This is a genomic window from Vibrio sp. 1731 (assembly GCF_033339955.1).
GTDB lineage: Bacteria > Pseudomonadota > Gammaproteobacteria > Enterobacterales > Vibrionaceae > Vibrio > Vibrio alginolyticus.
Map to the genome: position 1 here is coordinate 1 of NZ_JAWOVO010000005.1, position 57,671 is coordinate 57,671.

The following is a 57,671-nucleotide window of genomic DNA, read 5'->3' on the forward strand; positions in this document are numbered from 1 at the left end:
GTAGGTTTTGTTTGGCGATAAAACTCTATCACTTACTACCGTTTTTGTTTTGAGTTCCCGCTTATCCGCGATGAACCTTTCTTTTTGCCCCCCTTGAATCCCTATTTCCCCTCCCCCATATACTGAATTAAATCCAAAGAGAAATAATCAAGAGGTCGACTGTGACTACCATTGTATCTGTACGTCGAAATAATAAAGTCGTCATCGCGGGTGATGGCCAAGTATCTCTAGGCAATACCGTAATGAAAGGTAATGCGCGCAAAGTTCGCCGCCTATACAACAACCAAGTACTAGCGGGCTTTGCCGGCGGTACTGCGGATGCCTTCACCCTTTTTGAGCGCTTCGAAAGCAAACTGCAAATGCACCAAGGTCACCTAACCAAAGCGGCAGTTGAGCTAGCCAAAGACTGGCGTAGCGATCGTGCTCTGCGCAAGCTCGAAGCCTTACTTGCCGTTGCCGACGAAACCGCATCGTTAATCATTACCGGTAATGGTGATGTCGTACAGCCAGAACACGACCTGATTGCGATTGGCTCTGGTGGTGCTTACGCACAAGCTGCCGCAACCGCCCTACTAGAAAACACAGATCTAGATGCTCGTGAGATCGCGGAAAAAGCTCTCAATATCGCGGGTGATATTTGTGTCTTCACGAACCATCACCACACGGTAGAAGAGCTAGACTCAACAGTAGAGCCTGAAAAACCAACCGCGTAATCGTAACGAAGTAAGGAAAGAATATGTCTGAAATGACGCCTCGCGAAATCGTTCATGAATTGAACCGCCACATTATCGGTCAAGAAAAAGCCAAGCGTTCGGTTGCGATTGCACTTCGTAACCGCTGGCGCCGCATGCAGCTTGAAGAAAGCTTGCGTGCCGAAGTGACACCAAAAAACATCTTGATGATTGGCCCTACTGGTGTTGGTAAGACTGAAATCGCACGACGCCTCGCAAAACTGGCAAATGCCCCTTTCATCAAAGTTGAAGCGACAAAATTCACCGAAGTGGGTTACGTTGGTAAAGAAGTTGAAACCATCATCCGTGACCTAACAGATGTTGCTGTGAAAATGACGCATCAACAAGCGATGGAGAAAGTGAAATTCCGCGCAGAAGAGCAAGCGGAAGAACGCATTCTTGATGCGCTACTGCCACCAGCACGTGATAGCTGGGGTCAAGCAGAGCAAACGGAAGAGTCTTCTCACACTCGCCAGATCTTCCGTAAGAAACTGCGTGAAGGCCAACTAGACGATAAAGAAATTGAAATCGACGTAGCCGCACCACAAATGGGCGTAGAGATCATGGCGCCTCCTGGTATGGAAGAGATGACTAACCAGCTGCAAGGCATGTTCCAAAACCTGGCAGGCGACACTAAGAAAAAACGTAAGCTGAAAATCAAAGACGCAATGAAAGCGTTAGCGGAAGAAGAAGCGGCGAAACTGGTTAACCAAGAAGAGCTGAAAGAAGCAGCGATTTTCAACGTTGAAAACAACGGCATCGTATTTATCGATGAGATCGACAAGATCTGTAAACGTGGCGAGAGCTCAGGCCCAGACGTTTCACGCGAAGGTGTTCAGCGCGACCTACTTCCATTAATTGAAGGCAGCACGGTATCAACCAAGCACGGCATGGTAAAAACAGACCACATTCTGTTTGTTGCATCTGGAGCATTCCAAGTGGCAAAACCATCTGACTTGATCCCAGAATTGCAAGGTCGTCTACCAATTCGTGTTGAGCTAGAAGCACTAAGCAGCAACGACTTCAAACGCATTCTGACAGAACCAAAAGCCTCTCTAACAGAGCAGTACGTTGCGTTGATGAAAACGGAAGATGTGGACATCGAGTTCACAGAAGATGGTATCACGCAAATCGCGGAAGCGGCATGGACGGTCAACGAGAGCACAGAAAACATCGGTGCTCGTCGCTTACACACCGTAATGGAACGCTTGATGGATGAAATCTCTTACGACGCAGCGGAGCAATCTGGCGCTAAATTCGTTATTGATTCCGCTTACGTGAAAGCGCGCCTAGGCGACACAATTGAAGATGAAGATCTAAGCCGCTTTATTCTTTAAACGCAATCTATTTTACCAAAGCCCAGAACCTTGTTTCTGGGCTTTTTGTTTAGAATGGCGGTGACTTTGACAACATCTAAATCAAAAGCTCTCGTCATTCTAGCGAGCTCAAGCGAGACTAAGAATCTGGTAACAACAGACGCCTACTCTTCCTCGCTCACCTTAATCACCGCACAATCGGACGATAGATTCTGAATCACACTCGTTCCTCGCTGTTTAGAATGACGGTGACTTTGACAACATCTAAATCAAAAAGATCTCGTCATTCTAGCGAGCTCAAGCGAGACTAAGAATCTGCTAACAGCAGACGCCTATTCTTTCTAACTCACCTTAACCACTTCACAACCGGACGATAGATTCTGAATCACACTCGTTCCTCGTTGTTCAGAATAGCGGTGGCTTTGACAACATCTAAATCAAAAGATCTCGTCATTCTAGCGAGCTCAAGCGAGACTAAGAATCTGCTAACAGAAGACGCCTATTCTTTCCAACTCACCTTCACCACCGCACAACCGGGACGATAGGTTCTGAATCACCTCGTTTCTCGCTGTTCAGAATGACGGTGACTTAGATAACATCTAAATCAAAAGATCTCGTCATTCTAGCGAGCTCCAGCGAGACTAAGAATCTGCTAACAGCAGACGCCTATTCTTTCCAACTCACCTTAACCACGGCACTATTGGGACGATAGATTCTGAATCACCTCGTTCCTCGCTGTTCAGAATGACGGTGACTTAGACAACACCTAAATCAAAAAGATCTCGTCATTCTAGCGAGCTCAAGCGAGACTAAGAATCTAGTAACAGCAGACGCCTATTCTTTCTCTCTCACCGTAACACTTCACAATCGGATGATAGATTCTGAATCACACTCGTTCCTCGCTGTTCAGAATGACGGTGACTTAGACAACATCTAGATCAAAAGCTCTCGTCATTCTAGCGAGCTTAAGCGAGACTAAGAATCTGCTAACAGCAGACGCCTATTCTTTCCAACTCACCTTAACCACGGCACTATTGGGACGATAGATTCTGAACCACCTCGTTCCTCGTTGCTCAGAATGACGGTGACTTTGACAACATCTAAATCAAAAGACCTGGTCATTCTAGCGAGCTCAAGCGAGACTAAGAATCTGGTAACAACAGACGCCTATTTTTCCTCGCTCACCTTAATCACCGCACAATCGGATGATCGATTCTGAATCACCTCGTTCCTGGCTGTTCAGAATGACTTTGACAACACCTAAATCAAAAGATCTCGTCATTCTAGCGAGCTCAAGCGAGACTAAGAATCTGCTAACAGCAGACGCCTTTCTTTCCCACTCACCTTCACCACTGCACAACCGGATGATAGATTCTGAATCACCCTTTGACTTCTAGTTGAGTTGTTTTAGGTCAATAGCGTATCTGCCTCTTTGTGCTTATACTGGGCACATTGGTTACTAGCACGAAATTTCCATGAAACAATCTCTACAGATCTGGCTTGAAGCCGCTCGTCCAAAAACATTACCTCTGGCATTGGTCTCTATCTTAACAGGTAGCGTGCTCGCCTACTCGGCGGGTCATTTCTCACTGACGATTGCCATCATGGCTTTCGTAACCGCGACATTGCTGCAAATTCTGTCCAACCTGGCAAACGACTATGGCGATGCCGTTCAAGGTACAGATAACGACAAACGCCTCGGCCCATTACGAGCGATGCAGTCAGGCGCGGTAAGTGCGAAACAGATGAAACAGGCGATTATCTTTAACATCGCTCTGACCGCCATTTCAGGCTTGGTGTTAGTTTTCTATTCACTAAGTTCACTGGAAAGTATTGTTACTTTTATCGGGCTGGGAATTCTGGCCATTCTCGCAGCCATTGCTTATACCATGGGTAGCAAACCATACGGTTACGTGGGGCTTGGCGATATTTCAGTTTTCTTGTTTTTTGGTTTACTCGGCGTATCCGGTACTTATTTCTTGCATACTGGTCACGTAGATACCACGCTATTCTTACCTGCTCTAGGCTGCGGTTTACTCGCCGTTGCAGTACTCAACATCAACAATATGCGTGATATCGAGAACGACCGAGAGTGTGGTAAACGCACAGTCGCAGTGCGATTGGGTCAACGCAAAGCCAAGCAGTACCACTTTGTTTTACTTGGCGGTGCTATTCTTGCCTTTGCGGCTTACTTGTTAATTCAAGACAAACCCGTTTGGATTAGCTTGCCATTTTTACTTAGTATTTATTTCGTGGCCGATCATGGTAAAGCGGTTTGGCATACACAAAAGCCCGCTCAGATAGCACCAATGATGCCAGTCATCGTGAAATGCTCTTTAGTCACCAACGTTTTGTTTGCAACAATTGTGGTAGCTCAAACTCTAGTAAGTTAAAAAAGGATTGTCATTGCATTGACTTAATGCCTAGATATACTCAAAGACAACCAATTTCTGTTTAGAAAGGTACGCTATGGAATACAATACCTCAGCACTCTGTGATATCTACCTCGATCAGGTAGATGTGGTTGAACCAATGTTCAGTAACTTTGGCGGTCGCGCTTCATTTGCCGGGCAAATCACCACCATCAAGTGTTTTGAAGATAATTCGTTGATCCGCGAGACATTAGAGCAAGATGGACTTGGTCGCGTTTTGTTAATTGACGGTGGCGGTTCCCTACGTAAAGCCCTTATCGATGCAGAAATCGCAACCATTGCGGAAGAAAACGAGTGGGAAGGCATTGTCGTTTACGGCTGTGTTCGTGAAGTAGATGAACTTGAAGATATGAACTTAGGCATTCAAGCCCTCGCCTCTATTCCTGTTGGAGCGACCAGCCAGGGTATTGGCGAATTGGATATACCAGTCAACTTTGGCGGCGTTAGCTTCCTTCCAGAAGATTACATTTACGCTGATAGCACCGGAATTATCCTGTCGCCAGAACCATTGAATATTGATTTAGAGTTGGATGAAGAAGCATAACGAGTCTTAGGCGCCTAAGTTATAGGGTCTTCTCTTGGCTCTTAGCGCCTAGCCTTGTCTTAACATTTTCTACTTCCCTAAAACACAAACACCCGCTTAACGCGGGTGTTTTTAATTTGGAATGAAGAAGCCGAATTATTCCACTTCGTCCATTTTGCCAAGTAGTGCACGAATGCGCTCTTGCCATTGTGCGTGCTCTTGCTGTGCTTGTTGTGCTTTTTGCTCTAGCTCTTCACGTTGAGAGCGAAGCTCGTTCGCTTCTTCCGCAAGTTTAGCTTTATCTTCTTTCAGCTCTTCGACTTCCATCTGAAGAAGAGTGATTGTGTCAACTGCAGTTTGAATTTTAGATTCTAGTTGTTCTAGTACTTCAAAAGACATCTTGGCCTACCTATGTTATTCCGTTGGGACGATGTGCGAGATTGATGCACACCTAACCTATATAAGGTTCATTCTACTCAGCGTCGCGATGAGAAACACTCACTATATTCGATATTTTGCATCATTCGGTCAAAAAATCAGCGCAATCTCACTAAACGCTGACTTTTCTTGTCGCCGAAGCATTTTTGAGCAAGGATTTTGCGTCTCGCTACGCTGAAAATCGCCCTAAGTATTGATCAAATTCAAGTTAGATAAAGTAAAAGCCTCGCAAAAAGGCAAACGTTTACTCGACCTTGTGATAGAATCGCCGCGCAAATTCTTCTTCCCTCTTGCTTACTTGGAGACATCATGAAACGCGATTTAGCAATGGCATTTTCCCGTGTGACTGAAGGTGCAGCTCTGGCTGGTTACAAATGGCTTGGCCGTGGCGATAAAAACGCAGCCGATGGCGCAGCTGTTGAAGTTATGCGCACGCTACTGAACAAAACAGATATCAGTGGTGAAATTGTCATTGGTGAGGGTGAAATCGATGATGCGCCAATGCTGTACATTGGTGAGCAAGTGGGTATTGGTGGTGATGAAGTAGATATTGCAGTCGACCCGATTGAAGGAACGCGTATGACGGCAATGGGACAATCGAACGCACTAGCCGTACTTGCCGCAGGTGAGAAAGGCAGCTTTCTTAAAGCGCCAGATATGTACATGGAAAAACTGGTTGTTGGCCCTGGTGCAAAAGGCGTAATTGACTTAGAAAAGCCGTTAAAAGAAAACCTAGAGAACGTAGCAAAGGCCCTGAACAAGCCACTTGATACCCTAGTCGTTATTACCCTTGCGAAACCTCGCCACGATAACGTTATTGCAGAAATGCAAGCAATGGGCGTGCGTGTCTTTGCGGTGCCTGATGGTGACGTGGCTGCCTCTATTCTGACTTGTATGCCAGACAGTGAAGTGGACATGATGTACTGTATTGGCGGCGCGCCAGAAGGGGTTGTATCAGCAGCGGTAATTCGAGCGCTAGACGGTGACATGCACGGTCGTCTGCTTCCTCGTCACGAAGTAAAAGGCGATACTGAAGAAAACCGCATTTACGGCGCAGATGAACTAAAACGCTGCGATGAAATGGGCGTAAAAGCGAATGTTGTCCTCAAAATGGAAGACATGGCTCGTAGCGACAATGTGGTATTTTCAGCTACAGGCATCACTAAAGGTGACTTGCTGGAAGGCATCTCTCGTCAAGGCAATATGGCGACCACAGAAACGCTGCTCGTGCGCGGTCGATGCCGTACTATTCGTCGCATTAAGTCGACTCACTACCTAGATCGTAAAGATCCAGAAGTACGCGATATTATTCTTTAAGCATTTCTCGAGGCTCTCGCTCAGTCTGAGCTTGAGCCTTTCTTTCCGCACAGCCGGACAGTAGATTCTGAATCACTCTCGTTCCTCGTTGTTCAGAATGACGGTGGCTTTAATTAGCCCTAAATCAAAAGAATTCGTCATTCTAGCGAGCCCCAGCGAGACTAAGAATCTAGTAGTAACAAGCTCCTATTCTTGCCTGGTCACCTTAACCACTACTCAACCAAAAGATAGATTCTGAATCACCTCGTTCCTCGTTGTTCAGAATGACGACATATATTGGCTCATATGAACATAGCCCCTACAAATCCACACTCAAATTAAGTCAACACTTTTCTTTACTAACCCTATCGCGCATAATATGTACTGACGTATAAATGGTGGGTATATGAAGACCGTAGATAGGATATTGCAAATCGTTAAGCGTGATGGCTCCGTCACTGCAAAACAACTCTCCTCTGAGCTAGGTATGACAACCATGGGGGCTCGTCAGCACCTGCAAAGTTTAGAAGATGATGGCATTCTTTCTATCCATGACGTAAAAGTAAAAGTTGGTCGCCCTGCTCGTCATTGGTCTCTCACTCAAAAAGGTCATGAGCAATTTGCTGACCGTCACAGTGAGTTGACCATTCAGTTTATAGAAGCTGTCGAACATATCTTTGGCAAAGATGGACTGGAAAAAGTCACATCAGAGAGGGAAAAACTCACGTTACAAAGTTATCGTCAGCATCTTGAGCAATGCGACTCTCTGCAAAGCAAACTAGAAACACTCGTCACATTAAGAGAGCAAGAAGGCTATATGGCTGAACTCGAGAAAGATGAGAACGGATTTATCTTAATCGAAAATCACTGTCCGATTTGTAAAGCCGCAACTCGCTGCCCAAGCTTGTGCCAATCAGAATTAAGTGTCTTTCAGTCTTTACTTGGACGTGACACCAAAGTAGAGCGTACCGAACACATCATTAGTGGCCAAAGACGCTGCGTTTACCGCATCCAACAACTGCAGTAACCACCACAACCAAACATCGACATGCCGCACTTATTCAATCTCAAGCTTGAAAGCTTCTCTTATAAGTGAGACGGCTGAAGAATTCATTCTCTCTCCTCTTTCTAGTGGTATAGGCTTTTAGTAACTAAAGGCAATTTCCATAAGGATTTGGAGAGCATCGATGTCTAATCTACGTCATATCCCGTCCCAAACGCTTCCTCCATTCGATGAAATGGTTCGAATGGCAGAGCGAGACCCAGAAGCTTTTGAGCAATTTCGTCATGAGATGGCGAAAGAGATGATCGAAAGGGCATCAGAAAATATGAAAGAAAGATTGTGGGCTCAACAAAGCCACATTGATAGAGTCATCAGCACGTGTAAAAACCCTCATCACACCAATGTGGTATTGATGAACGAGTTGCAAAAACAGGTCGTAAAGTTCAAAGCAGCGCTAGAAGGGGAAGCGGCACCGACACAAAAAGCGGATGTGGTTAGCTTAAATGCGTTTAAAGATAGGGATGATTTTTACTGATACTCAGTAGATAGATCGAGAAAGTTAGGGTTCGTTTCTCTTACCAAGGCTAACTTCCACTCACGCTTCCACTGCTTGAGCTGCTTTTCTCGGTTTATAGCATTAGCCATATCGTCGAATAACTCAAAGTAAACGAGCTTATGAACGTTGTATTTCTTGGTAAACCCTTCCACTACTCCATTTTTATGTTGCCATATTCTTTGGGGCAGCTGACTGGTAACACCTATGTAGAGAACGGCGTTGTTATTTGACGTTAGGATATAAACGCAAGGTGTCTTATCGATGATTCATTCTCCTTCATTATTCGCTGTTACTTTTCCATTGTAATTCGCAAGCTCAGTCAGTTTATTTCAAACTCGGAGCGCTCTGTGCGTAGATTCTGAATCACACTCATTCCTCGCTGTTCAGAATGACGATGGCTTTAACAGTTTCTAAATCAAAAGAGTTCGTCACTCAATCGAGCTTTAGCGAAACTAAGAATCTGGTAACAGCAAGCTCCTATTCTTTCCCGCTCAGCTTAACCACTGCTCAACCGGACGATAGATTCTGAATCACGCTCGTCCCTCGCAGTTCAGAATGACGGTGAGTTTAACAGCCTCTAAATCAAAAGAGTGCGTCATTCTAGCGAGCCTTAGCGAGACTAAAAATCTCGTCACAGCAAGATCCTATTCTTTCCCGTTCAGCTTAACCACTGCTCAACCGGACGATAGATTCTGAATCACGCTCGTCCCTCGCAGTTCAGAATGACGGTGAGTTTAACAGCCTCTAAATCAAAAGAGTGCGTCATTCTAGCGAGCCTTAGCGAGACTAAGGATCTGGTAACAGCAAGCTCTTACTCTTTCACACTCACCTTAGCCACTGCTCAACCGGATGATAGATTCTGGACCACGCTCATTCCTCGCTGTTCAGAATGACAGTGGCTTTAACAGCCTCTAAATCAAAAGAGTCCGTCATTCTAGCGAGCCTTAGCGAGACTAAGAATCTAGTAACAGCAAGCTCCTATTCTTTCCCGCTCAGCTTAACCACGGCTCAACCGGACGATAGATTCTGAATCACCTCGTTCCTCGCTGTTCAGAATGATGATGACTTTAACAGCCTTCAAACCAAAAAGGAGCGTCATTCTAGCGAGCCTTAGCGAGACTAAGAATCTACTTTCAGCACGCACGGTACTTGAAGCGATTACTCCGGCTCAGGGCCATATTGGTTTGGTCCTGATGTCCCCTTTAAGAGACCACATTCAATTAGAATCCATAAACCACAAATCAGAGAAATGGAAGCGACGAACATCTGTGGGGTCGACGGCTCTTGCGCGGCAGGGCTGGTCATTGGCGTGGCAATTCGTCCGATAATCAGCGGAATATTCAGTGCTAGCCAATAGATCGATTTGTTGCGGTCGTGCCAACGTTTGGTGGTGATCGCCAAATCAGGGATCAGCAGAACCACCAAGAAAATAGGAAGAAGCACATAGGAGAGAGTAGGAAGCAGCTGGCTGATACCGGCACCAAAGCCTAGAATGGACACATAGTAAATGACGTTCCAAATCCAGTAGGTTTTACGGTTTATACGTCCTTGAAAAGAAAACAGTAACTCTTTAGTCGACATCAAATTTTACCCCAAAATAGAAAGGTTATAGATTAGCCGAGTCAATATAGTTTGGAAAGGACACCGATAGCTTGGGTGCCCACAACGCCCATATAACAAGCAGAGCCAGGCTGAGAATTCGTAACAATAACCCCTCGCTATTCTCGGGCAATCCAGCACCACCTAGTTCACTACCTTTTGGAAGCTATCTATATCCATGTCTCGGATATTGACCGTTAAACTGTGCACGTGACTAGCTTGCTCTTGAAGAGTCGCCATCAAGGCTCGTGACAGTTCTCGCTTTTGTTCTTGGGAGCGACCAGATAACAAATCAAAGTTGATATGGATAAAATCGAGGCTATCTACCTCCTCTCCTATTAACCAATTGTGGCACCGGAGCGTTCTAGATTTCACTGACGCGAGTTCAAAAAGGCCACTTTCTAACGCCGTTTTATGTAAATCCTCCAGCAACCCCTGAACATTGACGCGTTCTTCCACCGAGTTTGAATACTCTAAAACGAGATTTGGCATTTTGATTCCTTTCTACAACAATTAATTCCAGCGCGTAGTAATACCAATCTCAGCAGCAATTTCCGAGGAATGAACTATCATTCTGTCTACGCGATCACCAATCGGTTGCTTTTGACAAAAATAACAGGATCGATGCTTGGTCGAATCAACAAAGAAAGCCGGACAAGACATGACGCCAATCATGATCTGTTCACATTATTCTGTTATATTCCTACGTAGATTTTTTACATTAATTGACTATTTACATTAAAGATAAGGGAGATATTCCTATGCGTCGTCCTGTAGTGATGGGTAACTGGAAACTAAACGGCAGCAAAGCAATGGTAACTGAGCTGCTAACTGGTCTTAACGCTGAACTTGAAGGCGTTGAAGGTGTTGACGTAGCAGTCGCTCCACCAGCACTTTACATCGACCTAGCAGAGCGCGTAATCGCTGAAGGCGGTAACAAGATCATCCTAGGTGCTCAAAACACTGACCTAAACAACAGCGGTGCGTTCACTGGCGATATGTCTCCAGAAATGCTGAAAGATTTCGGTGCTACTCACATCATCATCGGTCACTCAGAGCGTCGTGAATACCACAACGAATCTGACGAGTTCATCGCCAAGAAATTCAACTTCCTAAAAGAAAACGGTCTAACACCTGTTTTCTGTATCGGTGAATCTGAAGCGCAAAACGAAGCTGGCGAAACTGAAGCTGTATGTGCACGTCAAATCAACGCAGTTATCGACACTTACGGTGTTGAAGCTCTAAACGGCGCAATCATCGCTTACGAACCAATCTGGGCTATCGGTACTGGTAAAGCAGCAACAGCTGAAGACGCACAACGCATCCACGCTTCTATCCGCGCACTAATCGCAGCGAAAGACAAAGCAGTTGCAGCACAAGTAATCATCCAATACGGCGGTTCTGTTAAGCCAGAAAACGCTGAAGCTTACTTCTCACAACCAGACATCGACGGCGCTCTAGTTGGCGGTGCTTCTCTAGACGCGAAAAGCTTCGCAGCAATCGCTAAAGCAGCTGCTAAAGCAAAAGCTTAATCTCGTTTTTACTGAGAGTAAAAATAACAAAGGGATGCATCATGCATCCCTTTTTGTTTGTGTTGTACAGTCGGAGTACCTAATAGGAAGTTCCGATTTACGCTGGCTCGGCAATTTTCACGGTTGGCTTTTTCGCTAGCTCCGCACTGGAATCTTTCTTATAAAGGTTCTCGTAGCAGTAATTTGTAGCTTCAATGTAGCCTTCTACACTACCGCAATCAAAGCGTTGACCTTTAAATTTGTATGCCAAAACACAACCAGATTGAGCTTGTTGCATCAGCGCATCGGTGACTTGAATCTCACCACCTTTACCTGGCTCTGTATTTTCAATCAGTTCAAAGATATCAGGTGTCAGAATATAGCGACCAATAATCGCTAGATTGCTAGGTGCAGTGCCTGGTTCTGGCTTTTCCACCATGTTATCAATGCGGAAGATATCATCTTTGATCATCTCGCCAGCAATCACACCGTATTTATGCGTTTCTGATTCCGGCACTTCTTGTACCGCAACGATTGAACAGCGGAACTGTTTGTACAGCTCAACCATTTGAGCTAGAACGCCTTGGTCCTCATTCACACAAAGGTCATCCGCGAGCACAACAGCAAACGGTTCATCACCGACCAGTTCACGTCCCGTAAGAATAGCGTGACCTAAGCCTTTCATTTCACGCTGACGGATGTAAGTGTAACTCGCAGAATCAATCAAAGAACGAATATCATCAAGCAGCGCTTCTTTACTTGTACCGCTAATTTGATGCTCTAACTCGTAGTTTTTATCAAAGTGATCCATTAACGAGTGCTTACCACGACCAGTGACGATGCACATACCGTCCATACCGGCTTCAATCGCTTCTTCAACACCGTATTCAATCAATGGCTTATTCACCACTGGCATCATTTCTTTCGGCATCGACTTAGTTGCAGGAAGGAAACGTGTACCGTAACCCGCAGCTGGGAATAAACATTTTTTAATCATTTTGTTCAACCTAACTCAACTAATAGCGAGCACTCAGCTCGCTATTTATTATTTGTTGTAAAACTCTTTATACCAAGAGACAAACTCAGCAACTCCTTCTTTTACTGTTACTCTTGGTTTGTAACCAGTTGCAGAAAATAAGTCTTCTGTCTCCGCGTAGGTTTGATAAACATCACCAGGTTGCATCTCTCGAAAGTTTTTCTTAGCTTCAATACCCAGTTCATCTTCAATTGCTTTAACAAAGTCCATTAGGTTAATCGGTGAACCATGGCCTATGTTATAAACGGCGTAAGGCGCAGAGCTACTTGCTGGAGTACCAGCTTCAACGGTCCAGCTATCATTACGTGCAGGCAACACATCCGAAATACGAACCACACCTTCAACAATATCATCCACATGAGTAAAGTCGCGCCACATATCACCATTGTTATTAATATCAATGGTTTCACCGTCAAGAATCTTTTTAGTGAAAATAAAAGGAGCCATATCAGGGCGTCCCCATGAACCGTAAACGGTAAAGAAACGTAGGCCGGTGGTCGGAATATCGTATAGATGAGAATAACTATGAGCCATTAGCTCATTAGACTTTTTGGTTACCGCATACAGTGACACCGGGTGATCAACACTATCAGATGTAGCAAATGGCACTTTGGCATTTAAGCCATATACAGAACTAGATGATGCATACACTAAGTGCTTAACATCATTTTGACGACAACCTTCAAGGATATTCAAATGCCCTACTAGGTTAGAATCTGCGTAAGCATGAGGGTTTTCTAAAGAGTAACGTACGCCAGCTTGTGCGGCCAAATGAATCACACGATCAAATTTCTCTGTCGAGAAGAGTATTTCCATCGCAGAACGATCAGCAATATCAACGTTCAAAAACTTGAACATAGGATGCTCAATACGGGCTAGTCGAGCAAGTTTCAAGTTTACGTCGTAATAATCATTTAGATTGTCGATACCAACGACTTCATTTCCTGCAGCATTTAATTTCTCTACTGTTGCACTACCAATAAAACCAGCCGCACCAGTCACTAAGTATTTCATCAGATTAATTACCTTAATAAAACGAAAAGCCAGTCAAATACGACTGGCTTACTATAATATTGTTTCAGTTAGTCGCTACCAAACAGGTCTCGTGTGTAGACTTTATCAGCTACATCAGCAAGCTCTTCAACCATGCGGTTAGAGACAATCACATCTGCACTCTGTTTAAACTCATTCATATCTTTGATTACACGTGAGTTAAAAAACTCACCTTCCTTAAGTACTGGCTCATATACCACTACTTCAATACCTTTCGCTTTAATGCGCTTCATAATGCCTTGAATAGACGAAGCGCGGAAGTTATCTGAACCAGCTTTCATAATTAAGCGGTAAATGCCCACTACTTTTGGCTGACGTTTGATAATGGAGTCTGCGATAAAATCTTTACGAGTGCGGTTTGCATCAACAATTGCACCAATGATGTTATTAGGAACTTCTTGGTAGTTTGCTAACAATTGCTTTGTATCTTTTGGTAAGCAGTAACCACCATAACCGAATGACGGATTGTTGTAGTGATTGCCAATACGAGGGTCTAAGCCTACACCTTCAATAATTTGGCGCGCATCAAGGTTATGTGCTTCAGCATAAGAATCCAGTTCATTGAAGTAAGCCACGCGCATCGCAAGATATGTGTTTGAGAACAACTTAACCGCTTCGGCTTCTGTAGAGTCAGTAAACAAAACCGAGATGTCTTCTTTTACCGCACCTTCAACTAAAAGATTAGCGAACTTCTCTGCACGTTCGCTACGCTCACCAACGATAATGCGAGACGGGTGTAGGTTATCGTAAAGAGCTTTACCTTCACGAAGAAACTCTGGAGAGAACATAACATTCTGACAACCGAGCTCCTCTTTAATACGCGCAGTATAACCCACAGGTACAGTCGACTTAATCACCATAACCGCATCTGGATTAATTGCCATCACATCTTTAATCACTGCTTCAACTGAAGAAGTATTAAAGTAGTTCGTTTGAGGGTCATAATCCGTTGGTGTGGCAATAACAACAAACTCTGCGCCTTTGTAAGCCAGCTCTTTATCTAGCGTCGCGACAAAGTTGAGCTCTTTGTTTGCAAGAAAATGTTCGATTTCCGCATCAACAATTGGAGACTTCTTGTCGTTCAACAAGTCCACTTTTTCTTGGATAATATCAACCGCCACAACCTCATGGTTTTGTGACAATAACATGGCATTGGACAAACCGACGTAGCCCGTGCCTGCTACAGCAATTTTCATTTTTATTTCCTATTATTTAACTGACGCTAGCATATCAAAACACCTGCACTCTCGGTAGAGTACAGTGATTAACTCAAAGCCTAACTAGCAACACAACTTAATTCAATTGAGTACCCAAGTAACGCAAATAAGCGTTGCGGATACGCAGCTTGTTCTGCTCAAAGTACTCTTGACCATAACGGCCTCGGTTAAAGTAGCGACGAAGCATACTATTATCCATTACGAGTTCATCACCCTGGCCTGCCGCTAAATGGTTAGCATCATTACCAACCCGTGTCGTAACGTTGAAATCATAAGCCTCGTTACCACGAACTTGTATCACTCCCGGCGACATATCGCGCCATGGCGTTAATGGCAGTTTTACTGACACAGTGACAAACTGCTCTTCGTCTGTATCATTAAACTTTGTCACCTGATAACTTGCTGATACTTCTATATCTTCAAACCAATGTGAGGTCGTGAATTTTGCGCCGACATCCCCCTTCCAAAACTCGCCAGCAGTTGCATTAAACTGCCAATCCCACTCCGGCATAGAGAATGTATAACGAGTTAAAAAGGTTTGGCGGTCTGGATTCGCATAACCATTTTTGTCTTTTTCGTCTTGATGTTGGAAGTAGCTCATCTCTAGCCCCAACTCATGGTTGCCCGATTGAGAGAACCAAGCTGATTCGCTGCGCGCACCGATATAATCCGACTTAACCAAGCCTAGAGAGACCTGGTTAGCAATATCGACATATGGTAAACGGAAGAACTGATGCACCATTGCACGCTCAATCTCGTTCTCGTACGCGCTGTCTTCGAAATACCCACCTTCTTCAAAATCGTCACTTTCTGCTAAAGGTAAAATATGACGAACATCAATTGCCGCGCCAGACCATAGGTAGGTGTATAAGTTGCTAGACATAGCAAAAGAGTAATCATACACACCGTACTCGGTTGCAAAACCATGCCTTACCATAGGAGAAAGCACGATCTGCGAATCTAAAGTGCCTGAATTAACTCGCTCCGTTTTCCAATCAACCATGTCTAATCTTTCCGGTAAATCGCGCGTGATAAACTGAATGTCATCACAAGCTGCGCTACCATTGACAAAACTTTGGTAACAGTTAGCGTCAGACAAAACGCTGACCACTGGTTTTTGGTTGGCAAGCATCACAAGTTCAAATTGATCCGATGCAGCACCTATATCTTGCGCCGCATTTTGACCTAAATGGCTCGAAACAATACCCAGAGCGACACCTAGTCCGTCAACTTGATTATGGTTGTAGCGACGGTTTTCTAAAGCGACTACAACTTTGTCATTTGATACGCCCACTTGAACATTAACGAAGCCTTCATTTTTTAACGCACTAACCAAAGAGGAAATTGACGCTTGTTGCGCTTTGTTTTGCTCAACGACTAAACGATCCATTAACGTCATATTATTCTTCGCGTAGTCGCGAGAGCGAGAGTATTCCGTTATCAATGGCATCGAGAGTGCAGCACTCCAAACGCTTGAACCATCCGATTCATGACCAGAATAAATCTGGTAGCTTAATGAGGCAGTTATATCATTAGGCAGTAAATTATCGGGAGTAAACACTTTTATAGAAGAGTTGAATTCTACTGAATCGTACTCTCCTACTAGTTGAACAAAGTCAAAAGGTTGGTATTCAAAGCCACCAAAAGGGCCATCTAGAACACCCATCAAACGCTCTTCTGACTGACCGAAACCAGCAGAAACCCTTAAGGGAAGTGCATTAAACGTATAATCAGCGACGGCAAAATTAGTCATGAGCTTAGTTGCAGCACCACCGACATCTTGCATACCTAAAGCAAAATCTAAGTTCTCATTCCCCCAAAAATTGGGAACCTGATACTTCAGTGATAGTGATAAATCTCGAATACCGCCACAGCCTGTTTTAAAACAGTTCGAGTTATAATCATAAGTAACGATACTACCGTGAGCCTCTAACCCTTCAATGAGGCCGAAAGATACTTTGATAGAATCTAAACCTTGCACCTCGTCAAGCCAAGGGCGCCCTTGGGCAAAAGATACACCAAAGTTGCCATACTCTTTCACTTGAGCATTAGGTGTAAAAGTCAAGCCGGTAAAGCTCTGATTGGAGGGGAAGCGCTCTAATTGTTCAGTTGCCTTTGCTATCCCCACATAAAAAAGCAATGAACATGCCACAGCCCTCACAGTTATCATTTTTATCATTGGTCATGCCACTACTGAAGTTTAAAATACTTATTTTTCATTAACTTTACATTTGCATCAAGTTTCATTTTAATTAATGCGCTGTCTAACCAAAGCTAGCAACCAAGCTTGATATAAAAACTTCCACACAAATAGCCTCGAAAGAGACATATTTGCCTAGTAAACATAGCTCTTCCAATACACATATTGCTACATTATTTTATGCTGAGAGCGGCTTTGATGTTCGCTCACCGTGAACTGAGTGCGTTAGATCAGATGATATGGAGCAAACTCAAGTGATATCGATGTCATGCTAACCTATCTTTACTAGATCAGTTAGAATTTCAATTCGGCGCCTCATCACAAATTACGAACTTTCTTCTCACTCCATCTCCATTGAGGATGCTAAATAAGTATGTGAATACCTCATTTTTCGTAACACCGCTTAAGACTTGAAGGTTCAATTTGTTGGGAGCAGCACGGGTTCTAATGCACGGACGACGTTCACATCGTTGCAAATAAAGTAGTTCGAACGTTTCGCCAAAGCCTTGCCCTCTGCCATGAAGATGTATTTCTCACGGCCAGCGTTGGCATCAGTATCTATCCGCACTACGGCGGCAACAAAGAGGCTCTATTAAAAATGCCGATACCGCGATGTAGCAAGCGAAGAAAGCGAGACGGAACCGTTATGAGTTCTATACCTCGTCCCTCAACCAAGCACTGCAACAACGGACACTTTCATCACAACTTCGCTACTCTTTGCGTCGTGATGAGTTTAAGCTGGTTTCCCCCGAGTTCGACGTTAAAACCGAGCGATAGCTCGCGTGTGAGGCTCTCCTCGGTTGACACCATCAGAACCTAATCAAGCAATGTCACCCGATATTTTCATCCCGATTGCGGAGCGTTCCGATCTGTTTCGACAAGGCAGTTCTGTTCTCCACCAAGCGTTTACGGACACTGCGTATAGCTTTGAGGTCTGTTGTTCAACAGACTTAACAGGAACAAAATGAATATCAGGCCTAGAAAATGCTTCGCAAATTGCTCTCGCATCATTAGCATCGTTCTTTTGCCGGCCAACAAATGGCTTTACATGCTGAGCTGGGATAAGAGCTACGCTATGTCCAAGCTCTTGAAATATTCTGCCCCAATGATGCGAAGTTGCGCATGATTCCATCGCAATAGCCGTTTTCTCTGGTAATTGCCGGACTGTATCAAGAAGCTTGTCACGCTTTACCTTTCGGTTTGACAAGATTTGTCCATCAGAACTCAACACGCATACTTGAAAGAGGTTTTTGGCTATATCGATACCGACAACTTTAATAGACATGATGATTACTCCTGCTCTTACTGGTTGCACCATTAGTTTGATACAACGGTGCTAGAAGGGAGGTGCGTCCATCACATCAAAGCCTTAGGTTATCGCCACTGTTCGCTTTACTGTCCCCCTGACGATATTCATTACCATCCTGGGTAAACAGAGGGGGATCTTGACAACTTGTTGCTACAGTCTTCGTCACGACAAACTTAATTAGCCCGCATTTCCTGTACCGTCGATCGATAGTGAGCGCAATGTGCAGTTCCCATACGCTGATGTTTCAAGGGATATTGGCGCCAAAGTTCGGTTCCCGTATCGCCCCCTTTTCCGAGGATAGAGTTCTCACACGACGTTTCGCCACAGATCGCCAGCAAAAAATACGAGCAAAATATCAACAATGTATACGTTAACCCCAATAAAGAGTGAAATTTGGTAGAGACGAATACCTCTAGAGAGTGAAAGTCCGCCCTATTTTTGGGTTCAGTTTGTCAGACCGCAGAGTCAGGCCTTATTTTGGGTTCGGTTTGCCAAAACGCAAAGTCAGCCCCTATTTTGGGTTCACCTTGCCACCGATGCGATGAGGTCGGCACGTGCTCAGGCTAAGATCAGGGATGGCCTGGGCTCAGAGGCGATGGGCACCGATTGTGCCGTTATTGGGAGTGAACTAAAAAATATCTGCCTTGCTCCTGCGATGAAGTTCAATATCAACGATCTCCTCAGGATCAATTCTGACTCAACACTCAAGCCCCGCCGCGTATTGTGCATACAAAATATCCGCGAAATCCGCTTCGGTTAATACACCAAGCAAAAGATCTCTGACGGCATCAGCAAGTAAGGCGTTGTCGATGACAATTTCAAACTCATTAAGTGATAAGTATTCAAGCGCGACCATCAGCCCCGTGCGTTTATTTGCATCAGGTAGGGCGTGAGCGATGGCAATACTTGCCGCATACTTTGATGCAATATCAAAAACATCTTCCAGACCATCATACGCGATCGCATTGTCAATTCGACCCAATGCACCTTGCAGCTTTGGTATATCCACCTCTCCCTGCATACCTGGCTCAGTCGCTAAAATAAACGAATTTATTTCAATCACTCGCTCGAATGGAAAACAGATGATATCCATCACATATCCGCTAATTTCGTGAATGTCTTACGATGCGTTCTTAGCGCTAACTTGGCTTCAGAACGCACAATTTGACGCCCCTGCATCCCACTCAAGTCTAACTGCTTGGTCGCTTTTACTTTCGGTCTTTTTACCTGTGGCACTCCATAGGCTGACAAGTCTTTGCTCATGAAACCTTCTCTCCATACGACTTCTATCTCTTCATTATACTACCGTTTTTCCTTCGATGCCCTAAGGCTTTTTAACCCTACTTAACCATCGCCAAGATAGCATGGTATAAAAAAGCACCTGAGACAGTTGATCGAAAGGATCAAGAAAATGAGACGTTTTCGATCAAATTAAAATCTATAAAAACAGAAACTTAAATTAAAATAAAAAGAGTGCCGCCTATTGGGCCAGAAGCCCCGTCATCACTGGGCCGCTACTTCGCGCGGCGCTCAGGCCAGAGCGGCTACCCGCCATGAGACACTCACCGGCCTTCGCCGCGCACATTGAGACAGTATTACCTTGTCGCCACCCAATGCATTCACTTGTCTCATGCGCCCCGTCTGCCGGGATCGCCTGGCTGGTTTGACGCGTTGGCTTACGCCAGTAGGGCAGCACGGCGGGATCATGGCGAGCCAACCTCTGCTACCTCGGCCCGTCTGCCCTTCCCTCCATTCCTCACGCTAACACGATATTGGATAACAGAGGAGACAGAGGACCTCCCTGTGGGGTTCCTCTTTGTCTGCGCTCCACTAAACCGTTTCGCATGAGTCCTGCCTGGAGATATGACCTGATTAACCTCAACACTCGTTTATCCGCTATATCCTGCGACAACCTGTACATCAGTCTGTCGTGATTAACGGTATCAAAGTACTTGGCCAGATCTATATCCACCACATAACCTCGTCCTTCTTTTATGTAGCGACTCGCCGCCGATAAGGCATGATGAGCACTACGGTTCGGTCTAAATCCGTAACTGCTGTCTGAGAACTTCGGCTCATAGATTTCCGTTAGCACTGAGGTGATAGCTTGTTGCACTATCCTGTCCAGAACCGTTGGGATACCCAGTTGCCTCATTCCTCCACTCGCTTTCGGGATTTCAACACCAAGAACAGGTTGAGGTTGATAGCTTTCATCCAGAAGACTCTGGCGAAGCCCTAACCCATTCGAGGAGTGTCGAAGCTTTTCGATTGTCGCGCTGATATCGAGCCTGTCGATTCCCCCACAACCTTTATTCTTCTTCACCCTCCTCAGGGCTTGATTCAAGTTCGTTGATGAGCTGATTTGCTCCATCAACTGAGTTGGATTCACCAAGACTCGTCCTCCTGTCTACGCCGACCATGCTTGTCACTCTTCGTGTCCACACGCTTTACTTGCGGTGTCGCCTGTTGGAACGGAGAGATAAGTTTCATCTTGCTGTGACTCCACATGGTTGAGTGTCTAGTGACTGCTTCTTGATATATTCAGTTCAGGCCTTCCCTTAAGTTGTACTTCCTCAAGGTACTATGCCCTCTGCTGACTTCTTACCGCTCTTCGAACCCCATCACTGGGATTCTAGTCTTTCAAAGACAAGCGGTAAGATCTCCCGAGGTAAGACGTTGCTCTTTCCCGTGGTCATGCCTGATTTACTACATCGCACTTCCCGTCGAGTCATTGGGCTATTCTATCTATGGCTAGGTTACCCAAGTCGACATAGCCTACTATCAGGTTTCTGTACGTCATCACCACGTTTTGCCATTTGCTTCCTTCAGATTTCACCTCACGATGAACACCCTTGCATAGGCTAACGGTTCCCGCTCGACTGAGCCCGTAGAGGACTTTCACCTCCTAGATCAACGCCATGCTCGGCGCACCAAGAAAACCCCAGCATGGCGGCTGGGGTTTTGACGGTGACGGGAATGACCCTACTCTTTTTTACCACACCTTGACTGAGCTGCTGTGGCGACAATGGCACCCTTTTCTGGTTCCGTTATAAAACCATCCGCGGCAAAACTATTCGCGGTCTGAGCCACGGTTGACACGTATTGGCCATGATTTTTCCATTTATCATCACATTGCACCAATTGCTCAATCGCACATCCATCACCATTCACGACCGAGCCGAGTGGCGTATTGGGACATTGGTCTTGATCATTCAGAATACCATCTGAATCAAAATCGTTCGTCATGGTGATCATAAAGGACGCAAAGTCCAGTTCGCCTGTTTCTGTGTCATTTCCAAGCCACCCCGTAGCGGTAGGAATAAAGTCATGTTGTAGAGAGCGCCCCGCACTCACATAATAAATGCCCGCCTCTGTCGGTGCAAAAGACTCAAAAGTGAAATGCCCAGAAGGAGCGCCTTGCCTTGTAGAAATTGGGCTACCCACTGTCCGCGTCTGACCAGACCACAAGCCTAAATTGACCGGAGTCGCGCCATTTTCTGCGGCTGGATCGTACCACGCTACGTACAGTTGAATGATACAAGCCGGGCAGTATGACGTGTCTGTCACTCCCCCCATTTCATAATCGCCTTCAAACGTTATGGCGCTTACAGGTTCAATGATCGCCGTATTTCCATCCACAATACCATTGTCAGTCGCCGTCACTTGTGGATTAGTGAAGACAACCGCATTGTGTAATAAAATGTTGTAAGTGACGTCATCAGACACATCAATCGCTTCTGCGACATTTACATCCACTTATCGTCTACAAAGCCATGGCGAATTTGATTTATCCTACACTTACAGCGCCTTAAATTTTTCTACCATATCCTTATCAATCTCCTTGATTAGATTAGGTGACAAGCCCAGATGTTTGGCCTCATGACTAAACGAGCGTGTTGTTTCAAATATTTCCTCAGCCATAACCATAATCGCTTTCTTTGAAGACAACCCCGACTGAGCAGCCAACTGGTCTAGTGCGCTCTTTGGCGTTCGGCCATTACCACCAAATGCCGTCATATGCTCTTTGTAAGGGTTAGGGCTGTAAACAATGTCGTAGAAAGGCGATAGCGTCCAGTTATCGGCGTAACTGGCAAGGAAACTGAAGTTCTTACTGTGATCATCTTGATTAACCGTTAGGTAATTAAATATGCAGCGCTTAATGAGCTTCTGAGACTCAGTGACACTACACATGATGCGCGTAGCTTTAACTAAATCCACATAGTCCAAAGAAGGCTCTCGAAACGGTGCATCTAACAACCCACACGCAGAAATCATATGGATTCGACCGCCTTGCTCGGTGCAATCAAATCGTTCCTGCTCTAGCCAAAATCGTCCATTACCCGCATCAATTAAATCAAAGTCAGGAACCTCAATGCCGACATTACGGGCCATCTGCATGTAGCAATATTCGACTAATGATTCAGAGTGCTTCAAGTCAAACTTTTCAGATGTCAGCTTTACGATAAGCTTTGTTCCTAGTGCGTCATCTAATGTTGAATATTGCCCATTCGATAAACGTGTAACGTTCATCTTGGGCCTAGCACCACCCGATCCTCCAGTATTCATCAAGTGCTCGAGCAAAGCAGACTCGGTGCCTTCAAACTCTTCAATCGCAGCTCGGCCAAGGGTAATGATATCAATTGACTCCTTAGGCTCATCAAGTAAATCTAATTCAGGCTCATAACTCAACGCCCCCATACATCTGTCACCTAGGTAAGCCAAACGCTCTAGGGCGGTAACTTCCTTTGGGTTATGATCGTTCTGTCTAAATACACGATCCATGAGATAAAGACCCCAACCATCAGGGAGACTATCTCCAAAAACCCCATGAATGCCGTAATGCGGTTCTCTAGGCGCAACTTGCAGGCTTGTATCAGCCTTTAAATTGAACGGAGCCAGAGAGGTTGAGTGAGCGCCTAAATAAGCCTCATCAAATTGAAAGAAGCTTTGCTTACTATTTTCAACGAGCTTGCCGACAAGTACCTTTTCACCTGTGCTAAGCGTTCGTTTTACGGTTAGGGCTGATTTAAGCACGTCGAAGCACATCCTCTATTGATTTAAATTCAGGCTCAGACGACTTTGTCAGCTCTTTCACTTTTTTCAAGTCACCGACTGTCTCATACAGCATGAGGAACTGACGCAATGAGATGTTGCCAGATGACTCAAACTTTCGGATCGTGGCGTAAGGCACGCCAGAGAGATCGGCCATCTTCTGAACACTGAGTTTATCTTTTTTCCGAGCGGACTTGATAAACTCTTTGAGATCCATTTGCAAATCATAAGCGGTATAAAGAGATAACATACATGCCTCGTAAGTTGCTACCATGACATCGATTATAGCACCAATTATGGTTTTATTGCTATTATTGTAGCAAATATAAAGTAATAATAATCATTGCTTCATTAAAACGAATGACGTAAAAAACCATCACCGTGACGGTGATGTTATTATTACTATAATGACAAATTAACGAGTTTTATGGTATAATTTGCTATCATAATAGCAGATTAAAAAAGCAAGGCTGACATCCTTCATGTATACGCGCTAGGAATGTAACCTTAAGTTAAGTTGAAATGCCGCCTTATAAATTAATCTTTTAACTCACTGTTTTTAATAATAAAATCTACATCTCCCTACGTTTTTTGTAATGAGTTAGGCTTAAGGCATTGATTTTATTGGCAGTAAAAAAGGGGAACCGGCTGAATCAGATCCCCCGTAACTTATCAGCCTACTTATATCCCCGCCCTCATCGGGCGAGGGTTTACGGCGAAATTGCTAAGAGCAGAGTTACACTTTTGGGGATTCATAACATCACAATGTCGGTGAAATCGTCAATCGTAATGCCTTTGTGATCTTATGTTCATCGCGAGAGTACAGCGAAAAAGTTCGCAAGCACATAGGTGTTGATTACGCTTGATACTCTTTCATTGTTTCAACTAAGTTATCCAATGAAAATCCACGATATTCAACGTCATAACCTTTTAGATTTAACTTTTTCAAAAGGCAGTGGGACTTCTCTATTAATTTGACCTCACTGTAACGTTTTTGCTGTCTCTTTACTTCGGCAATGAGTATTTTCTTATCTAAGTCATTAATAGCCACTATATCGATCTCATTGTGACCTTTTGCATCCCAGTATCCACCAATCTTTCCGAATTGCTTTGATTCAACCAATATCGCGACGAACAGGCTCTCTAATTCCAGACCAGAGTAAACGGTGAAATCTCGTTCAATATATCTTCGGATGTATTCGTAGTTCTCCATCTCAACAGCACTTTTGTTGGCATGGATGAATCGAAACCAGAAGTTTAGAAACGGATCGGAAATGGAGTAACGAATATCTCGTGAGTTCTCTTTAGAGCTAATCGGGCGCTTTTTGGTAATAACATCAAAAACTTCATCAAGCTTTTCCAGATGAACACCGACACTCATATCTAAGAAGTTTTCAATTCGAGCACGGCTTGTATTGCCTTTTGATATCGCACCAAGAATATCGAAGTAAACTCGATGTTCTGAGCCAAAATCTTCAACGAGTCGATGAGTTCCTTCTTTTATTAGTGGTGAAAATTCGGAGATTACCCTCTCAAATAGGTCATCGTTCTCAGCAGAGAATCGGGTTAACCACTCAAGGTATTTTGGTATCCCGCCAGATAGGCACCACCATCGAAGCATGTTTTCAGCATCAAATTGATCATGATCTTTCATTACCTCGGCAAGATAAGAGGGCTGCAAAGGTTGAATTTTAAAGAATCTATCATCACGATTGAATAGAGGTTCGTCTTTGCCTTTGAAAATCTTCGTCATCATGCTGTAGAGGGAGCCACAGCACACTAGGTGCATCATCGAGTCTCTCTTGTTTGCATCCCATAAATTTTGAATATCGGAGAATAGAGCAGGGTTGACGATGTCGATATCTTGAAACTCGTCAATGATGATTGTCAGAGGTTTTTGCTTTGTATAATCCAACAAGAACTCAATGATATCTCGCAGTGATTGGGGCTGGAAAAACTTAACACCGAGCTCACTATTGATGATTTCTGCGAATTCAGCCACTAAGGAGCGTTCACTCTTTCGACTTATGAAAAGGTAAAGGAATTTGGTATTTTCTTGGTGAAAAGCTTCGTTTAAAAGACGGGTTTTACCTACGCGTCTTCTCCCAACCATTACGCTAAGTTGCCCCTTTGTTTCTACTATCTGCTCAGAAACAGTTTGTAGAGCTTTTAATTCCTTCTGACGGTTATAAAATTTTTTCATTGCTTTCTACTTTTGCTTTCACGTATTAGCAATAGAATAGAGCATGAGGTATTTAGTGTAAATTAGGTTACTGTAAAAAAAGTTACAGTAAATTTTTTTACAGTAACCAAAAAACCATGAAGCGGTCTTCAGGCATTAAGGATTGTTGATTTTACTAGCTGTCAATCTGGAATGTTGATTCCGCTAGCTTTGAATCCGATGTTCTACTGCTTGAATCGCCACCGACTCACACGACAAATATAGAACTACACCCTTATTAAATAATAACCATATCCAATCATTAGAAAAAATGGCCAATTATGGCAAGAGAAGTGTGTACTGCATAAATATTAGGCTAACAACTTTTGAGGCAAATCCGAGCTAGCAGACTCTAATGAACACGCCGACGGACAGAAAAAAGCCCCGCATTAGCGAGGCTCGATGATGTTTATCTGTAGTACTGGTGACGCCTTTTTGAATTATGCTTCCAGCACTTCGCAACGTCATATACGCATGCTGGATAATCATCCCAAGGGTCGGCTAGTGCTTTTCCTCTAGCTGCTCTCAGTTTTATTGGGTACCCTCGACACTCGATTTCATGGAGGAAAAAGTAACTCTTTTCCTGCTTAGTTGAAAAGTGCTTATGAGTCCCACTACGTACACGAGGATACACATCCCACAAATAATGCCCATACTCCTTGTCTCGGCTTCGGTACTGTTGCTTTAGTTTTTTCATTTACCCTCCAGGTTTACGTTACCTAGAAGGGATCCTTTGCAAAGTAGTTCATCTTAAAACCTATCAACTTCGTCTGTTGTGACCGATTTCCGTTAACCTTTTCTTGCTTAAAGCATACACAGCGATACGATATTTGGATTACTTCTATACCCGTTCAACTTGAAGATGCAGGTTTCAACAACTGAAAATTATCCGTAATTCCGGACGTCAGTGAAACTGTGTCATAGCCCGCTTAAGTGGTGAGCGACGCTACCACAAACCCTAATTTTTGCACCGTAAACACAAAAGCCAAATCAAGCCAAAACCGCCGAGCGTTGCGAATCCGTCTTAAAGCATTTGATGTGTTAAGCGACATATGTAACTGAATTTTCTTCACACCAATCTTTCAGAGCTTGTTTTGTGGCTAAACTTTGAAACTGATACCACTGCTCTGTTGCGCCAATTTGTTCTAAACGATGCTTAAATTTAGCAAAAGCACCTTTTCGGCTGAAGTAATCAGATATCAAATCGTATTCACTTGGCAACTCTCGGGAAACAAATTCTAGAACGGTTCTTCGACCTAAACCTAAATCACACTTACTCGGAATACAAAGGTAATGATCTGAGTCCTCGATATCGTCAGGTACAACCTCATCTACGCCATCACCAATGTAGTGAATTTGCCCAGACTGCGTATTCAAATACGCCTCAGCACCAAAACTCAAATCCCCAGAAACAAACTCCATTGCCATTTCCAAGTCATTAAGATCTACCGGCATATTGACCTCCATTTCTTCCTGACACATAGACGCGTTAAGTGATGAGATGGTCTCCCCCTACCACTTCACATGGTCATAAGCCATGCTTGGAGTGTTCAGGTCCTGCAGCAAAAGGAGAAGACCATGACTCATGCATAAAATCATCGGCATCGACTTAGCAAAAAAATATTTTCTTCCTTGTTGAAATAAACCATAAAGACAAGAGTCACAACGGTTACGATGCCCACACCCATATAGGCAATGCTCACAAGATGTCGTTCACACCATTCAACGTAGGCAGGCCCCTATTTCCACTATTACTCATACCACTTCCCCTCCTCGCTTACTCTCATCACGTGCAACGGCGACCGATCTCAGCCCCCAAATGGTGGCCTCCTGGTGATCTCTCGATGATTCTAAAGTCCCCACCAAAGAAAAGCGCCAGGCCCACCTTTTTTGCCACAACCTCTCAATATTGAAGCCACTTTTGCTCACATATGAGATCAATCGCACATTACCTGTACAATTATTCTCCATTCCTCCCTTGACGAAAAACCCACCAATACGCCTATAATAAAACCCAACATATTGGGCACGAAACACAAATGACACACCATATATAGAATTAAACAGTCCTCTAAACATACCAGTGGCCCAAAAGAACCGCGTGACGATGTGAGACGCTTTCTTCTCCTTTTGGACTCTAGAGGCAACAGGCTTGGTATTGGACAACCAGAGGCAATCGATCGATGAGAGACTCAGAGCAACGAAGAAAAGCTGAGCGAAAACGAAACGCAGGAGGGGTCGCCCCGAATGCGAAACGTCACGCCTTAAAGCTGCTGGCCGCCATTATACGTCTCAAACAGCGATTCTCCGTTCAGATTGCCCCCCACCTTGATGCCAACCTGACCAATACCGAGAAAATCTCTCCGCTGGACAGAGCGCTGCTGCTCTTTCTCTACCTGTGGCTGATCAATCGCTTGCCTCATTGCCACTCGATTGAAGATATCCCCGATCTTCGCTTAGTCAGTGGCCGTGACGATTGCGACGCGTATCGCCTGCGAAAGATACGAAAAACCGCGCCCAGCTGGGTAGAATACGCGATGCCCCATCGCACACCGCAAGGCACCGAATGGCGCTGGCAGCCCATCCCAAACGGTCTCAATCACTGGTTCGTGGGTGCCCTCGCCCACACCAAGGCGAACAGCCAGGCGTGGCACATGAGTGAGGATGAAAAACGCGCGTTCTTGAGATTTCTTCAGACAAAATGGCGCACGCCCGTTGCCTTAAAGGGGTACGACATGATGCGGCGCGATCATTTTTATCACTATATTGACTCAATGCTGCATCGCGATCCGCACGTGTCTGTGTGCACCAAATACAGCGCACTTCAGGACAAGTCGCCGCATCATAATAGCGCGCCCGCTTATCAGAGCAGTAATACCAACGCCGTTCGGTATGAGCTTTTTCATGCCCAAGGTCGCTATCTTTCTCGGCTGCACCAAGCCATGCCGAGTGACTTACTGGCGCTGTTTTGCGCGCCCGAGCCCGTCACCGGCAACGATGCGCCGCTGTTCAAAGCCCAGTCATCGGTTCCGGCCTATTTGGCCACGCCCGGAGAGATTGTTGCCTTTCGCTACGCGATCACTGATTCGACGCGCGAGTATCTTCCGATACCGGCTCAGCCGATTGGATCGACTCGACAGCTTTTGGTTAATGACGTTCGCCAATTTTTCGCCCGACTTGCCAACAAAGGCCGAGCACTGGAGAAAAAAAGACACACCACCGCCTCACTGCGTGAGCTTCACAACTTCCGCGCTTATGAACTGGCGCTGCTACTGATCGCGCTCACGGGGACTCGGCCCACCCACGCGATTTCGCTTGAGAAAGCGCTGTGTTTTGATCGGCGTTCAGCGCTGGTGTTCGATAAAGGCATTTATCGAACCTTGTATTTATGCCCCGCCTTTGAACGTACCCTCCGTCGCTATCTCAACCTGCAGCGCCAGCTGGTCGACATGACAGGGGTTGCGTTAGAGAGCCCCTACCTTTGGTTTACCGTGACCGAGGCGATGAGCATTGCGCACCTCAATGCCCAATCACTTCGCCAGTTTATGAGTTCAACGTGGCAGAGCGTGAACCCGAGCGAGCGTGTCGATCCTTATCAGCTTCGCCATTTTTTTGCCCAGCATGCACTGAACTCGCTTGATCCTGTGTTAACCGCCGGAGACATCGATAGGCTCATGGGGCATGCAAATTTCGGCGAGCAGCTCGGCAGCGATGTGCTGTTTCCCGCCAAGCAGCGCAAGCTGCATCGCTTTCTCGATAAGCTGCCCGATTTTTTGCACCTATCTGAGCCGATGGAGGAGTACGATGTCACACACCACGCTGCGCGCTGACGCGATTGCCGAGTTCCATGATAATTTGGGGCTGCCATGCGCCGCAAAAGCGGAGCTTTGCTGGGTATGTGAACAGATTGAAGCGTTTGAATTACCCACGCGTGCGCTCAGCGTGCTGCAGCTTAACGCCCTCAATACTCGTATCCGTCAATTTGTCACCGGTCGTCAGCGCCACCTCAAGGCAGCGCTCGATCAAACCCTGCATTATCTCAAAGAGCGTTGTGAGTGGGAGCTACCGGCCGTACAAACGCTCGTCTTTAAGGATACCCAGCAGCAATGGCTGCTCTCCATTCTCAAACAAAGCGCGGCCGCCAGTTCGCTCCTGCACGCCTATCACGCGCAGCGAGCCTCTTTTGTGCGTGAGCGCTGGGAGGAAATGGGCTGGCTTTTGCTGGTGCTTAACATTGAGGTGGCGCCACTGCCCCTACGATATTGGCAGCGCATCTTAACCTCTCCCGAGTCCATTGAATGGTTTGAAGGTCGCATGACACTCACCGTGGAACACACGCAAGCACTGGCCAACTTTACCAGCAAAGAGCAACCGAGCTTTACACGCTATCCGCTGAGCCTCTTTGCCTACAAAGTCTTACAATCCTTTTATCTTCACCCTCCCTTTAAACACCTTACGACGATAAGACTCACGCGTGCGCTCAATGCCTGGTGCGAAGGCGTACCCTATTGCATGCCGCCAAGATCAGACCAAGACTGGCATAAACTCTTTCAGGCCATCTGGTATCACCATCACGCCCTTCCCGTACCTCTTTTGCGTGATTTTAGCGATCCTGAGCGTCACGTGGCGACACTTGAGTGTGCGCATAAAAGGCAGGCACGTGCGGCCACAAAGGCCTCTACGCCGTCCCCGAGCGCGCGGGTTCCCCTCCTATCAACACCTTCAGAGGTCAAAGCCAGCTCCCCCGCTTCCGCTTCCCGTTCATGGCCACACAAAACGCTTATTCGTGCCTTAAAGCCGCAAAGCAAGAAAAACCGATTGCCGCCCACACTGGGCAATGACAATGTCCTGCCATGGTTTTTTTATCATTTTGCGGACTCATTGCATCGTGAAGGCGGCGTCATCAAAAAGACGCTTGGGGCCGACACCATCGACCGTTATACCAATTTTTATTCGCAGCTTTCGCCTTTGTCACTCAAAGACGCCAGCGATCCTGAAGCACTGCCTCGCTGGGCTCGTGATCAGTTTGAACGGATAACGGACAAGACGACCCCTTGGCATCTCTTCAATTTTTTGCGTTTCATGACACACATTGAGCTCACCGACCACCTTGATCTGTCGCAGTTTGAGCGCCCGACACTGCCAAGCCAAGTCGACCCTTTTCGCCTCAGTGCCCAAGAGGTTCACGACGTGGCTATGGCGCTGATCCGTGACGATCAAAGCGGCGCTCTTGATGGCCTGTTTTCCGCCACTGCCGTTTTACTGGGTTACTATTCGATGCTGCGACGGGGAGAAATGCTAAGACTTCGCCTTGGTGACATCAGCTATCATGAGCATGACAAACAGCGCTTTGAGCTCATCATCACTCGAACCAAGGAAGGGGCACCCAAAGGCAATAAAACGCGCATCACGCACGCCTACCTACCTGAGGTCTGTGCCAAACTGATACGCGCCGTCATTAAGATCAAAGCGCAGTGCCCTCCCGACACGCCGCTGCTCGGTTATGTGGGGGAAAGCTTCGCGCAGCGAGATCACTATTACCTTTACCCTGTCAGCCAGCGGCTTAAAGCGCACTTTGGCCCACAGATCCGTTTTCATCATTTAAGACACAGCGGCGCCGAGCTTCTCTACCTGCAAGGGCTGCATCTTGCCTACCAACGAAGCGAAGAGCACCTTCAAGGCATCCTTGAATCCACCACGCTGAGCCTGCTCACCCCACAGGCATGCCAGGCCCGCTTCGATTTTTGGCTTGAGGGACGCGCCTTTGATGACGTCAATGATGGTATTTTACTGGACGTTATTGGCGATGAAATCGGTCATAGTTACTACAGCACGACTCGAAAGCACTACCTGCATGACATGGTCAAAGTGGGGCTGCTCATCTCTCCCCACAGGCGAGTGTATCACCGTGATGAACTTCGCTATCTGCTCGGCATGTCACCGGGTTCTAACGATATCTCGCGCGTATTGAATGCGCTCGAGCCCAATTACGCGCTGATGACCAATGAGCAAAAAAAGCGGTGTTCGCTCGCGCTGCGTGACGCGCAGCTCATTACGCTGGTTTGTGACTCGACGACGCGCCAGGCCAAAGCCCTTAGCCAGGACATCACCACTTATCGCAGCGTGGCGTTACCTAAGCCACCGAGCTGGGATGAGAATACGCTGATCAAAGAGTGGCTCAGCACACTGGATGCTCAATCCCACGCCCTTGCCCCGTTTTCCCCCTTCGCCAAGCGTTCGCTCTCGTTACGTCCAGGACAACCGGTCGCGTTCCTCACGCTCAGTGAACAATGGCTCGCGATGGCGCGAGGTGACGTGTTTCGATTTGACCGCAAAGCCAGAACGCAGCTTCGTGCTCTGGGCCGCGCCACGGTAGGCGCAACAAAAGCGCAAGATGGTCAAGCGTATTTGACGCTGTCCTTTGACTGTCGCTGCAATGACAAAACGCGCAAGGCCTACCTGGCCTTGTTCCATCACGGCCCACTTCAGAGCTGCAACGCCGAACTCACGCTGTATCAAAATCGCAAACAAAAAGCACGCAGCCCGAAGCTGGACAAGCTCAACGCTGAGTTTGCGCGCCCACGCGATCGCGTTAAACGCCTCATCGTGCCGGCCGGCGATACTCGTCTGGTTATTACGGTCCACACACGTGTGCCAGCGCAGGACTTACAAGACTCACTGCAAACCTATTTCGATCACCTCACGCATAACAAACAAAAGGATGCCGTCTATGCCTAGTTTATCTATCGACCCAAAGCACCATGATAATCTCCAGCATCTCCTTGCTCCCATAGCCAAAAGCGACTCTACGGCTCTGCTCACGTTTATTATTGATAAAACTCATGCCTATGTGATCGGTGGCCTTCTCGAAGCGCTTCAATACATCACGCTGCCGATAGAGCGCGACTGGAAACTCAAACCTGGCCAATGGAGCCTCAATGCCAGCAGCTTTAAAGAATACTGGGCATTGCAAAGTCCGCTACGAGCGCAAAAGCAGACCATTACGATACAGTTAAACTACGATCAATATCGCACCCTGCCCCAAATAGACACCCTGACCGAACGAAAATCGCGGCTGTATATTCAGTCGATTGACGCGTTAGACACGCACCTTGCCTTTTTTGCGCGTCATCACGATACCTTTTTTAAGCCAATTCAAGAGTCCAGCGGTCATCGTGAGCCCACCCGTGAGATATTAAATACGCTTGATGTCGCTGACACTTATCGTCCATTTGATGCGTATGAGCTAGAAAAGGGAAAATCCAGCATTCGTATTGAACGCGGTGGCAACATCCACTCGTATGCGCTGCCCGAGGAATTTGTGCCAAATTGTAACTTACTGCTCAACAAAGAAAGCGTGGATACACTAAGACACCTGTGCGAAACCACGGACTCTGACGAGATCCAGATCTATACCGATGACGAGTGTGCCCTCTTCTCCGATGGTCAGCGCTGCTTCAGCAGTTCACTTAAGTCGTTACGCGAGTATCAAAAAAAGCAAGAGGTCGCGTATCACACCGAGTTTCGTCTCGTGGTCGACATCCACCGATTTAAAGAAGAAATCGATAGCTACCGCGCCATGGCTTTAGTGAAACAAGCCAATGAAGCGCTGCTTCTGGTGAGTCGAGATCGTGTGATGCTCGCCGGCCTGACGCTGGAGACCGGCGAAAATGCCTTTCTCAATGTCAAAGACATCAAACACAAACACGACATGGTGCATCGCATCAATTTAAGTGAGCTGGCGAAAGTGCGGATAACGGACATCACGTCGGCTAAGCAGATCAAACTTGCGCTACTCAAAAATGCGAGCGAAGGCGTGTATAAACTTGGCTTTTATAATGATGTGAAAGGCGAGCACCCTTACGCGTACGTCGACGATGTCGCCCCAGCGCCCGATAAGCTCTCACTGGCCCTAGACGCCAAAAACAAACTCGAGGCGCAGCTCGAAGGCAAAGTGGATGATGAAACGGCTCAGATTGACATGGTTGGCTATGACGACATTTAACATTTGCCGCAAAAAAAGAACTGGACAAATTACCAGTACCTGATATGGTAATTGATGAGATTTTCACCAATAGTGGCTAAAAACGCACTTTTTGAAAATCAGACAAGCAGTTGGGATAGGAAGGCGGCAACCTCCCTACCCCGTACCGGCTGCGAGGACCTTAAACCCGACCCAGCCGATGGCACAATTCTAACGAATTCCATCGGTCAGGGACAGATCTATTTATGGATCCCACACTGATGGAGGCCACCATGGCGCACATTCGTATTCGCCCCAACGGGCGTATTCAATTCGATCTTCATTTGTATGGTCGCCGCTTTCGTGAAGGCACGAAGCTGATGGCGACACCGAAAAACCTCAGTCAAGCCAAAGCGACTCTCAAGCAGATGAATGCTGAGATTGACCTCAACACCTTCCAGTACCGCGACTATTTCCCCGACAGCAAAAAAGTGCCCCTCTTTGAAACGCTGCAACGAGAAAAACACCCTGACCGTCTCTATCCGTTTTTCGATGATTTTGCTAATCAATGGTTTGACCGCCAAAAAGGCAAATGGAAAAGCAGCTATCAAAATACGGTGCGCAACACCCTAGACCGTTATCTTATTCCCGCCTTTGGTAATACGCTCATTAATGAAGTGACGTTAGCCAATGTGGAATTCTTTCGAGAAACCTTAATCAACCAACTGGACGACAAGGGCAATCGCAAGCTCTCAAATAAACGTATCAACGGCATCTTTTGGCCGCTGGTCTCCATTTTAGGCCTCGCCGCAGATGAGCATCAATTTACCTACCCGCTTCGCCGCTATAAAACGCTCAAAGAAGAAAAAGCCGATTCTCACCCGATGACCATACAGGAGGTTCAGCATTTTCTGGTGACGGTGCCTGCCGAATGGCGCGACTATTTTATTGTCCGTTTCTGGACTGGGATCCGTAGTTGTGAAATTCATGGCCTGCACTGGGAGCACATCGACTTTGACCACCGCCTCATTCGTGTTCGTCAGAACATGGTCAATGGCGAACTGGGCGAAGTCAAAACCCCGAAATCACGCCGAGAGCTTAAAATGTGTGACACCCTATTGGAGATATTCACCCGCCTTAAAGCTCAAAAAACGGATGACTCCCCTTTTGTGTTCACGCACCAAGGAAAACCGCTCGACACCCACTTTATCAGTAAGAAGATTTGGTACCCGACCCTCGAAAAAGCCGGGCTTAGACGCCGACGTCCCTATGAAACCAGACATACCGCCGCCGTGCTTCATATCGCCGCACACGAAAACCCGCTTTATATCTCTCACATGCTTGGCCACAGCGATACACGCTTATTATTCAAAGTGTATGCGCCCTATGTCGCCAATGCGTCAAGAAGCGATGGCAGTGCGTTTAATGAATTGATGAAGAAGGAGGGTTTTCTATGAATGATGGCCTCTCATTTGAAGCGCAATGGGATAAGCTCCATAGCTTGCTTGATTTTCAACACGCTCACGACAATACGCTGCTCATCATCGCATTAGGAGGCTTATCTCAGGATGTACAACGGCTTTGGTGGCAATCCGAGGAGCCCTTTGATTTGCACCCTTCGGCGCTTTTACAAGACAGCCTGTCGCTTTATGCTCAGCGCGGCTGGCAGCAATACCGAAACGATACTACTTTGTTTCATGCTCTCAATGACCACGTAACCGCATGTTTCGGTTCTCAGAGCCATTGTTATTTTGACCTTGAGTTACACCACCACTATCCCGATTTGCCGTTAATTAAATTTTGGCTCGCGTCGGCGTCATGTTGCTGCCGAGCATATCCCGTCAATCAGGGAGACTTGTGGCTACAACACCTTAGCTTGACCCAGGCCATGTGCCTCGCGATGGAGCAACAGTCTTATAGTCCTGACAATCTCGTCGGATACAGCGAACGAATGGTCATCGTCGTGGATGTTGAAACTCGGTGGGTGGTGTTTTGCAGTGAGAAACCGTTCTTGCCCTTCAAGGCATTGGGGTTTCAATTTTGGCATTGTTGCTATCCCTCACCACATTGAGGTAACCAAACAATAAAAACGAAAGAACCCCGATAAATAACAATAGATAGGAAAGAGGCAGAGAGGGAGCACCGACCAGCCAATCGGTGCTCTGAATAAAACTGGAGCACGACAGCGCCAACTACCTTCAGAAGGACCGCTTTTGTAATAATAGCGCGATAAAATCAGGGTCAGGATATTGATTCCCCTGGTGGGGCAATTTGAAATCGGCGATAATAGATAAGTTGTGTTTATTTGCCGTAGGGCTGCTCAATCATATGTCAGGCAGCCATTATCAGGAGTTCAAGGCACAAGGTTTGAGTATAAAGGCTCTGGATCCATGGAAAAGACCCACATTGTTCTATCCCTTTATTTTGCTGAGTATCTGGCGCATATCCAGAGTTCAGGCAACGATCAAGACAGTATCGTAAAATATTTACTGTAAAAAAAATTACAGTAAATTGAAATGAAAAAACTAATAACAAGACGATTTTGCCTCACACACAACGCACACAGGAATAATCTGAAAGGAGAGTCGATGCAAAAAGTCCAAGCAAGATTGACCCAACGGGCCACGGAAATCGCATGAACATCCTCGTTATTCAAGGGCTCTGAGAACCTTGCTTAAGTAGTTTACATCCATCGCACACTTCATTCGTTTACGTTGAATGCCTCCCTTAAAGCTCGTTTCTTGCTTTAAAAGGTTCAAACACGCCTGTCTGATCCTTGAAAAAGCCTCTGCGCGATCATCGACTCGAATGCGACATGCATCTTCTCTGAAACTAACATCCAACTGCCAGTGCATCGACTCGATTCCCCAGTGAGAACGCGTTGCATCATGCAGTTCTTTCGCACTAAGTTTCTTTGAACTGATGTAAAAGCGAACCGACATATCTTCCTCTGTCGCGGACCCTTCTGTTTTACGCATATTAACCATGATACCCACGCTTTTTAGCGCCGGCCATTCATGCTCTAAATCACCTAAAAATGACAGCTCATTCGTCACTAATGCACAGCGTGTTTCCTCACGCCCATGCCCTTTTTCCTGGCTCGCATAGCTGTCTCCCTCTGCAAATCCCTGCAGCATTGAGGGGCGATAAAACTCACCTATCGCTTTCTCCAGTGAACCTTGATTTCCTTTCACTGCAAGTAAGTAATCAGCATTTTTATCGACTATCTTTTGGGCGATTTTTCTCTGACAACCCATTGCATCAATCGTCACTAAGCAACCAGATATATTTAGCAATTCCAACAACTTGGGGATCTCTGTAATTTCATTGGTTTTGCAATCAACTTTAGATTGCCCAAGACAAAGACCTTGCGCCGTGGCAAAGGCGTTCACCATATGAATTGCTGAGCGCTCTTCAGATTTATTGTAAGAACCGCGAACGGTTTTTCCATCGATTGCTACCACTTCGCCATCTGTGATTTGATGACAATCTTTCATCCAACTGATGAATGCCTTTTGCATCGCTGACGGGCTCACCATGCCCATGACGCGAGCGATGGTATCTGACGACGGAATGCCATTGTCAAAATCACCCAATGACTTAAGAAAATCGGTTCGGCTTTCACCAAAATCACAGATACCTTCCCAGGTATCAAAACCGGATAGCACACCACAGATCGTCAATAAAATAATGTCTGACAATTTGTGTTCTACCTTAGCGGCTTGACGGTAATCTTTTATCACTTCGAAATGCATAAATGGGTTCGTTATTGTCGTCATAATCTGGCTCCGTTTAAGTTACAGAACCATTCAAAATCACTCAAAATGATCTACAAATTGATCCTTAATGAGTTTCCAATGTTGTGATGAATGTAGAAGAAACGCCTTGTAAATTAGAAGATACTAATTTGACGAGAGCCCTTTAAAAATGGGAACTTTCATGCGATTGCCCTGCCCAACGGGCTCAGTTGGGCTAAAACCAATCGTCTTCAGCAGCAAAAAAATCGAAGGGATCAATACTCATCAACTGTTGATGAAAACGCGCCGCATCAACTCGCTCTTTACGAAACGCCTCAAGCACCTCGGTAAGAATCGCATCTGGTACCGGTTGATGTGAGGCATCCGCGAGCAGCGCCTGATTGAACGCCTCGCGCAAATCTTTGGTGTTAACAGGGTTGAACAACTAGGCCTCTTTGGTTGGACATTCATAAGCCCAAGCTAAACCCTGCTCGATGGTCAGGTGATATCAGGAACGGTAAGGCAGTGACCCTTCGTCAACCTGTAACTATTCACCCACGAGCTATTGACGTCGGTTTACGCTAGAAATACTGGTGCCTGATAATCGACGTTCGACATGTGATGTTCGACGATTTCACGCAGCCATTTATAAGCAGAGAGCTGCTGAAGTTTGGCTGTTTCTATCAGCGAGAACATTCGTTCACGGAACTGGTCGCCTCGATATGAGCGAGTCACGTAACAACATTTCCTCATCAGTATGTAATTGCGGAGAACTCGCTCCGCTGCATTGTTTGTTAACGGGCACTCGGAGTCGTCCATAAACCGCCAGACCATAGCATCATCAGCGATGAGGTTTCGACATCTACCTCGATATCGTTTTGTGCATTGATAACTACCCAATTTCAGCCAATGAAGCCAGCTCTTTCGTAATCGCCTGAGTCGCCGGTAATATTGGCTTTCGGTAATTTTTTCTTCGATATATCGGTGATGACACCTGAATACGCTATGAGCGATTAAAGCGAGCTTTTCGCCTATTTTTTGGTTTTCAGGACAAACGCTCTCCTCGATAGCGATGACGTTCCTTAATATGTGAGCCCAGCATAATTGGCGCTTAGATTCATCGATATATTTGTAGGCAGAATATTGGTCAGTCACTAAAAGGTGTGAAACCGCTTCACCAAGTAGTCGTTTGGCTGCATGTTGGTTTCTTCCGCTGTTAATTTGGAAAAAGGCGACGTCATTGCTTAGTGCTGCCCACATCCAGCGTTTATCATTATTGCGCTGATGTGAAGTCTCATCAGCCATAATCAGTTTAGATGCTTTGACTGTTTCATGGATTTGAGTATGTGTATCGGCTAAGTATTCAGTGACTCGTCCTTGCGCCGCTGATATTGCACCTGTTGAGAAGTTAAGCTGGAAGACGTCTTTCAACATAGATTGTATTTTACCTATGCTTTGGTGGTGCTGCGTCGCTTGGATTGCGATAAAGCTATGTAGATTTGGGCCCATTTGAACATCAGGCACAGACTCTGGAAGCTCGGCTTGATGTTTATCACCACACCATGAGCACTCGCCTTTAAAGACTTGATGCTCAACAAGTGTGTAAGAGATATCGGGCAAATCGAAAATCTGGTGTCGTTTATAAGGTTTTCGATTTGGAATAACACACCCACCGCAATGGCATATCTTGTTCGGTAAGTATTGCTCAACCGAGGCACTGTCTTCAATAGGATGAAGTAGACGGCGATAGCCTTTATGACCTGGTTGAGCTCCTTGCTTTTTTCCAGATGTCTTCCGGTTCGGAGAGGTATTCTTTGCTTTATTATGAAGGGGTTGTTGGGATGATGGCACAGAAGAGTTTCGACTATTTTGATTTAGTCGGTCTTCAAGCTCTGCCAGCTTATTCCATAAAAAGTGGATGATGTGTTTCGTTTCTTCAGGCGAATCGAAATCTGGCGGTGGAGGTAATGTTTTCTTATTCATACCACCAGATTGCCACCACAAAAAGATCACTCAAGTTGGATGTGGGATCAAGTTAACTCAGTCACATAACTTTGCTGTCAAGACCTTGCGGGTGAATAGTTACACCCAAAGTCGCCGGGACTAAGTAACCTTGCTAGCACGGCCGTCGTCCCCAAACTCAGAACGTTACGAGCAATAATTTGTAGCGCAGTCCATTTCACTCCTTTTCGAGCGCGGTTACCAACTTCAGCTTTGTCTACCTGGGTTAGCTGACTTTCTTCGACTGAAGAAGCTACTGACTGATTTGAAACTGTCATCGTATTATCAACCTAAGGTTGCAGCATACCAAGGCATAGATTGCCCTATGCCATCATAAATTCGGTAGCTTGGTGTATACCCCAATTTTTGTTGTGCTTTGCTAATATCCGCTTGAGAATGACGTACATCACCGACACGAAAATCCTGGTAGATAGGTTGACGATCATAAACAACGCTACAGTCAGCAAGGGAAACTTTCAACGTATCGAACAAAGTATTGAGACTAGTTCTATCACCAACAGCCACGTTATAAACCTCATCTTTATGGTCTTCATTCGCAGTTGCTGCTAATAGGTTCATTTGTACAACATTATCAATGTAACAAAAGTCTCGGCTTGTCTCGCCGTCACCATTAATATAGACATATTCATCATTAATCATCGCTGCTGTCCATTTTGGAATCACCGCAGCGTAAGATCCGTTTGGATCTTGCCTACGACCAAATACATTGAAGTAACGAAGGCCAATAGTCTTAAAACCGTAAGTACGTGCGTACACGCCTGCATACAACTCGTTTACATATTTGGTGACTGCATACGGAGAAAGCGGATTGCCAATATTTTCTTCGACTTTTGGTAGTGCTGGGTGGTCACCGTATGTCGAGCTACTCGCTGCATAGGTAAAACTGCTTACCTCCTCTTCTTTTGCAGCATCAAGCATATTTAAAAAGCCGGTGATATTCGCGGCATTTGTTGTTAGTGGGTCAGCGATAGAGCGAGGCACAGAACCGAGTGCAGCTTGGTGTAATACGTAGTCAACGCCTTTTACCGCTTGTTGGCACGTTTTCGGTTCGCGAATATCACCTTCAATAAAGGCAAAACGATCCCACTGAGCTTCTGTTACTAAGCTTTGGACTTCATCTAAGTTGTATTGGTGCCCAGTTGCGAAGTTATCTAGGCCGACTACAGTTTGATTCAGCTTAAGTAGTTTTTCGAGCAGATTTGAGCCAATAAAGCCCGCAACCCCCGTTACCAACCACGTTTTTGGTGATTCTAGTAACTCTTGTTGGATTTGTTCGTATTTGATCATTGTGTTTTCCGTATGGGGAAGGTCTAGGGTCTAGGGTCTAGGGTCTAGGGTCTAGGGTCAGGGAAACATAATCTCCCTTTTCTTCCCTAACAAAACCTTTCCGGATTTTAATCAAAGCGGTGATCATTGCTGCTATCTCTTTGCATTCTGCAACAATGACTAAGCCACTTTCTTTGTCGATGTAACCTATGTCTATACCAATATAGGTTTGCGTAAGGAGTTCACCTAACGAGCCTTTTGCGTAATAGAGAAACCTTGATTCTTCTTTCGCAGTTTCTCTTTCAAGACCTTCTGCGATATTAGAGGGAACAGATAAAGCTGATCGCGTTATTTGATCTTTAAATCCATAATCTTGGCAATCTCGCATGAGTTTATAGACGTTACTCGCCAAATGTGATGAACGCTTCCAAACGTCTAATTGCTCGAATTTCATGGTTCGGCTCTGAGGTTCTAGCTCCTAGCTCCTTATAGACGCATATCTACGCTTTCTTTATCTAGAACGTATTTCAGGTCGTACAACACGTGTTCTGGTTTACCCAAAGCACGAATTTTATCGACACCCATTTGTTTAAATTCGTTGTGAGAGACTGCCATGATGATCGCGTCATAATGGTCTTGCTTTTCTTCTTCACAAAGCGTTAAGCCGTATTCATGCTGCGCCTCGGCATTTGAACACCAAGGGTCCATGATATCGACGTTGATGTTGTACTCTTTTAGCTCAGAGATAATATCAACCACTTTGGTGTTACGAAGGTCTGGGCAGTTTTCTTTAAACGTTAAGCCCATAACAAGCACGTTTGAACCTTCTACATGAATACGTTTTTTCAGCATCTTTTTCACAAGCTGAGATACAACGTATTGGCCCATGCCATCGTTCAATCGGCGGCCCGCCAAAATCATTTCTGGGTGATAGCCTACCGCTTGCGCTTTGTGCGTTAGGTAGTACGGATCAACACCAATACAGTGGCCACCAACTAGACCTGGACGGAATGGTAAAAAGTTCCATTTCGTGCCCGCAGCTTCCAGTACTTCTAAAGTATCGATGCCAAGCTTGTTGAAGATGATTGATAGCTCATTGATCAAGGCGATGTTTACATCACGCTGAGTATTTTCGATGACTTTTGCAGCCTCTGCCACTTTAATTGTCGATGCTTTGTGCGTCCCCGCAGTGATGATTGATTTGTATAGTTGGTCGACAAATTCTGCGACTTCAGGTGTCGAGCCACTGGTGACTTTAAGAATGTTGGTTACACGGTGCTCTTTATCACCTGGGTTGATTCGCTCTGGTGAGTAACCAGCGAAAAAGTCTTGGTTAAATTTAAGACCAGAAACACGCTCAACAACCGGAATACAGTCTTCTTCTGTTGCTCCAGGGTATACGGTTGATTCATAGATGATGACATCACCTTGGCTAACAACGCTACCTAATGCTTCAGACGCTTTGATTAGTGGCGTCAAATCTGGCTGTTTATGCTCATCAATTGGGGTCGGCACAGTAACAATGTATACATTGCACTGCTTTAATTCTTGGAGGGATGATGTGTAAGAAAGGTACTTTGCTTCTGCTAACTCATTATCACTGCATTCTAATGTACTATCATGGCCAGTTGAGAGCTCATCAATACGTGATTGGTTGATATCAAAACCGATAGTTGGTGATTGTTTGCCAAATTCTACCGCAAGCGGTAATCCTACGTAACCTAAGCCAATAATGCCAACGTTTGCATTCGAAATATCAAATTGCATTTTAATAATTCCTTGGTTTTAATTCGAAGTTTATTCTTATCGGCCTCAGTTCTTTCGGTCTGAGGCCTTTTATATTCTTTTTAATTATTCTTATAGGGACTTGCGCACTGTTGTAATTAACGAGAGCACGGAAAAATCATGAACATCCCCGTCAATAAAGGCTTGCCAGAACCTTCAAAATGTACTCAGAATCCATCGCACACATCGCTCTTTTGTGTTTAATACTCGCTTTCAAAGTCGTTTCACTTTTCAGCATGTTCAAACACATCTGCCTGATCCTTGCAAAGTTCTCTGCACTTTCTTCCGCTCGTTTTCGGCAAGCATCTTCACCAAATGTTGTATCAAGGGACCAGTGCATCGACTCGACCAACCAATGTGAACGCGTTGCATTTAACAATTCTTTAGCACTTAAATTCTTCGAGCTAATGTAGTATCTCACCGTGATTTCTGACTCTTTCGCCACGGCTTCTTCTTGCCTCACAGAAACAACGATACCCATCGTTTTTAGCTCGGGCCAATCAAACTCTAGATCACCCAAAACACTTAAATCTGTGTTGGTTAATGCCAACCTAGTTTCTTGTCTGCCACGCGATTTTTCTTGTGTGCTATAAGAATCACCATCGTGTTTTTGTAGCATGCTCATATCGAAATAATTATCGAATGCTTGCTCTAAACGACCTTGATTACCTTTCACCGCTAATAAGTAATCTGCGTTTTTGTTTAGTATTTTTTTAGCGATTTTCTTCTGACATCCCATAGCATCAATAGTGACCAAACAGCCTGATATATCAAGCAGTTCGAGCAACTCTGGGATAGCGGTGATCTCGTTGCTTTTTTCGTAAACTTTATGCTGTCCGAGACTAACGCCATTTTCAGTAGCAAAAGCGTTCACCATGTGAATAGCACCCAGGCCGCGAGAGTCATCGTAAGAGCCCCTAGACATCGAAATGCATAAATGGGTGCTGGTTACTCATTGTTGGACCTCCAATTTGTCTATGGAGGTATTAGAAAACACTGAAAATGATCTACAAATCGATCATCGAACAATTGATTGTTATGTGATAACGCTAACTAGTTACGTTCAAAAATTGAGAGCTCAATACGTCATGAACCCTTTAAACATGGGCATGTTGATGATTTTTCCCTGTTAACGAGAGGCATACTTTAGCTATAATCGTTTTAATAGTCTCTGCACCAACGCAATTTATGTTCTGATCTTTTAGGAGTTATTACTTGAATACTCATAGTTATAATAACCATAACCATAAGAGCTTGAAGCTTTTTTCTCGATCGCGTTAAAGATAACGCCTTTTACCTTAATGCCTGACTGCTGGAATCGGTTGCGCGCAACATCTATTTCTTTTGCTGTATTTTCACCAAAGCGAGCGACCATTAAGGTCGTACCAGCAAAGGCACCGACAATACTTGGGTCAGTTACAGCTAGCACTGGTGGTGTATCGAAAATCACTAAGTCATAGTTTTGGCTTGCCCAATCAATTAACTCTTTCAGGCGAGGATGCATTAACAGCTCTGAAGGGTTTGGCGGTAACTGGCCGCGGGTGATCACATCTAAGTTTTCAACTGGAGTGGCTTTTACTGCCTGGTTGGTATCAATTTTACCGCTCAATATGTCCGACAGTCCGTTATTCGCACTGACTCCTAACGAGTTCTGTAAGTGGCCTTTGCGCATATCTGCATCGACAAGCAATACTTTTTGCCCAGTTTTCGCCGTCACTGCCGCAAAGTTGTTAGAAATAAATGACTTACCAATACCTGGTGCTGGGCCGGAGATCATAACTACATTATTTTTCGCTTCCATCATCGCAAAATGGAGGCTGGTGCGTAAACCACGTAGTGCTTCGATAGAAAGATCGGCAGGGTTAACCTCTGCCAGCAATGACTGCTCCTTGCTCTGCTTTTTACGCTTAGAGTTATTGGCGATTTCAAGTTGCAGCACCGATTTTGGCACGCTGGCGTATACGGCTAATCCGATTGCTTCAATCTGATCAGGAGATTCCACACCTCTATGAAGTGCAGCCTTAACCAGTACAAATGCCACACTCAGCATCCCGCCCATCAAAATAGCCAACACAACAATTTTCGGCTTTCTCGGTTTAATAGGTGCAGCATAAGCTTGTGCGCTATCGAGAATGCGTACATTACCCACCGTACCGGCTTTAACAATGCTTAACTCCTGCACTTTATTAAGCAGTTGAATATAAATTTGTTGGTTCACTTCAACATCACGTGTCATGCGCAGCACTTCACGTTGGGTTTTTGGTAACTTTTGAATTTGCTGGTTTAAACGTTCTTTTTCGTTTAACAAGGTTGCACGTTTATCCAATAGAGATTTGTAGGCAGGGTGGTCTGTGGTAAAGCGCTGGCTAATCTCGCTCTCTTTGAATGTCAGTTCATTCAACTGACCTTCAAGCTCGACCATAACACTCAGCTTTGACTTAGCTTCTAATCCTAAATCAATAGACTCGTTAGCCTGACGATATTGGTTGAGCGCATCTTCTGCTATCGTTAAGTTGTTCTTGATGTCAGGCAGACGCTCTTTTAGAAAAACCAAACTTTGTTCTGCTTCAGCCGATTGTCGTTCTACATTTTGTAGAAAGTAAGTTTGGCTAATATGATTGAGGATATTGGCAATTTGGCTGCGGTCTTCGCCAACAAAACTCAGTTGTAATATCCCGGTCTGCTTACCAAGTTCGCTAATAGAAAGATTTTGCGTTAGCCATCCAATAACACTTAAACGACTGCGTTTAGCAATATTAAACTCTTGCCCATCCTTTGAACGGATTGAGGTGATAAACAACTCGTAGCCATTGCTCTTAGCTAACTTACCGGCTTCTCCCTCTAGCACAACCTGTTCATCTTCACGAATTAACTGATAGGTTTGCTTTTCAGCGTCTGTTACCACTAAACGATGCTTTAATCCCATCGCAAGGTCAGGCGTTACATAACGGCTGACCGCTATCTGATTCACTTCGCCCGACATACGCGCTAAGCCTTTACCGATAACTGGGAAGTAATCAGGTGTAACAACGGTGGTTAAATTAAACTTATCAACCGTGTCGCCTAAAATCATACGTGATTTGATGATCTCAATTTCTGTCGTCGCAGAAGACTCTTGCGCGAAAAGCTCGCCCATGTCCCCAACTAAAGAGCCAATGCCTCCTGAGTTTTTAGACTCAATTTGCAGCAGCGCATCCGCTTTGTAAACAGGTGTGGATAACAGTGCGACAGCTCCCCCTCCGACAGCAAATAAAAAGGTGGTGACTAAAATGGTCCATTTCGCGTCTAACAAGATGCCAAACAGTTTGCCTAAGTCTACTACGTCTGAAGCGGCTTCTGTAGCGGGTCTTTGTTGTGGTGTTGTCATAATTGATGCTGATTCTTATGTTAAAACAATCGCCCCTAGTGGGGTAATTCGATAAGTAACTTGTGGGTTTCACTCGGGAAGTAAGCACAGAAGTGGACCCCAATGGTTGGACACATAAGCTAATTCCTTAAGTGGTTGATCCAGCTCATGCTGCGTATCTCTGCCTGCCGAAGTAGGCTTCATCAGGGGTAAGGTTATTGAGTCCCTGATGGTTACGCTCCTCATTATAAAACACCATGTAGTGACCGATTTCAAGCTCGGCTTCACGAGGTGTGGTATAAGCTTTTAAGTAAATCTCCTCATATTTCAGGCTTCGCCATAATCGTTCGATGAAAACATTGTCGATCCAACGACCTTTCCCATCCATGCTGATCCGTACATTATGGTCGATCAACTTCTGTGTGAACTCAGTGCTGGTAAACTGACTGCATTGATCTGAGTTGAAGATATCGGGTGGTCCGTAGTGCTTAAGCGCTTCTTCAAGAGCTTCGATACAAAAGCTAGTATCCATGGTGTTAGATAACCGCCAAGACAGCACCTTACGGCTATACCAATCGATGATGGCAACAAGGTAGAGGAACCCTTTAGCCATCGGGACATACGTGATATCGATTGCCCACGCTTGGTTGGGGTAAGTAACTTCGATGTCACGCAATAGGTAGGGATAAACCTTGTGTGCTTTGTTCGCCAGTGTCGTTTTTGGCTTGGGATAAATTGCTCCAATGCCCATTTCACGCATGATCCGAACGATACGCTTGCGATTAACCTTATGGCCTTTCTTAGCCAGCTCAGTTCGAACACGCCTACTGCCCATGAACGGATACTGAAGGTGAATTTCGTCAATCATACGACGCAATTCAATCTCCTCAGCAGAAAGTTCGATGGGCTGGTAATAAGCCGTAGAGCGAGCAATATTGAGAAGCTCGCACTGGCGCTTTATCGGTAGTTGGGTGGATTTATCCAGCGAACTCTTTCGCTGTGCTCGATCTAACGACCGAGCACTTTCGCCAAAAAATCATTTTCCATGGTCAATTGACCGATCTTAGCGTGGAGTTTGTCCACTTCTTCAGAATTGTCTTTGCCCAACTGACTTTCAGAGGCCAAGATCATGGCTGCATTTTCAAGCAGCTCTTTCTTCCATGTTGAGATCTGGTTGGGATGCAGGTTGTACTTCTGTGCTAACTCAGCGACAGTTTTATCACCTTTAGCGGCAGCCAATGCCACCTTAGCTTTAAATTCGGGAGAGTGGTTTCTGCGTTTTCTAGTCATAATCTGCTCCAGTATTTCTGGGTACTATCAAAACAGATCAATCACTTAAAGTCATGTCCGAAAATCGGGGACCACTTCTATTGCTTATGTATTGGACTCTTTCTCAAAAAACTTAGGAAATGTCTTCGCAAATTTAGGCTCAAAAGGCCCCTCCTTCACTTCAAGCAGAAGCGCTTTATCACTAATGCATTCAACGCTATGGATTTCATGAGGCTGGACCGTAACCATCATAGAATCTTGACCTTCACCTAGATATCTCGATGACAAAATCTCGCCACATTTAGAATAGTTGTCCACCCTAACAATGCCTTGCAAAACCGTGAACAACTCCCACTGATGCGGAAGCTCATGATAATGAGGCTCAACATAACTACCACAAACCATGGCGATAAGAAGGCGTTGCACCTTATCTTCATAACACGCATGTAAGTTAAGGTGAGATCGTCGCCTGGAAGACTTCTCTGCTTCTACAAATAACTCATCAAATCTAGATGTCAGTAGGTGATCCATGCGAGCTCCACTAATTTCGGCTTAAAGTAAGTTCTAGACTCTTAGCAATACTTTCCACAGAAAATTCAGCTTCCAGCAAGTCATATGCAGATGAGCCAATCGCTTGTCGAGTAGGTAAATCCATTAATTTCACTGCATTTTTAAATAGCGCTTCGTCTTCGCCATTGACCGTAATAAGACCGGCTTCATTGTTGTTTACAATATCCAGCAAGTCGTTGCCGGCATTAACGCTACCTAAAATAGGCAACGACTGAACCATGTAGCCTAAAAGTTTGCCGGGAAAGTTGTGCGCCGTATGGTTCGCAGCTAAAGAGAATAAACCAACGTCCATTTCAGCTAGAATTTCTTTGAATTCATTTTGATTCACGGATGGTAAATAAGAGAAATTAGTGAGATTCCAATCTGATGCCTGTTGATTTATCAATTCAACTTCATCCCCTTGACCGACGAACAGAAAATGTGCATCACGGTAGGGTTGCATCGCTTTGGCAAGTCGCATCAAATTGCCCATATCTTGAGCATGCCCTATGTTACCGCCATAGAAGAAAACGACCTTGTTTTGAAGACCTAACTTTCTTTTATACCTCCCTTCTTCTCGGCTCTCATGAGGCTCAAGAGACGCCCAATTACGCAATATCTCAGTTGGATATCGACCACCTGTCAAATCATTGAACAACTCTAGATTCTTGTCAGACATTAAGCCAATCGTATCTGCTTGCTGATAAGATTTAGCTTCAAAGAATCGAAAATAACGCTCAATGGCAGAACCTTGCTTCACCATTCCAGCATCAATAACCCATTGAGGGAATAAGTCTCTTAAAATTAAGTACGAAGGGCACTGACAACGGCTCTTTATTTTTTTAACCAAATTCCCAAAAAAAATGGAAGGCGAATAGTAAATGACTCCATCAAAGGTGTCTGGTGCAATATTATTGGATATTGCACTCCAGGCTTTGGTCGATAATAGCGTTTCGTTTATTGCCCTTTTGACTTTACCAACATCCTTGATAGCGCCACTCGAAAAGCGCCAAACAGTTACACCATCATACTCGGAAATTTCTAACTGAGATTTTTGCTCTACGCCTGGTGCAATCACTGTCACTTGATGCCCCATAAGTACAAATTGCTTTGCTAACTCATGAAACATTTTGGCTGCCACACGTGTGCTGTGTGGCAGGTAGTCATCAATAATTAACGCTAAGTGCATTACTGTTTTTTCCAAACAACGCGGTTAACATAGTCGGTGTAGCTTAGAATTGTACGAAGTACCTTGTCAGAAACATTTGGTGCAATATAGTCAGCGACTTTGTTCAACAAACGATCTTCGCCTCTTGGTTGATCACCTAATATTTCAATCGCTTGTAGAATTCGCTCTACACTCATCCCTGTAAACATCGCAGCCCCCTCTTCAAACCCTTCAGGTCGTTCTTGAGCTTCACGGATGTTGATAGCAGGGAAGTTTAAAATCGAAGACTCTTCCGTAATCGTACCGCTATCACTTAAAACGACTTTCGCTTCTTTCTGCAGGCGAATGTAATCGCTGAAACCTAGCGGCTTCATCAGGCGAACTAAAGGATGGAACTCTAGATTTAGTAGCTCAATCTTCTTACGCGTTCTTGGGTGAGTTGAAACGATGATAGGCAGATTATACTTTTCAGCAATCGTATTCAGCGCTAACACATAGTTATTAATGTTGCGCTCAGAATCCACGTTCTCTTCACGATGCACACTCACCAAGAAGTAACCTTCAGTGGTCAGTTCTAGGCGACTTAAAACATCTGACTGTGCAATTTTTTCCTCGTAGTGATTCAATACTTCATCCATCGGGCTGCCCGTTTTAACGATAAAGTCAGGGCTAATCCCTTCACGCAATAGATAATCACGTGCAATATCACTGTAAGGCAGGTTCACATCAGAGATGTGATCAACAATCTTACGGTTAATTTCTTCTGGAACGCGTAAATCGAAACAACGGTTACCCGCTTCCATATGGAAGATAGGGATCTTTTTACGCTTTGCTGAAATTGCAGAAAGGGCACTGTTGGTATCACCCAAAATCAATACGGCTTCAGGCTTGATTTCTTCAAAAAGCTTATCTGATTTACTGATAACCTGAGCCATCGTTTCAGCTGCAGTCCCACCCGCACATTCTAGGAAGACATCAGGAGAGCGGATACCCAGATCATCAAAAAAGATTTGGTTCAGTTCATAGTCATAGTTTTGACCTGTATGAACTAAGGTGTGATCCGTATATTCATCCAACTTAGCAATGGTTCTTGATAGGCGAATAATCTCTGGGCGAGTGCCAACGACGGTTACTACTTTTAATTTATTCATTGCTGTATCTCTTGCGGTAATCTGTGTGCATAAAGGCGACCAACTCATCCCAATTAGGTACTACGAACCCAGTCTCTTCACGGAACTTCGTTGAATTAAGTGAACGGTCCATCACAAAGTCTTCAAATTTCTCAATTTTAATCTGCTTGCTATAAACATCTGCAACTTTCGAGAGCAAAGAAAATTTATCGATAGAGTCTACCGATAATTGGTACAGGCCGGACAACGATGGGTTGGGCAGTACATAATCTGCTAGTACTTTGGCAATATAAGCGGTTGGAAGACCTGAGAATACGGCCTTCGAGAAACCTTTTACAGAACCTTCTTGGCTTAAGAACCAATCAATGAGGCTCACAGAAGATTTTAGCTCATGGCCTATGATTGAAGTACGCAGAGTCACATGTTTACCATAATCCACTTCACCGAGGCATTTTGATTTGCCATACAAATCCGTTGCAGTAGGTAAATCAGACTCTAAGTAATTACCCGTCTTACCATCGAAAACACAGTCCGTTGAAAAGTGGACTAAACGTGCTTGGATAGAATCACACAGAAGTGCAATTTTATGGGGAAGCAAAGCATTGATTTCGATAGCTTCAACGTGCTGCTTAGAAACATCATACTGCTTGATGAGGCCAATACAGTTGATGACAACGTCAGGTTTAACACCTAAAACTGCTTTTTCTAACGTGGCGAAATCTTTCACGTCAACATTAGGAATCAGTTTATCTGTTGATGGGAAGAAGTGCTCTACCCCATTTACGCTTCGAACTGTGCCATACACGTCGAGGTTTGATAATTCTGATAAATTTGAAAAGATGCTATAACCCAACATCCCTGTCGCCCCAATAACAAGAACTTTCACGTTATACACCTTCTGGAACAGTAATGTTACCCGCTTCAATTTCACGGATGAAATCTAGCTTCCTTAACAACAGCTTCATTCCTTCAACATCGAGCCGCTCAGTATTATGAGAGTTATAATCTTCGATTTTAGAAAGATCTTTCTCACCTTCCTCAAAATACTTTGAGTAGTTTAAGTCACGATTATCAGCAGGGATACGGTAGTATACGCCTTGATCCTGTGCAACAAACATCTCCTCGCGACTACATAAAGCTTCATATTGTTTCTCACCATGACGAGTACCAATGATGTTAACTTCGTGGTCTGGTTTATCAAGAATTTCAAGCAGGGCTTGTACTAAGACTTCAATCGTCGCAGCAGGAGCTTTTTGCACAAAAATATCACCGTTTGAGCCATTTTCAAACGCATATAGAACTAGATCCACTGCATCATCTAGCGTCATCATAAAACGCGTCATATTTGGTTCAGTAATCGTAATCGGCTCACCGTTAACAACCTGGCGAATAAACAAAGGAATCACAGAACCACGAGAAGCCATAACGTTACCGTAACGGGTGCCACAAACCGTCGTATTGGTGTGTTCTAAATTACGACTCTTCGCAACAATCACCTTTTCCATCATCGCTTTAGAAATGCCCATTGCGTTGATCGGGTATACCGCTTTATCTGTACTTAAACATACAACACGTTCAACGCCATGATTGATCGCTGCTTCGAGCACATTCTCTGTGCCGAGAACGTTCGTTTTAACGGCTTCTAAAGGATAAAACTCACAAGAGGGGACTTGCTTCAACGCAGCAGCATGATACACATAATCAACACCGCGCATAGCATTTGAAACACTTTGGTAGTCACGGACATCACCAATGTAAAACTTCAGCTTATCAGATTGAAAGAGTTTACGCATATCGTCTTGTTTCTTCTCGTCACGAGAAAATATACGAATCTCATTTATTTCTGTATTTAAAAACCGGCGTAACACAGCGTTACCAAAAGAGCCAGTTCCGCCAGTGATAAGTAAAACTTTATTATTAAACATATGTATTACACCTTGGTTCTAAATAAGTATGAGAATGTATCGGTAGCTGTTTGCTTCCAACAGAAATCATTGGCACGCTTCTCTGACAATAATGACAACTGTTTAAATAAGTCTTGGGATTCTAGCTTACAAACAGCCTCCCTAAAGCTATCTTCATTATACGGGTCGAAGAGTAGCGCTGAGTGTCCCGCAAATTCTGGCATGGGCTGAATATTTGAACATATAACTGGTCTCTTAGAAGCTAACTTTTCTAAAAGGATATTAGGGCAACACTCACAAGACGAGCCAAATATCAATGCTTTGGCAGATTGATAAAACTTGGGCAATTTATCATATTCAACTTGCCCCAAATATATAACTTCATTATTTTTGCACACAGACTCAATATATCCAATCAAATCACGTCCATAATTATTATATACTGGACCAACTAAGACAAGTGGTTCTGTGACTAATTTATCTTTATGAAGATTAATCCAGTAATTGACAATTTCTTTCTGTGCCTTATATACATCCAATATTGATACGTACAAGTAGTATTTATACTCCTGAACATTTGGAGCAGTCAGTTCTTCATTTGACCTTTCTTTAAAAAGAGGATTTATACCATGATAAATTAGAGTTGACTTTTCCAGCACTGAAGGCAGTTGTTCTGCCACAACATTTCTAGAGTAATGAGATATAAACACTACACCATCTGAAAGTTTATATGATATAAAATATAGCCATTTTAGCGTAAAAAGTTTAAACCTAACATATGATAAAAATGGAAACCTTTTCCTTTCATTTTTATCAAATGGCAACATATTTCGCAATGCCGTATACATTTTACAATGAGAAATTGACTTAGTTAGCATAAGCCCACCTGGAGCATAATATGAATCAATTTCTTTTCTTCTCAGATACACTGGGATATAAAACACCTCCCATAATGTTCTAAATATAATATTTCGAGATGCAAAATTAGAAACAACAACACTCACTTTGTCACTCTCAAAAGATTCAAATACAGTTTTATTTTTTTTTCCTACGAAAAGGATGATATGGTGATTAAAGTCACTTGAACCATACTCTTTGAGAAGATTTTTTAAATATGTCTGGCCGCCACCTCTAAGGGCACTCAATGCATTTATTGCAAGTTTCACTTTAACATCCTAATAACTTTAGCAGGCACACCACCAACAATAACATTCTCATCAACATCTTTTGCAACGACACTACCAGCCGCAACAATTGAGCCAGTTTTTATTCTAACTCCTGGTAAGATTATCGCTCCAGCACCAATCCATACATTATTTTCTACAATAATATCTTTGGAATAATGCTGTTTTTTGCAGGGGAATAGCTCTAAGTCTAAGCCACCGGTAATCAATTGAACTCGATAAGAGACTGTAACATTGTCACCAATATAAACTTTTGCTGCTTGACAGGATTGTATGATAACGCCCTGGTTTAATACTGAATGACTCCCAATAGAGATATTATTCGGTCCATGTATTATAACACCTCTATCAATAACAACATTCTTTCCTATTCTGTGTAATCTGATGTGCCAAAATATAAGAATCAGGCGTCTATAAAAGCCATTTAACTTTGAAATCATCTGCAATACTCAGTTTATGTTCAACCTAATATATCTGATAGCACTTTGCCCCAAGTACTATCCCAAGAATAATTTTCGATCACTTCCTTCCTTGCACATTTTCTAATCTTGTTTGCAAGTTCTTTGTCATCAGCGTAAGTAAGGATGGTGTTCGCTAGATCTATCTCATCAAAAGGTTTAAACAATGCACCTGAAACACCATCCCTAATAACATCCGAGTTACATTTATAATCTGGAATAATAGCTACTGTTTCTGAGGACATATACTCAAATACCTTAATTGGACATATTATATCTGTAGAACCAGGCAGAACGGTGATATCAGCACCCGAAAGTATATGTGGAACATTATTCATTGGAACTGGATCCATAAAAAACAACGTTCTATCCTTTATATCTAGTTCCTTTGCTTTTTCCAAACACTCTAAATATTCTTTACCGTTGCCGACTAAAAGGAATTTAACGTTATCTACGCCACGTTGATATAAGTCATACGCAGCCAACACAAGCCTAATTGTATCGTGATAAAAAGCAAAGCTACCTATATAGCACACTAACGTTTGCTCAGAAGATATGTGAAATTGACTTCTAATTGATTCTCTATGCTTATTAATTTGCTTAAATTCGTCAGTATTAACAGCGTTGTATGCTACTAAGACCTTTCCTGATATAGCAAACTTGTTTTCGAGTTCTTCTTTCAGAACATAAGATTCAACCACGATATAGTCAGCTTTTTTCACCTTATAATATTCCACCCATTTTGCGAATAATACAAAAAGAGAAAAATTATAATCTACCAGATGATCTTTCCATTCGAGAACAAATGGTATCCTATACTTTTTAGCCAAAAGTAAACTAGCAAAATGTAACCTAGACGATCGCTCCCAGATCAAATCATAGTTTGATTTACTGATCTTTTTCTTCAGGAAAAAATAGGTCTTAACATCATGTACTATATCTTTAAATTCAGATAGACTACGCACTAAGGGAAGAAGGTATTTAATTTTCCTTACCTTACTGTTATGAATTTTTGAAGCGCCATACTCTGTTGATTTAATATCAGAACTATTGTTTAAATCACCACCACAATAAACATCTAATTCGATCGACAGTTTATCCCAACATGAAATAACCTCAGATATTTTTCTTCCCAGTTGATTTCTATAAAAGCTTCTCCCACTAATATTATATAAAACTTTATTCATCGAGCATATCCTCAATTATTTTTATTATACTTTCTTCATATCGATATGAGCTATACTCACTTAGAACAAAGTCCCTACCTCGCTCACCGAAAATTCGTCTTTTATTTGGGTCATTGATAAGTTCAATAATTGAGCTAGCCAAATCGTTCTTCTGATTTGGCGGTACTAAATACCCCCACTGATTATGATGCAGCCATTCGGGGATCCCGCCGATATTACTCCCAATACAAGGCGTTTTACATGCTAGAGCTTCCGGGCCAACTAACCCAAATTGTTCATGCCAAACACTAGGTAGTACAAACAAGTCAGCTTCAATGTATAGTTTTCTAACCGTATCCCTGTTTACAAAACCTAATAGCATTACATTCTTCTGTAATGCATGAATTTCTATCTCCTTTTCTACCCATGAAGTTAGCTCACCTTTACCAGCAATTTTTAATATTACAGATGGATGCTGCTCAACTATTTCTGGCATAGCCTTTATTAAGGTCTTAATCCCTTTTTGTTCCGCAACAGCACCAACATAAAGTAACGTAGGACATTCATTTTCAGTTTTTTCTACTTCCTCATGAAATATCCTGTCAATTCCTAATGGAAGATATACCGAACTATCAAGCCCTAACCTCTTAATTGAAGAATATAATTGCCTAGAAGGAGCGTGGAACAGGTTAACATTACCCTTAAGATTTGAAATATAGTTATCATACAAATTCTTATAGAGTAAAGTTGTAGTAAAATTTGTACACCCTCGTATAAAGCACTTCATGCTAATTCCAAGTTCGCACGGAGCACTATCTTTGAGCCCTCCCCAGGAGGTAGCACAAAAAAGATTAGGGCCATGAAGAGTTTGAATCGTTTTATAATTTAATAACTGAGAATAAATCGAAGCCGGATACTTGGAAACTAAATGGACGTGTACCAAATCCGGTTTAATCTCATCTAAACAAGATTTAAAACTACGCTCCACTTCTCGGTAAGAAACGAACTTGCGTAATTTATTTTTAAGTAATGACTCACTTTCAATATAAAAGAAGTCACTTTCGTCACTTTTTCTAGCTGTATCTGTAAATGAGTATGTATATACCTGATAGCCTTTATTCTCTAAAGCTGTCTTTTCTAGTTTCAGCACTGCATCGCCACCACCACTAAAGTGGTTATGATCGTTAACCAATAGTATCTTTTTTGACATTTTTTATATACTCAGTAATGTAAATACAACTAACAGCCATGATTAGTAGACGTAAAGTGTTTAAATTAGAGGTGGAAAATCCTCTCCAGAAGCTATGCCCTGACATACCAATAATAAAACTGGCTACCATATAGGCAAACACAGCCAATATCAGATGATAATTACTATCATTTTCCCCGTAATTTAAATATCTCAAGTTCTTTTTCAAAAAAACATAAATCAATAAAATGAACAATAATAAGCCTACAAGTCCTGATTGTTCAAAAGCAAACACGTATATATTATGAAATCCGTAAGATATTCTGAATCCACCATTTACTGGAGCAACATAAAAACCTCCGCCAATAAACGGCATTAAGTCACCATTATCATATTCGCTCACGTCAAAAGATTCAAACAGCAACAGTCTTCCAATTATAGAGTGCTCAGAAGTATTCTCTAAACTTTCCATTCTAGAAATTGTCTCAAATTTATCCGCACTTACTGATGGTTTCAAGAGCATTAATACAGGAGCCAATATTAAAATCGTGCATAAAGCAAAAACTCTTTTTCCGGCACTTCTATAAGTGAAGTAAAAGAAGACCGCCGCCGTAAAGAGAAGCATAAACAAATGTGTTCTAGAACCAGTGTAAAGTGTTGGCCAAGCAAGAAAAAGTGACGCTAGTAAGTATATAATTTTTCTAGTCTTACAATATAAGCCTACCGCAACAATAAATGTCAAAGGTAAGTACATTGCTATCTGAAAGTAAGAGCCTACAAATGGCCCCCAAACATAGCCTTCCGGCTTAATTATAGTTAAAGCGTCTGATAGAACAATTTCTGAAGTTCCAAAGTTAATCTCATAAACACAATATACAGACGTAATAATGCCGCCAAGGAGTATTGCTTTAAATATTCTTTCTACATCCAGATATTGTCTAGGTATTGACATAAATATGGTTAATAAAATCAGTCCCTTCACATACTCAAACAAATAGTAGAACATGTAACTATTTATGTTTGTAGGAAAATCAGAGAGTATCGCAGTGACTAGAACGCAAAATGTAAACCATACGACTAAAGAAAACCATATTTTGTAGATTTCCTCATCATATACTACCTTGAAACGCACTTTCATCCATACAAATAAACCTAATATCAGTGAAATATCAAACAAACGCGGATTTAATCTATCAGCACTACTTAAATTTATTAAAGGTAATTCATACCCAAAGGAAACAAATACAAGAAACAACCAAGCACTATATATATTAAGTATATTCTTCACAAACAGCCTTCTTGATTGCAATTAACTCACTTTCAAATAAAAAATATTTTCGATAAATCATTATGTTTCGGACACAATATCTGAATAGAGATTACTTATCTTATTAGCCATTACTTCTGTTGAGTAGTTATCCTTAACAAACTGCTTTACTATAGTTGCTTCAAACTTTAACTTCTTTTCTTGAAGCTTCATTATGGCTTCATGTAGTTCTTTTTCATGAGCCCTCTTCACGACTATCGAAACTTTATCAGTAAGTAATGATTCCGGCCCTCCACAACTAGTTGTAATAACAGGAACACCACATGACATCGCTTCCAACATAGATACATTAGCGGTTTCACTTCGACTTGACACGATATAGACATCTGAATTTAAAAACCGTTTTCGCACTTCATTTTTAGGTACCTTGCCAGTTATTATGATTCGTTCTCTGAAGGCTTGTTTTTTGAAAAACAACTCATAACCTTTACTTTTATCAAAATCACCTATAATAGTAAGACGCCAGTTTACTTTTTCTGTATCTATCCTTTCTAGGGCCTTCAAGAGTATATCTACACCTTTAATAGGATTTGACGTTGCTATAGTGACTAGCCGCAACACTCCAGGTTCTTCTACTCTTTCACCAGAAAAGTAATTACAGTTAATTGGATTTTCTAGGATTTTTATCTCTGTATTCAATCCTGTCTTTCTGATTCTATCCGCGAACCCTTGGCTTACCGCTGAAAATACAGAAACATCTTTAACCATTTCATTT

General features: G+C 44.0%; 48 protein-coding genes and 3 pseudogenes (1 of these 51 running past the window's edge). 13 read left to right on the forward strand and 38 right to left on the reverse strand.

What is annotated here, in order from left to right; translation table 11 throughout:
• Nucleotides 1-161 precede the first annotated feature (161 nt).
• The 4 genes from hslV to rraA all read left to right on the forward strand — a co-directional run bounded on the left by hslV (nt 162) and on the right by rraA (nt 5,023).
• Nucleotides 162-713: an ATP-dependent protease subunit HslV gene (hslV, locus tag R7035_RS07335; RefSeq protein ID WP_005383176.1), complete on the forward strand. Its 552-nt coding sequence runs from the start codon at nt 162-164 to the stop codon at nt 711-713.
• 23 nt (nt 714-736) lie between these two features.
• A complete protein-coding gene (gene hslU, locus R7035_RS07340; RefSeq protein WP_025768349.1) occupies nt 737-2,068 on the forward strand; it encodes an HslU--HslV peptidase ATPase subunit in 1,332 nt (443 codons plus the stop codon).
• A 1,454-nt stretch (nt 2,069-3,522) separates the two neighbouring features.
• Nucleotides 3,523-4,440 (forward strand): 1,4-dihydroxy-2-naphthoate polyprenyltransferase, encoded by a 918-nt coding sequence (locus tag R7035_RS07345; RefSeq protein WP_213891727.1) that lies wholly within the window; start codon nt 3,523-3,525, stop codon nt 4,438-4,440.
• A 76-nt stretch (nt 4,441-4,516) separates the two neighbouring features.
• A complete protein-coding gene (gene rraA / locus R7035_RS07350) occupies nt 4,517-5,023 on the forward strand; it encodes a ribonuclease E activity regulator RraA (RefSeq protein WP_033905997.1) in 507 nt (168 codons plus the stop codon).
• Nucleotides 5,024-5,158: 135 nt separating this feature from the next.
• Here the strand turns inward: rraA and zapB are convergent, their stop codons facing one another.
• Nucleotides 5,159-5,401 (reverse strand): cell division protein ZapB, encoded by a 243-nt coding sequence (zapB, locus tag R7035_RS07355; protein WP_005379536.1) that lies wholly within the window; start codon nt 5,399-5,401, stop codon nt 5,159-5,161.
• Nucleotides 5,402-5,749: 348 nt separating this feature from the next.
• Here zapB and glpX point away from each other — a divergent pair, with 348 nt between their 5' ends.
• The 3 genes from glpX to R7035_RS07370 all read left to right on the forward strand — a co-directional run bounded on the left by glpX (nt 5,750) and on the right by R7035_RS07370 (nt 8,274).
• Complete coding sequence (glpX, locus tag R7035_RS07360; protein ID WP_025768348.1) at nt 5,750-6,757, forward strand: class II fructose-bisphosphatase; 1,008 nt, start codon at nt 5,750-5,752, stop codon at nt 6,755-6,757.
• A gap of 385 nt (nt 6,758-7,142) precedes the next feature.
• Nucleotides 7,143-7,763 carry a helix-turn-helix transcriptional regulator gene (locus R7035_RS07365; RefSeq protein WP_213971936.1) on the forward strand — a complete coding sequence of 207 codons (621 nt, stop codon included), beginning with the start codon at nt 7,143-7,145 and terminating at the stop codon, nt 7,761-7,763.
• A 160-nt stretch (nt 7,764-7,923) separates the two neighbouring features.
• Nucleotides 7,924-8,274: a DUF3135 domain-containing protein gene (locus tag R7035_RS07370; protein ID WP_213971935.1), complete on the forward strand. Its 351-nt coding sequence runs from the start codon at nt 7,924-7,926 to the stop codon at nt 8,272-8,274.
• Here R7035_RS07370 and R7035_RS07375 read toward each other — a convergent pair.
• The 3 genes from R7035_RS07375 to R7035_RS07385 form a co-directional block, all read right to left on the reverse strand.
• A complete protein-coding gene (locus R7035_RS07375) occupies nt 8,268-8,561 on the reverse strand; it encodes a GIY-YIG nuclease family protein (protein WP_025768346.1) in 294 nt (97 codons plus the stop codon). The two genes, R7035_RS07370 and R7035_RS07375, sit on opposite strands and share 7 nt — an antisense overlap.
• Nucleotides 8,562-9,453: 892 nt before the next feature.
• Nucleotides 9,454-9,876 (reverse strand): DUF805 domain-containing protein, encoded by a 423-nt coding sequence (locus tag R7035_RS07380; RefSeq protein ID WP_005379526.1) that lies wholly within the window; start codon nt 9,874-9,876, stop codon nt 9,454-9,456.
• A gap of 162 nt (nt 9,877-10,038) precedes the next feature.
• Nucleotides 10,039-10,386 (reverse strand): 5-carboxymethyl-2-hydroxymuconate isomerase, encoded by a 348-nt coding sequence (locus R7035_RS07385; protein ID WP_318146042.1) that lies wholly within the window; start codon nt 10,384-10,386, stop codon nt 10,039-10,041.
• Nucleotides 10,387-10,655: 269 nt separating this feature from the next.
• Here R7035_RS07385 and tpiA point away from each other — a divergent pair, with 269 nt between their 5' ends.
• Nucleotides 10,656-11,426 (forward strand): triose-phosphate isomerase, encoded by a 771-nt coding sequence (tpiA, locus tag R7035_RS07390; protein WP_213971934.1) that lies wholly within the window; start codon nt 10,656-10,658, stop codon nt 11,424-11,426.
• 97 nt (nt 11,427-11,523) lie between these two features.
• Here tpiA and galU read toward each other — a convergent pair whose 3' ends face one another.
• From galU to R7035_RS07460, 13 genes and pseudogenes are all read right to left on the reverse strand, one after another.
• Entirely contained in the window at nt 11,524-12,402 is an 879-nt protein-coding gene (gene galU / locus R7035_RS07395) for a UTP--glucose-1-phosphate uridylyltransferase GalU (protein ID WP_213874570.1), read from the reverse strand.
• A 48-nt stretch (nt 12,403-12,450) separates the two neighbouring features.
• Entirely contained in the window at nt 12,451-13,455 is a 1,005-nt protein-coding gene (locus R7035_RS07400; RefSeq protein ID WP_213874571.1) for an NAD-dependent epimerase, read from the reverse strand.
• A 68-nt stretch (nt 13,456-13,523) separates the two neighbouring features.
• Nucleotides 13,524-14,690: a nucleotide sugar dehydrogenase gene (locus R7035_RS07405; RefSeq protein ID WP_213971933.1), complete on the reverse strand. Its 1,167-nt coding sequence runs from the start codon at nt 14,688-14,690 to the stop codon at nt 13,524-13,526.
• Between the two features lie 97 nt (nt 14,691-14,787).
• The gene (locus R7035_RS07410) at nt 14,788-16,890 is read right to left on the reverse strand and encodes a YjbH domain-containing protein (protein WP_318146043.1); all 2,103 of its coding nucleotides are present in this window, start codon (nt 16,888-16,890) and stop codon (nt 14,788-14,790) included.
• A gap of 887 nt (nt 16,891-17,777) precedes the next feature.
• Nucleotides 17,778-18,196: pseudogene (locus R7035_RS07415) on the reverse strand (IS110 family transposase); the annotation flags it as partial.
• Nucleotides 18,197-18,917: 721 nt separating this feature from the next.
• Nucleotides 18,918-19,313: a type II toxin-antitoxin system death-on-curing family toxin gene (locus R7035_RS07420; protein WP_213916540.1), complete on the reverse strand. Its 396-nt coding sequence runs from the start codon at nt 19,311-19,313 to the stop codon at nt 18,918-18,920.
• The gene (locus R7035_RS07425) at nt 19,313-19,483 is read right to left on the reverse strand and encodes a hypothetical protein (RefSeq protein ID WP_005397970.1); all 171 of its coding nucleotides are present in this window, start codon (nt 19,481-19,483) and stop codon (nt 19,313-19,315) included. The genes R7035_RS07420 and R7035_RS07425 overlap by 1 nt, the downstream gene beginning before the upstream one ends.
• A 499-nt stretch (nt 19,484-19,982) precedes the next feature.
• Nucleotides 19,983-20,591 (reverse strand): annotated as a pseudogene (locus tag R7035_RS07430) (reverse transcriptase domain-containing protein); the annotation flags it as partial.
• Between the two features lie 611 nt (nt 20,592-21,202).
• Complete coding sequence (locus tag R7035_RS07435) at nt 21,203-21,976, reverse strand: thrombospondin type 3 repeat-containing protein (RefSeq protein WP_258489773.1); 774 nt, start codon at nt 21,974-21,976, stop codon at nt 21,203-21,205.
• Nucleotides 21,977-22,018: 42 nt separating this feature from the next.
• Nucleotides 22,019-23,254 (reverse strand): type II toxin-antitoxin system HipA family toxin, encoded by a 1,236-nt coding sequence (locus R7035_RS07440; RefSeq protein ID WP_318146044.1) that lies wholly within the window; start codon nt 23,252-23,254, stop codon nt 22,019-22,021.
• Nucleotides 23,247-23,522: a helix-turn-helix domain-containing protein gene (locus R7035_RS07445; RefSeq protein ID WP_065274105.1), complete on the reverse strand. Its 276-nt coding sequence runs from the start codon at nt 23,520-23,522 to the stop codon at nt 23,247-23,249. The genes R7035_RS07440 and R7035_RS07445 overlap by 8 nt, the downstream gene beginning before the upstream one ends.
• Nucleotides 23,523-24,128: 606 nt before the next feature.
• The gene (locus R7035_RS07450; RefSeq protein ID WP_318146045.1) at nt 24,129-25,475 is read right to left on the reverse strand and encodes an ATP-binding protein; all 1,347 of its coding nucleotides are present in this window, start codon (nt 25,473-25,475) and stop codon (nt 24,129-24,131) included.
• A gap of 1,059 nt (nt 25,476-26,534) precedes the next feature.
• Nucleotides 26,535-26,948, reverse strand: a complete 414-nt coding sequence (locus tag R7035_RS07460) for a UPF0158 family protein (protein WP_005397605.1) — start codon at nt 26,946-26,948, stop codon at nt 26,535-26,537.
• A 728-nt stretch (nt 26,949-27,676) separates the two neighbouring features.
• Between R7035_RS07460 and R7035_RS07465 the strand changes: the two genes are divergently transcribed.
• The 5 genes from R7035_RS07465 to R7035_RS07485 all read left to right on the forward strand — a co-directional run bounded on the left by R7035_RS07465 (nt 27,677) and on the right by R7035_RS07485 (nt 35,527).
• Entirely contained in the window at nt 27,677-29,323 is a 1,647-nt protein-coding gene (locus R7035_RS07465; RefSeq protein ID WP_318146046.1) for a site-specific integrase, read from the forward strand.
• Nucleotides 29,298-32,231, forward strand: a complete 2,934-nt coding sequence (locus tag R7035_RS07470; protein WP_318146047.1) for a site-specific integrase — start codon at nt 29,298-29,300, stop codon at nt 32,229-32,231. Before R7035_RS07465 ends, R7035_RS07470 begins: the two co-directional genes overlap by 26 nt.
• Nucleotides 32,224-33,498: a hypothetical protein gene (locus R7035_RS07475; protein WP_262602481.1), complete on the forward strand. Its 1,275-nt coding sequence runs from the start codon at nt 32,224-32,226 to the stop codon at nt 33,496-33,498. The genes R7035_RS07470 and R7035_RS07475 overlap by 8 nt, the downstream gene beginning before the upstream one ends.
• Before the next feature lie 251 nt (nt 33,499-33,749).
• Nucleotides 33,750-34,913, forward strand: coding sequence for a site-specific integrase (locus tag R7035_RS07480; protein WP_262602480.1), 1,164 nt, complete (start codon nt 33,750-33,752; stop codon nt 34,911-34,913).
• Nucleotides 34,910-35,527 carry a hypothetical protein gene (locus R7035_RS07485; RefSeq protein ID WP_262602479.1) on the forward strand — a complete coding sequence of 206 codons (618 nt, stop codon included), beginning with the start codon at nt 34,910-34,912 and terminating at the stop codon, nt 35,525-35,527. The genes R7035_RS07480 and R7035_RS07485 overlap by 4 nt, the downstream gene beginning before the upstream one ends.
• 577 nt (nt 35,528-36,104) lie before the next feature.
• On the opposite strand, the gene R7035_RS07490 is transcribed toward R7035_RS07485, so the two are convergent.
• The 21 genes and pseudogenes from R7035_RS07490 to R7035_RS07590 form a co-directional block, all read right to left on the reverse strand.
• Nucleotides 36,105-37,235, reverse strand: coding sequence for an ISAs1 family transposase (locus tag R7035_RS07490; RefSeq protein ID WP_203346727.1), 1,131 nt, complete (start codon nt 37,233-37,235; stop codon nt 36,105-36,107).
• A 193-nt stretch (nt 37,236-37,428) separates the two neighbouring features.
• The gene (locus R7035_RS07495) at nt 37,429-37,638 is read right to left on the reverse strand and encodes a hypothetical protein (protein WP_262602478.1); all 210 of its coding nucleotides are present in this window, start codon (nt 37,636-37,638) and stop codon (nt 37,429-37,431) included.
• Between the two features lie 131 nt (nt 37,639-37,769).
• Nucleotides 37,770-39,176, reverse strand: a complete 1,407-nt coding sequence (gene tnpC, locus R7035_RS07500) for an IS66 family transposase (protein WP_262602477.1) — start codon at nt 39,174-39,176, stop codon at nt 37,770-37,772.
• A 77-nt stretch (nt 39,177-39,253) separates the two neighbouring features.
• Nucleotides 39,254-39,472 (reverse strand): hypothetical protein, encoded by a 219-nt coding sequence (locus R7035_RS07505; protein WP_262602476.1) that lies wholly within the window; start codon nt 39,470-39,472, stop codon nt 39,254-39,256.
• Between the two features lie 7 nt (nt 39,473-39,479).
• Nucleotides 39,480-40,502, reverse strand: a complete 1,023-nt coding sequence (locus tag R7035_RS07510) for an NAD-dependent epimerase/dehydratase family protein (protein ID WP_262602475.1) — start codon at nt 40,500-40,502, stop codon at nt 39,480-39,482.
• A gap of 37 nt (nt 40,503-40,539) precedes the next feature.
• On the reverse strand, nt 40,540-40,935 hold the full coding sequence (locus R7035_RS07515) for a four helix bundle protein (RefSeq protein WP_262602474.1): 396 nt from the start codon (nt 40,933-40,935) through the stop codon (nt 40,540-40,542).
• A 32-nt stretch (nt 40,936-40,967) separates the two neighbouring features.
• Entirely contained in the window at nt 40,968-42,248 is a 1,281-nt protein-coding gene (tviB, locus tag R7035_RS07520; RefSeq protein ID WP_262602473.1) for a Vi polysaccharide biosynthesis UDP-N-acetylglucosamine C-6 dehydrogenase TviB, read from the reverse strand.
• 151 nt (nt 42,249-42,399) lie between these two features.
• Nucleotides 42,400-43,185, reverse strand: a pseudogene (locus R7035_RS07525) (ISAs1 family transposase); the annotation flags it as partial.
• A gap of 282 nt (nt 43,186-43,467) precedes the next feature.
• Nucleotides 43,468-45,633 (reverse strand): polysaccharide biosynthesis tyrosine autokinase, encoded by a 2,166-nt coding sequence (locus R7035_RS07530; protein ID WP_262602472.1) that lies wholly within the window; start codon nt 45,631-45,633, stop codon nt 43,468-43,470.
• Nucleotides 45,634-45,778: 145 nt separating this feature from the next.
• Nucleotides 45,779-46,902 (reverse strand): IS3 family transposase gene (locus R7035_RS07535; protein ID WP_262602471.1). Its coding sequence is split into 2 segments (ribosomal slippage): nt 45,779-46,650 and nt 46,650-46,902, totalling 1,125 coding nucleotides; the frame shifts between segments, so codons are not numbered across the junction.
• Nucleotides 46,903-46,986: 84 nt separating this feature from the next.
• Nucleotides 46,987-47,412 (reverse strand): WbuC family cupin fold metalloprotein, encoded by a 426-nt coding sequence (locus R7035_RS07540; RefSeq protein ID WP_262602470.1) that lies wholly within the window; start codon nt 47,410-47,412, stop codon nt 46,987-46,989.
• A gap of 10 nt (nt 47,413-47,422) precedes the next feature.
• Nucleotides 47,423-48,619 (reverse strand): glycosyltransferase family 4 protein, encoded by a 1,197-nt coding sequence (locus R7035_RS07545; protein WP_262602469.1) that lies wholly within the window; start codon nt 48,617-48,619, stop codon nt 47,423-47,425.
• The gene (gene wecB / locus R7035_RS07550) at nt 48,619-49,749 is read right to left on the reverse strand and encodes a non-hydrolyzing UDP-N-acetylglucosamine 2-epimerase (protein WP_262602468.1); all 1,131 of its coding nucleotides are present in this window, start codon (nt 49,747-49,749) and stop codon (nt 48,619-48,621) included. The genes R7035_RS07545 and wecB overlap by 1 nt, the downstream gene beginning before the upstream one ends.
• Nucleotides 49,742-50,614 carry a dTDP-4-dehydrorhamnose reductase family protein gene (locus tag R7035_RS07555; RefSeq protein WP_262602467.1) on the reverse strand — a complete coding sequence of 291 codons (873 nt, stop codon included), beginning with the start codon at nt 50,612-50,614 and terminating at the stop codon, nt 49,742-49,744. Before R7035_RS07555 ends, wecB begins: the two co-directional genes overlap by 8 nt.
• Nucleotide 50,615: 1 nt before the next feature.
• A complete protein-coding gene (locus R7035_RS07560; RefSeq protein WP_262602466.1) occupies nt 50,616-51,653 on the reverse strand; it encodes a polysaccharide biosynthesis protein in 1,038 nt (345 codons plus the stop codon).
• A 5-nt stretch (nt 51,654-51,658) separates the two neighbouring features.
• A complete protein-coding gene (locus R7035_RS07565) occupies nt 51,659-52,798 on the reverse strand; it encodes a glycosyltransferase family 4 protein (protein WP_262602465.1) in 1,140 nt (379 codons plus the stop codon).
• Nucleotides 52,795-53,256 (reverse strand): acyltransferase, encoded by a 462-nt coding sequence (locus R7035_RS07570; protein ID WP_318146048.1) that lies wholly within the window; start codon nt 53,254-53,256, stop codon nt 52,795-52,797. Before R7035_RS07570 ends, R7035_RS07565 begins: the two co-directional genes overlap by 4 nt.
• A gap of 20 nt (nt 53,257-53,276) precedes the next feature.
• Nucleotides 53,277-54,461, reverse strand: a complete 1,185-nt coding sequence (locus tag R7035_RS07575; RefSeq protein WP_262602464.1) for a glycosyltransferase — start codon at nt 54,459-54,461, stop codon at nt 53,277-53,279.
• The gene (locus tag R7035_RS07580; protein WP_262602463.1) at nt 54,454-55,650 is read right to left on the reverse strand and encodes a glycosyltransferase family 4 protein; all 1,197 of its coding nucleotides are present in this window, start codon (nt 55,648-55,650) and stop codon (nt 54,454-54,456) included. Before R7035_RS07580 ends, R7035_RS07575 begins: the two co-directional genes overlap by 8 nt.
• Complete coding sequence (locus R7035_RS07585) at nt 55,625-56,917, reverse strand: hypothetical protein (RefSeq protein ID WP_262602462.1); 1,293 nt, start codon at nt 56,915-56,917, stop codon at nt 55,625-55,627. The genes R7035_RS07580 and R7035_RS07585 overlap by 26 nt, the downstream gene beginning before the upstream one ends.
• A gap of 60 nt (nt 56,918-56,977) precedes the next feature.
• Nucleotides 56,978-57,671, reverse strand: partial view of a glycosyltransferase gene (locus tag R7035_RS07590; RefSeq protein WP_262602461.1) — the 3' portion only. 458 nt of this gene lie beyond the right edge of the window; 694 of the gene's 1,152 nt are visible here — the last part of the coding sequence; its start codon lies off the right edge, out of view; its stop codon occupies nt 56,978-56,980.

What these genes read in the sequence shown, in the direction of transcription:
- hslU (WP_025768349.1), top strand. Translation starts at nt 737, where the DNA reads ATGTCTGAAATGACGCCTCGCGAAATCGTTCATGAATTGAACCGCCAC.
- R7035_RS07345 (WP_213891727.1), top strand. Translation starts at nt 3,523, where the DNA reads ATGAAACAATCTCTACAGATCTGGCTTGAAGCCGCTCGTCCAAAAACA.
- rraA (WP_033905997.1), top strand. Translation starts at nt 4,517, where the DNA reads ATGGAATACAATACCTCAGCACTCTGTGATATCTACCTCGATCAGGTA.
- zapB (WP_005379536.1), bottom strand. Translation starts at nt 5,401, where the DNA reads ATGTCTTTTGAAGTACTAGAACAACTAGAATCTAAAATTCAAACTGCA.
- glpX (WP_025768348.1), top strand. Translation starts at nt 5,750, where the DNA reads ATGAAACGCGATTTAGCAATGGCATTTTCCCGTGTGACTGAAGGTGCA.
- R7035_RS07365 (WP_213971936.1), top strand. Translation starts at nt 7,143, where the DNA reads ATGAAGACCGTAGATAGGATATTGCAAATCGTTAAGCGTGATGGCTCC.
- R7035_RS07370 (WP_213971935.1), top strand. Translation starts at nt 7,924, where the DNA reads ATGTCTAATCTACGTCATATCCCGTCCCAAACGCTTCCTCCATTCGAT.
- R7035_RS07380 (WP_005379526.1), bottom strand. Translation starts at nt 9,876, where the DNA reads ATGTCGACTAAAGAGTTACTGTTTTCTTTTCAAGGACGTATAAACCGT.
- R7035_RS07385 (WP_318146042.1), bottom strand. Translation starts at nt 10,386, where the DNA reads ATGCCAAATCTCGTTTTAGAGTATTCAAACTCGGTGGAAGAACGCGTC.
- tpiA (WP_213971934.1), top strand. Translation starts at nt 10,656, where the DNA reads ATGCGTCGTCCTGTAGTGATGGGTAACTGGAAACTAAACGGCAGCAAA.
- galU (WP_213874570.1), bottom strand. Translation starts at nt 12,402, where the DNA reads ATGATTAAAAAATGTTTATTCCCAGCTGCGGGTTACGGTACACGTTTC.
- R7035_RS07400 (WP_213874571.1), bottom strand. Translation starts at nt 13,455, where the DNA reads ATGAAATACTTAGTGACTGGTGCGGCTGGTTTTATTGGTAGTGCAACA.
- R7035_RS07405 (WP_213971933.1), bottom strand. Translation starts at nt 14,690, where the DNA reads ATGAAAATTGCTGTAGCAGGCACGGGCTACGTCGGTTTGTCCAATGCC.
- R7035_RS07410 (WP_318146043.1), bottom strand. Translation starts at nt 16,890, where the DNA reads ATGATAAAAATGATAACTGTGAGGGCTGTGGCATGTTCATTGCTTTTT.
- R7035_RS07420 (WP_213916540.1), bottom strand. Translation starts at nt 19,313, where the DNA reads ATGGATATCATCTGTTTTCCATTCGAGCGAGTGATTGAAATAAATTCG.
- R7035_RS07425 (WP_005397970.1), bottom strand. Translation starts at nt 19,483, where the DNA reads ATGAGCAAAGACTTGTCAGCCTATGGAGTGCCACAGGTAAAAAGACCG.
- R7035_RS07445 (WP_065274105.1), bottom strand. Translation starts at nt 23,522, where the DNA reads ATGTTATCTCTTTATACCGCTTATGATTTGCAAATGGATCTCAAAGAG.
- R7035_RS07450 (WP_318146045.1), bottom strand. Translation starts at nt 25,475, where the DNA reads ATGAAAAAATTTTATAACCGTCAGAAGGAATTAAAAGCTCTACAAACT.
- R7035_RS07460 (WP_005397605.1), bottom strand. Translation starts at nt 26,948, where the DNA reads ATGCCGGTAGATCTTAATGACTTGGAAATGGCAATGGAGTTTGTTTCT.
- R7035_RS07465 (WP_318146046.1), top strand. Translation starts at nt 27,677, where the DNA reads ATGAGAGACTCAGAGCAACGAAGAAAAGCTGAGCGAAAACGAAACGCA.
- R7035_RS07470 (WP_318146047.1), top strand. Translation starts at nt 29,298, where the DNA reads ATGTCACACACCACGCTGCGCGCTGACGCGATTGCCGAGTTCCATGAT.
- R7035_RS07475 (WP_262602481.1), top strand. Translation starts at nt 32,224, where the DNA reads ATGCCTAGTTTATCTATCGACCCAAAGCACCATGATAATCTCCAGCAT.
- R7035_RS07480 (WP_262602480.1), top strand. Translation starts at nt 33,750, where the DNA reads ATGGCGCACATTCGTATTCGCCCCAACGGGCGTATTCAATTCGATCTT.
- R7035_RS07485 (WP_262602479.1), top strand. Translation starts at nt 34,910, where the DNA reads ATGAATGATGGCCTCTCATTTGAAGCGCAATGGGATAAGCTCCATAGC.
- R7035_RS07490 (WP_203346727.1), bottom strand. Translation starts at nt 37,235, where the DNA reads ATGACGACAATAACGAACCCATTTATGCATTTCGAAGTGATAAAAGAT.
- tnpC (WP_262602477.1), bottom strand. Translation starts at nt 39,176, where the DNA reads ATGAATAAGAAAACATTACCTCCACCGCCAGATTTCGATTCGCCTGAA.
- R7035_RS07505 (WP_262602476.1), bottom strand. Translation starts at nt 39,472, where the DNA reads ATGACAGTTTCAAATCAGTCAGTAGCTTCTTCAGTCGAAGAAAGTCAG.
- R7035_RS07510 (WP_262602475.1), bottom strand. Translation starts at nt 40,502, where the DNA reads ATGATCAAATACGAACAAATCCAACAAGAGTTACTAGAATCACCAAAA.
- R7035_RS07515 (WP_262602474.1), bottom strand. Translation starts at nt 40,935, where the DNA reads ATGAAATTCGAGCAATTAGACGTTTGGAAGCGTTCATCACATTTGGCG.
- tviB (WP_262602473.1), bottom strand. Translation starts at nt 42,248, where the DNA reads ATGCAATTTGATATTTCGAATGCAAACGTTGGCATTATTGGCTTAGGT.
- R7035_RS07530 (WP_262602472.1), bottom strand. Translation starts at nt 45,633, where the DNA reads ATGACAACACCACAACAAAGACCCGCTACAGAAGCCGCTTCAGACGTA.
- R7035_RS07540 (WP_262602470.1), bottom strand. Translation starts at nt 47,412, where the DNA reads ATGGATCACCTACTGACATCTAGATTTGATGAGTTATTTGTAGAAGCA.
- R7035_RS07545 (WP_262602469.1), bottom strand. Translation starts at nt 48,619, where the DNA reads ATGCACTTAGCGTTAATTATTGATGACTACCTGCCACACAGCACACGT.
- wecB (WP_262602468.1), bottom strand. Translation starts at nt 49,749, where the DNA reads ATGAATAAATTAAAAGTAGTAACCGTCGTTGGCACTCGCCCAGAGATT.
- R7035_RS07560 (WP_262602466.1), bottom strand. Translation starts at nt 51,653, where the DNA reads ATGTTTAATAATAAAGTTTTACTTATCACTGGCGGAACTGGCTCTTTT.
- R7035_RS07570 (WP_318146048.1), bottom strand. Translation starts at nt 53,256, where the DNA reads ATGATTTCAAAGTTAAATGGCTTTTATAGACGCCTGATTCTTATATTT.
- R7035_RS07575 (WP_262602464.1), bottom strand. Translation starts at nt 54,461, where the DNA reads ATGAATAAAGTTTTATATAATATTAGTGGGAGAAGCTTTTATAGAAAT.
- R7035_RS07580 (WP_262602463.1), bottom strand. Translation starts at nt 55,650, where the DNA reads ATGTCAAAAAAGATACTATTGGTTAACGATCATAACCACTTTAGTGGT.